This window comes from Phenylobacterium sp., assembly GCF_019636135.1.
In the GTDB taxonomy this organism is placed as follows: Bacteria; Pseudomonadota; Alphaproteobacteria; order Caulobacterales; family Caulobacteraceae; genus Phenylobacterium.
Genome location: NZ_JAHBYD010000038.1, coordinates 1 through 40,918, shown reverse-complemented (window position 1 = coordinate 40,918; position 40,918 = coordinate 1). Strand labels below are relative to the sequence as shown.

Sequence of the window (40,918 nt, the reverse complement as noted above, 5' to 3'; positions counted from 1 at the left end):
CGCCATCCTGGCCCCGCCGCGGCCCTCCGGCTTGCCCGGGCTGGCCGCGCGCCGATCCACCGGCCCGCCCTGACCGTCCCGCTCACGCGCCGCACGCGATCGACCACGGACCATGCGAACGACCCGGGAGCCGCAGCCCGCGGACGGTCCCGCACGTCCGTGTGGTCGGGGGTCGGAGTCCGACGCTCACGCGCCGCCCGAAGGATCCGGGCGCGGCGGCGCGGCGAGTTCGCGGGCCTGGCGGAACAGCCGGTCGCGCCGGCGCAAGGGCCGCCAGGCGTCGCTGGGGTCGGAGGGGTCGCCCAGGTGCAGGTTGGCGAAGAACGCCTGCATCGGGCTGCCGCGCTTCGGGTCGATCGGCTTCAGGCGGCCGTCGCGGTTCAGGTGGTCGATGGCGGCCGCCAGCCCGCCCCGCTCTGCGCGGGTCCTGGAGACCGTGTCGCCCGTGACCCCCATGAAATGGCCCACGAGCCGGTCGCGGAAGGCGCTGACGACGATGCGCGCCTCGTCATGGTCGGCCTCGACGGCGAGTTCCAGCTCGGTGTCGTAGCCGATGGAGCGGTTGTTGAGGTTGGCCGAGCCGATCCGCACGACCCGGTCGTCGAAGATGCTGGTCTTCGAATGGACGATGATCGTCGAGCCGGCCGGCGTCGTCGGATAGAGCGCCCGGAAGCGGCCGAACACGTCGGCGGCGCGCAGCCGCCACACCATCGCGCCGCGGGCGTGGTCCATGGTGAGCTGGTCGAACCAGCTCGGCGACCGGCCGGTGGCGATCAGCACCACGTCCGGCCCGTCGGGCTCGCCCAGCCGCCGCGCCAGCGCCTCGGTGATCACCGGCGAGGTGAAGTACTGGTTCTCCAGGTAGATCGTGTCCCTGGCCTCGGCGATGCAGCGCAGGGCCAGCCGGCCGATCTCCTCGATGCGCGCCGCGCCGCGCCAGGCCGGATGGGTGCGCGCGATCGAGACCCGGGGATGCAGCAGGTGCGGCGGCACATGGTCGGGCCAGGGATCGCCGCCGGCGTCCTCGGGCGGCGCCAGCACCTCGCCCTTCGTCCCGGTCCGCCAGCGTTCGCGGAAGTGGTCGGCCACGGCGCGGGCCGCGGCGCCGTCGACCATCATCATCACCTCGTGCCGCGGCGCGTGACACTCCTGGTCGGGCATGATGCGCCGCATGTCCTGTTCCAGGTGGCCGGGCGTGTCCCAGCGGTCGACGGCGATGTCGCCGCCGCCGACGAAGGCCAGCCGGTCGTCGATGATCACCGCCTTCTGGTGGTGGCAGGCGCCCATGGGGACCTGGTCGTCCAGCCGGAACTTCACCGGCGTGTTCCGGAACCACTTGCGGGCCTTGTGCGGGAAGAACTCCTGCGTCGCGCTGATCGGCAGCGCCGACTTCCAGATCAGCAGGCGCACGTCCACCTCGGGCTTGCCGCAGGCGATCCGCAGCAGCACGCGCCCCACCTCGTCCGGGTCGGCGGGGCCGTCGTAGCCGTCGGGCGTCAGCCGCGTGCGCGGGTCGAAGCCCCAGCCCAGGATCAGGATCGAGCGGCGCGCCTTCTGGAACGCATCCGCCAGCGCGGTGAAATAGGCCTCGGTGTCGATCAGGAACGCGGCGCGGTCGGCCCGCTCGGTCCGCCAGCAGGTCTCGCCGGGGATCAGCAGCGACATCGCACAGCACCCTCGCCCGCGGGTCGTGACGCACCCGCTCCGCATGAAAGCCTATTGTGCAGCTTGGTTCCGGGCAAAAAGAAGCGCGCCGCGTGGGGTTGCGGCGCGCCGGCAGACGAGAGCCGTCCAGTTGGGCTTGGGACCGGAAGAACCCCGGGCGGAGCGCCGGGCCTATTGCTTGGCCATCGAGGAGGCGCCGCCCATGTAGGCCTGGCACGGCCCGGCCAGTTCGGCGGTCAGGCGCTCCTTGCGGTCGGCGCTGCGGCCTTCCTTCTTCGCCTTGGCGAACTCCTCGGAGGCGCGCTCGGCGATGTAGGCGGCGCGCGCCCCGCGCTCGGCCTTGATGAAGCTGTCGAGGCTGGCCGGGTCGACGACGCCGGTGATCGAGGTGGCCAGGCCCTTGCAACGGTTGGCCTTGAGGAAGTCGACGTCGGTGACGCGCTCGGCGGCGACAGCCGAGCCGGCCGTGAGCGCGGCGGCGACAAGTGCGAAGGCTGCGAACTTCATAAGCGTTCTCCCTGGAAATCTGAACGAAGACTGCGCGCCGCCCCGCTTCATCTCAAATTAACAAGCCGCAATGATCAGTATTCGAGCATTAATATTAAGTCATGATACATAGTTGTTACGTCGAGACATAAACGACTTGTAATGATGCGGTCACATCGTGTCAGATGGTTGCTATGCTGAAGCTGGAACCGAAACTCGACGTGGACGGCGTGAACGCCCTCCTGCACCGGGCCTTCCCGGACGCCGACCACGCCCTGATGCCGAAGGTGACCGAGATCGGGCCCGGGCGGCTGCACATGGTCTCGCCCTATCGCGAGGGGATCCTGCGGCCGGGCGGCGTGATCTCCGGCCCGACGCTGATGGGGGTGGCCGACAACGCCGCCTATGCGATCACGCTGGCGCACATCGGCCCGCAGCTCATGGCCGTGACCTCGCACCTGACGATGAGCTTCCTGCGCGGCGCCCAGCCGGGCGACGTCCACGCCGAGTGCGAGCTGCTGCGGCTCGGCCGCCGCCTCGCGGTCTGCGACGTGCGCATGTGGAGCGAGAACCCCGACCGCCTGGCCGCCCAGGCCAACGTCACCTACGCGATCCCCGGATGAGCGGGCCGCCGGCCCCCATCAGGACGCCCTGCATCAAGGTGTGCGTCGTCGACGGCGAGAGCGGCCTCTGCCTGGGCTGCTACCGCAAGCTCGCCGAGGTGGCGCAGTGGACCCGCTTCACCGACGCCGAGCGCGAGGCGATCCTCGAAGACCTCCCCGGCCGCCGCAGCCTGATCCGGCCCGAGAAGCTCGGCCTCTTCTGAACCCGCACGGTTAAGCCCCCGGAAACCCTGTCGATTCACGGGATTCCAACGCTGAGTGGGTAACCATCGCCGCACAAGACAGGCCGGAACGGCCGCTTACCGGGTGATGTCGTGGTGTCTTCCTTTGGCAGGCTTACGCTTGTCGCGGCCCTGTCCGCCGCCGCCAGCGCCGCGGCGATGGCCGCCGTCGATCCGCAACCGCTGCGCATGGCGCGGCTCGACGCCGCGGGCTTCGCCGCCGCCGGCGCGCCGAAGCCCGGTTCCGGCGCGGTGGCCAAGGGCTCCGACGGCCACTTCTGGGCCGACGCCGAGGTCAACGGCAAGCCGGTGCGCTTCCTCGTCGACACCGGCGCGACGGCCGTGGCGCTGACGCCGGACGACGCCAGGCGCCTCGGCATCAGGACGGCCGACCTGAAGCCCGGCTACGACGTGACGACCGCGGGCGGCTCGATGCGCGCCTCGGCCGTGACCCTGGCGTCGGTGTCGGTGAACGGCGCCCGCCTGGAGAACGTGCAGGCGCTGGTGGTCAACGACGGCCTCGACGTCTCGCTGCTGGGGATGAGCTACCTAGGCCGCCTCACCCGCTTCGAGGCCACGCGCGACACGCTGCGCTTCGAGCCCTGAGACCACCGCCAGGGCCTGGTCGATCACCTCCAGGCCGGCGCCCGCCTTCACGCCCTCGACCGTGAGGATGCGCCGCCAGGCCCGCGCGCCCGGCCGGCCGTGGAACAGCCCCAGCATGTGCCGGGTCATCGCCGCCAGGTGCGCGCCCCGCGCCAGTTCGGACGCCACATAGTCCCGATAGGCCGCCACCGCCGCGAACGGGTCCACGCTCCCGCCCGCGCCGAAGATGCGGCGGTCGACGTCGCCCAGGATCGCCGGGGTGTGATAGGCGGCGCGGCCCAGCATCACGCCGTCGACGCGCCGCAGGTGTTCTTCCGCCTCGTCCAGCGACCCGATCCCGCCATTGATCACGATGGTCAGGTCCGGCCGCTCGCGCTTCAGCCGCCACACCAGCGGGTAGTCCAGCGGCGGGATGTCGCGGTTCTCCTTCGGCGACAGCCCCTTCAGCAGCGCCTTGCGCGCATGGACCACGAACAGCTTCACGCCCGCCTGCGCGCACAGCTCCACCAGCCGGAACAGGCTCTCCTCCGGGTCCTGGTCGTCGACGCCGATGCGGCACTTCACCGTCACCGGGACCTTCACCGCCGCGCCCATGGCCGCCATGCACTCGGCCACCAGCTCGGGCTCCCGCATCAGGCACGCGCCGAACCGCCCCGACTGCACCCGGTCGGACGGACAGCCGACGTTGAGGTTGATCTCGTCGTACCCCTCGGCCTCGCCGATCCGCGCCGCCTCGGCCAGGTCGCCCGGCTCCGACCCGCCCAGTTGCAGCGCCACCGGATGCTCCCGCGGCGAGAACGCCAGCAGCCGCGCCCGATCCCCATGCCGCACCGCCCCGGTCGTCAGCATCTCGGTATAGAGCAACGCCCGCGCCGACAGCGTCCGATGCAGCACCCGGCAATGCCGGTCCGTCCAGTCCATCATGGGGGCGACGGACAGGCTGTGAGCTCGAGGTTCCGGCACTTTGCTTGTGGTCTCAATCCGTCGGGTCGCGGCGCGCGCGCTCGTCTCTACCCCAAAGCGCGACGTCTTTCGCGGCCTTTCCTGGTCCTTCAACCGCGTGGCCCGCCGCCGACGCCGCGGATAAAGAACGGCCCCGCGGACGGATCCGCGGGGCGCGAGGAAAAGGGGAAGCGATTGGTTCATGCCTTTCGGGCGGTCACCTCCTTCGAGCTGCGCCGTCCCCCGCAGAGGTCGGACGGCATGCCCTCAACCTAGGCCCTGGCAGGGCGATCCGCCTTGAAGGGGATCAAGTCGACGGCCAGGTTCGGTCAAGCCGCGGGCGCGACCGCCTCACCCTCCCGCCAGGCGCGCAGGCGGGCGCCGTGCCGTCCGACCTCCAGCCGCGAGATGGCCCGCAGGTGGACCTCGTCCGGGCCGTCGGCCAGGCGAAGGGCGCGCATGCCGGCGTAGGCCCGCGCCAGGCCGAAGTCCTCCGACACCCCGGCCCCGCCGTGCGCCTGGATGGCGTCGTCCAGCACCTTCAGCGCGGTGCGCGGCGCGGCGACCTTGATCATGGCGATCTCGAGCTGGGCGGCCTTGTTGCCGACCTTGTCCATCATGTCGGCGGCCTTCAGGCAGAGCAGCCGCGTCATCTCGATGTCCAGCCGCGCCTCGCCGATCCGCTGCTCCCAGACCGACTGATCGGCCAGCCGCTTGCCGAACGCCACCCGCGACAACAGCCGGTCGACCATCTTCTCCAGCGCCACCTCCGCGGCGCCCAGGGTGCGCATGCAGTGGTGGATGCGGCCCGGGCCCAGCCGGCCCTGGGCGATCTCGAATCCCCGCCCCTCGCCCAGGATCAGGTTCTCGACCGGCACGCGGACGTCGCGCAGCACCACCTCCGCATGTCCGTGGGGCGCGTCGTCGTAGCCGAACACCGGCAGCATGCGCAGCACCTCCAGCCCCGGCGCATCGGTGGGCACCAGAATCTGCGACTGCTGGGCGTGGCGCTGGCCCTCGGGGTTCGTCTTGCCCATCAGGATGGCGATCCTGCATCTCGGATCGCCCAGGCCCGACGACCACCACTTGCGGCCGTTGATGACGTATTCGTCGCCCTCGCGCCGGATCGACGTCTGGATATTGGTGGCGTCCGACGAGGCCACGTCCGGCTCGGTCATCAGGAAGGCCGAGCGGATCTCGCCGGCCATCAGCGGGCGGAGCCATCGGGCCTTCTGGGCCGCCGATCCGTAGTTGCGCAGCACCTCCATGTTGCCGGTGTCGGGCGCCGAGCAGTTGAACACCTCGGAGGCGAAGCCCACGCGGCCCATCTCCTCGGCGCAGAGCGCGTATTCGAGGTTGCTGAGGCCGGGCCCGGCGTCCTCCTCGGCGCCGCCACCGGCCTCCGCGGGCGTCAGGAACAGGTTCCACAGGCCCTCCGAATAGGCCCGCGCCTTCAGCTCCTCGACGATCGGGATGACCTGCCAGCGCGCGGCCCCCTCCACCGCCATCTGCTGCTGGTAGGTCGGGATGGCCGGGTAGACGTGGGCCGCCATGAAGGCGCGCACGCGGTCACGCCAGTGGGTTTCACGATCGGAGAGGCCGAAGTCCATGGCGGGGTTCCTCCATCATGCGGCGAAGGCGCCGCGGGGTTGGCCGCAGCGCCGCGAGGTCTCGGGCGTGCGGGCGTTGGTCACGGGCTGCTGGCCCTGGCCGATCGACGCTGCGAGGCCGGCCGCCACGCCACGCCCCTGCGCCTGGCGAGCCGGTTCGAGAGATCCAGCAGGTCGCGCTCGGTGAGGCGCAGGCGGGCCAGCGGCAGGATCACCGCGTTCTCCAGCGCCAGGTGTCCCCGCTCCTGCGCCGCGAAGGCCTCCAGCGCGCGGCGGCGCACGTTGTTGCGGCTGATCGGCGCCTGCTGGCGCAGGCAGGTCTCCAGGTGGTTGCGGACCGCCGCCGCGGCGGTGAGGTCCTTGGCGTGTTCGCCCTGGAGGCGGCCCAGAACCTTGTCGACCTCGTCCTCGGGCTGCGCGCGCGCCCGCATCAGGGGGAAGAGGTCCTCCTCCTCGTCCAGGACGTGCAGGGCCAGGTCGTGGACGATGAAGTCCAACAGCCAGCGGACGAGCGCCTCGTCGTAGGTGGTGGCCATCGAGGCGCGCTGCATCAGGTCGCAGAACTGGCGGTGCCGCTGGTGCTCGGCGAAGAACCACGTGATCGGATCGGACAGCAGGGTGTCCGGGGTGGCGGCGACGTGGTCTCGGTTCAGCGCCATGGCGAGCCCTCCGGGGCTAGTACTTGGCTTCGAGGGTCAGCCACAGCTTGTGGCGGTCCGCGAACCCTGGCCGGGCGCCGTCGAAGATCGCCGCCCGCACCTCTGCGCTCAGGATCCTGTTCATCGGGACGGCGGCCAGCAGGTCGAGTTCACGCCCATAGCGGCGCGAGCCGTCGTCGTCGGCGAACTCGTGCGCCGCGACCTGCAGCTTCAGCGGCACGGCCTTCGGCCCCAGCCCGACGGTGGCGCCGGCCCGCAGGTTCAGGTCGCGCACCCCCCCGGGCGGGGTCGTGAGGAAGACATCGGCCCAGCCCTGGTAGGCGAAGAGGCTCGCCAGCGGGGTCTGGAAGCCTCGCCGTCCGTCGCCGTCGAGGCGCTCGTATCCGACGGTGACCCACCGGGCCGGCCGCTTCAGCCCGACGCCCAGGTCCAGGTAGCCCAGGTCGAAGCCGGTCGGGCTATGGCGGTAGTCGGACTGGCGCGCGTACTCGACCTCGTAGGTCAGGCTGAGGTCGGGCTGCAGCTTTCGGGCGCCCGCGAACCGCGCGCCCCAGGTGGCGTTGGACTGGGTCGGGGCATTACGGAAGTCGAGCAGGTAGCCGTAGGCGGTGAGCTGCCCCGCGGGGGTCTTCAGGTCCGCCTGCGCCAGATGGCTGTCGCTGTCCCATTCGCCCTGGGCGCTGCGCCGCCCGAACACGCGGTGGACCTTGTCGACGTAGGCGTAGGTGAGGCCCAGGTCCTTCGTCGGCCGCCAGGCCGCCTTCACCGCGTCGAAGGTCTGTTCGTTCTGCCGGAACCCGGCATTGCCGACGAAACGGGCGGCGCCCAGGATCAGCCGCAGGCGGCCGATGGCCACGTCGCCGTCCCGGCCCGACCAGGTCACCTGGGCGCGGTTCAGCTCGGTCACCCCGGGATCGCCGACGACCGGATAGCGGAGCCTGCCGTTGGCGGTGCTGTTGTAGGCCTCGTCGAGCGCGACGACGGTCTCGCCCTCGACGAGCGCCTTGAAGCCGTTCCAGGCCGGCGTCTCGTAGCCCAGGCGGGCGCGCAGGGTCAGCGCATGGGCGTCCTTGGCGGCGCCGTCCTGGTCGACGGTCTCGGAGCGCAGGCGGGCGTCGAGGGTCACCTTGCCCGGCAGGCCCTCCGCCGCGGCCAGGCCCGGGGCGCCGAGCACGAGGGCGACCCCGACCGCGGCGAAGGCGGTTGCGCCGCGGCTCACGCGGGGACCCTCCGGATGAGCGTGAAGACCTGCCTGGCCGGGACCAGCTTCGCGCGCAGCACCGCCGCCAGGCAGGCCAGCGCGGGATCCGCCGCGTCGCGCGCGGCGGAGATGAGGTTGGTCCAGCGCTCGTCGTCCGCCTCGGCCACGAACGCGGCCATGGCGTCGCGGGCGTAGGCCGCGACGGTCTCTCCCGCCGCCGCGGCCGCCGCGGCCAGCCGCTGGGCGAGGTCGGGGTCCACGGCGGCCAGCCAGGGCGCCAGCCGCTCGGCGGCGCCCGGGTCGCCCAGGAAGTCGCCCAGCGTCGGGGATCCCTCGCGGACCGCGCCGTCGACGCCGAGCGTCAGGGCGACGCCCTGGCGGCGGGCCTCGGCGGCGAGGTCGGACACATAGCGCGTCGCCGCCGCCGTCCACGCCCGGCTCTCGAGGTGCAGCCGGATCCTGTCCTCCACGAGCTCGAAGGGCAGCCGGCGGCCGTCGATCCGCCGGTCGAGGCGCAGGACGTGCCAGCCGAAGCGGGAGCGCACGGGCTCCGCCGCCACCCCGCCCGGCGAGAGGCCTGCCAGGACGCGTTCCACCTCGGGGACGAGGTCGCCGGGCCCGAGCTGGCCGAGCGACCCGCCGGTCGCGCCGGACGGGCAGTCGGAGTGGTCGCGGGCCAGGTCCGCGAACGTGCGGCCGCCCCCGGCCAGGATGGCGATCAGGCGGGACGCCGCGTCCCGCGCCGCATGCACGGCCTCGTGGCCTTCGCCCCGGGGTTCGATGAGGATGTGCGAGGCCTCGCTGAGCGCCGGGGTGCGGAACCGCTCCGGGGCGGCGTCGTAGACCCGCCGGCATTCCTCCTCGCTCGGAACCGCGACGTCGACCTCCGCGTCGAGCAGCTCGCGGATCAGCGCCTCCTCGTGCGTCTCCTCGCGGCCGGCGGCGTCGAACCGGGGCGTGGCCTCCAGGCCGAGCCCGAGCGCCCGGTGCAGCAGCAGGGAACGGATGGCGAGCGCGTGGCCCGCCGCCGCGCGGGCGTCGGCGGCGGATGCGCCGGGGTGGTTCTGGGCCTCCTGCGCGAGCAGGGTTTCGGGGATCTCGACCCCGTCGACGACGAGCGTCCGCATGGCTATTCCGCCTTCAGCGGCCGGGCGCCGGACGCCGGGCGGACCTCGGGACGCCTGGGCAGGGTCCGCCTGGTGCGCACAAGCTGCCAGCCGCGGCGATTGAGGTACCAGACCGGCGCCGAGAGCATGTGGACGAGGCGGGTGAAGGGGAAGACCAGCAGGATGGTCATCCCAAGCAGCAGGTGGGCCTTGAACACCCAGGAGACGTCGGCGACGTGGTTCGCCACCCCCGGCTGGAAGGTGAACACGCCCTGGGCCCAGGTCATGAACTTGAGCATCTCGTGGCCGTCACGGTGCTGCAGCGACACCGGGATGGTGGAAAGGCCGAGTAGAAGCTGGGCCATCAGCAGCACCAGGATGGCGATGTCGGCGAAGCTGGACGTCCTGCGGATGCGCGGATCGGTCAGGCGCCGGTGCAGCAGCAGGCCGCCGCCCGCCAGCGCGAGGAGGCCGGCGGCCCCGCCGGCGACGATCGCCAGCATCTGCTTGGCGGCGTGCGGCACGCCCAGGGCGTCGAACAGCCAGATCGGGGTCAGCAGGCCGACGAAGTGGCCGGCGAAGATCATCAGCACGCCTACGTGGAAGAGGACCGAGCCCGCGACGAGCTGCTTGCGGCGCAGCAGTTGCGAGGAGCCGGTGCGCCAGGTGTAGGGCTCCCGGTCGAAGCGGATCACCGAGCCCAGCGCCAGGACGGAGAGCGCGATGTAGGGATAGACCCCGAAGGCGATCTGGTCGAAGTCCATCACGCGGCTCCCATAGCGGCCGGCGGGCGACGCACCGGCGCGGGGCCCTGCTTCATGGCGGTGACCAGCGCGTCCGCCTTCGGGCAGCCGACGTCCGACGGGCCGAAGCTCACGGCGGTCTCGGCCCACAGCTTGTCGATGGCCTCCAGGTCGTCGGGATTGTCGTCCGGCTCGGCCATCAGGGCGGCGAGCGCCGCGGCGTCGGCCGGATCGGCGGCCAGCGCCGTCAGCGCGCCGAAGACCGCGCGGTACGGGCTCTGGCGCTTGTGCAGGCGCTGGCCGAGCGCGCTCAGCACGTGGGCGGCCTCGCCCAGCAGCGACGCGGCCTCCGCGTCCGGCAGGGTCGACAGGAACTCCAGGAAGACCGGCAGGTGGTCGGGCAGTTCGTTGGCCGACAGCTCCAGGCCCCTGGCGCGGTAGAGCTCGAGCAGCGCCACCATCGCCTGGCCGCGGTCGCGGCTCTCGCCGTGGACGTGCTCATAGAGGTTCAGCGACAGCGAGCGCGTCCGGTCGAAGAGCCACACGTAGCGCTCCTGGGCCTCGTAGATGTCGTCGGTGGCGATGTCCTCGGCGAGCTTGCCGAGCGCCCGGCGCACCGCGCGCGGCAGGCCTTCGTCGGCGGCCAGCACCGCCGTGGCGTCGGGCAGCAGCCCGCGGGTCGCCTCGGTGGGATAGCTGAGCAGGAGGGCCAGCGCCCGATAGCTGAGGGACATCACTTGACCTCCATGGGGGTCTTGGCGCGCGAGCGCGTCTTGGGCCCGAACAGGCCCAGTTCCGTCCGGCCGCCGGAGCAGCCGTTGCCGAAGGTGAAGCCGCAGGAGCCCCTGAGGTCGTAGGCGTCCTCCACCGTCTCGCGGTGGGTGGTGGGTATGACGAACCGGTCCTCGTAGTCGGCGATCGCCATGTAGCGGTACATCTCGTCGATCTGGGCGGCGGTCAGGCCCACCCGCTCGGCGATGGCGTGGTCGATGCGCCCGTCGATGGTCTTGGCGCGCATGTAGCCGCGCATGGCCAGCATGCGCTCCAGCGCCTGGACCACCGGCGGCTCGGCGCCGGCGGTCAGCAGGTTGGCCAGGTACCTCACCGGGATGCGCAGCGACCTCACGTCGGGCATCTCGCCGTCCATGGCCAGCGCCCCGGCCGAGGCCGCCGACTGGATCGGCGACAGCGGCGGCACGTACCAGACCATCGGCAGGGTCCGGTATTCCGGGTGCAGCGGGAAGGCGACCTTCCAGTCGATGGCCATCTTGTAGACCGGGCTGCGGCGCGCGGCCTCCAGCCAGGCCTCGGGCACGCCGTCGCGGCGGGCCTGGTCGATCACGGCCGGGTCGAAGGGGTCCAGGAAGACGTCGAGCTGGGCCTGGTAGAGGTCCGTCTCGTCGGGCGCCGCGGCGGCCGCCTCGATGCGGTCGGCGTCATAGAGCAGGACGCCCAGGTAGCGGATGCGGCCCACGCAGGTCTCGGAGCAGACCGTGGGCTGGCCCACCTCGATGCGCGGGAAGCAGAAGGTGCACTTCTCGGACTTACCGCTCTCCCAGTTGTAGTAGATCTTCTTGTAGGGGCAGGCCGAGACGCACATGCGCCAGCCGCGGCACTTCTCCTGATCGATCAGGACGATGCCGTCCTCCTCGCGCTTGTAGATCGCGCCCGACGGGCAGGCGGCGACGCACGCGGGGTTGAGGCAGTGCTCGCACAGCCTCGGCAGGTACATCATGAAGGTGTTTTCGAACTGGCCGTAGATCTCGCTTTCGATCCCCTCGAAATTGTAGTCGGCCTTCCGCCGGGCGAACTCGCCCCCCAGGATCTCCTCCCAGTTGGGGCCCCATTCGATCTTCTCCATGCGCTGGCCGGTGATCTGCGAGCGCGGGCGCGCGGTGGGGAACGCCTTCGCCTCCGGCGCCGACTGCAGGTGGCCGTAGTCGAAGTCGAAGGGCTCGTAGTAGTCGTCGATCTCGGGCAGGTCGGGGTTGGCGAAGATCTTCGCCAGGATCCGCCACTTGGCCCCCATCTTCGGCTCGATCCTGCCGTTGGGCCTGCGGACCCAGCCGCCGTTCCAGCGCTTCTGGTTTTCCCAATCCCTGGGATAGCCGACGCCCGGCTTGGTCTCGACGTTGTTGAACCAGGCGTATTCAACGCCCTGCCGGTTGGTCCACACGTTCTTGCAGGTGACGGAGCAGGTGTGGCACCCGATGCACTTGTCGAGGTTCAGCACCATGCCGATCTGGGTGCGGACTTTCATTGGGCGAAATCCTTCGAAGTCGCGGGCCCGTCCAGCCAATCGACCTTGTTCATCTTGCGGACGACGACGAACTCATCCCGGTTGGAGCCCACGGTTCCGTAGTAGTTGAAGCCGTAGGCCAGCTGGGCGTAGCCGCCGATCATGTGCGTGGGCTTGGGCACGGTGCGGGTGCATGAGTTGTGGATTCCGCCGCGCAGGCCGGTGATCTGCGACCCCGGCGTGTTCACGATCTTCTCCTGCGCGTGGTACATGAAGGTCGTGCCTTCACGGATGCGCTGGGAGACCACCGCGCGCGCCGTCAGCGCGCCGTTGGCGTTGAAGGCCTCGATCCAGTCGTTGTCCTCGATCCCCGCCGCCCGGGCGTCCGCCTCCGAGATCCACACCACCGGGCCGCCGCGGTTCAGGGTCAGCATGAGGAGGTTGTCGGAATAGGTGGAATGGATGCCCCACTTCTGGTGCGGCGTGATGAAGTTGAGGACGATCTCGGTCTCGCCGTTCGGCGTCCTGCCCTTCACCCAGGTGGTCTTCAGGTCGACCGGCGGCTTGTAGACGCAGAGGGCCTCGCCGAACGCCCGCATCCACAGATGGTCCTGGTAGAGCTGCTGGCGGCCGGTCAGGGTCCGCCAGGGGATCAGCTCGTGGACGTTGGTGTAGCCGGCGTTGTAGCAGACGTGCTCGCTCTCCAGGCCCGACCAGATCGGCGAGGAGATGATCTTCCGCGGCTGGGCGACCAGGTCGCGGTAGCGGATCTTCTCGTCCTCCTTCGGCGCCGCCAGGTGGGTATGTCCCCGCCCCGTCTGCTTCTCGAGCGCCGCCCAGGCCTTGACCGCCACCTCGCCGTTGGTCTCCGGCGCGAGCGTCAGGATGGTCTCGCAGGCGTCGATGTCGGTGTCGATCCGCGGCAGGCCCTCGGTGAGCCCCGGCTCCAGGACCCGGCCGTTCAGGTCGCCCAGCAGGCCGACCTCGTGCTCGGTGTTCCAGGCCATGCCCTTGCCGCCGTTGCCGGCCCTGCTCATCAGCGGGCCCAGCGAGGTGAACTGCCGGTAGAGGTTGGGGTAGTCGCGCTCCACGACCGTGATCTGCGGCATGGTCTTGCCGGGGACCGGCTCGCATTCGCCGAGATACCAGTCCTTCACGTCGAACGGCTGGGCCAGCTCCGCGGCGCTGTCGTGCTGGATGGGCGTCAGCACGACGTCCTTCTCGACGCCCAGCACCTCGGGCGCCACCTCGGAGAACTTCCGCGCGATCGCCTTGAAGATCTCCCAGTCCGACTTCGACTCCCACGCCGGGTCCACCGCCGCGGAGAGCGGGTGGATGAACGGGTGCATGTCGGAGGTGTTGAGGTCGTTCTTCTCGTACCAGGTGGCGGTCGGAAGCACGATGTCGGAGTAGACCGCCGTCGTGGACATCCGGAAGTCGAGGGTGACCAGGAGGTCGAGCTTCCCTTCCGGCGCCTCGTCATGCCAGGCCACGTCGCGGGGCTTCTGCCGCCCCATCACCCCGAGGTCCTTGCCCTGCACGCCGTGGGCGGCGCCCAGGAGGTGCTTCAGGAAGTACTCGTGCCCCTTGCCGGACGAGCCCAGCAGGTTCGAGCGCCAGACGAACATGTTGCGCGGCCAGTTGGCCGGATCGTCGGGGTCGTGGCAGGAGAGCTCGAGGTTGCGCGCCTCGAGCTCGCGCACCGCGAAGACCCTGGGGTCGACGCCGGCCGCATCCGCCGCGCGGGCGACGTCCAGCGGATTGGTCTTCAGCGCCGGCGCCGACGGCAGCCAGCCCATGCGCTCGGCGCGCACGTTGAAGTCGATCAGCGAGGCGTCCCACGGCCCGTCCGGGGCGGTCGGCGACAGGATCTCCGAGGCGCTGACCGTCTCGTACCGGTACTGGTCGGTGTGGGCGTAGAAGAACGAGGTCGAGTTCTGCTGCCGTGGCGGACGGATCCAGTCGGTGGCGAAGGCCAGCGGCGCCCAGCCGGTCTGCGGGCGCAGCTTCTCCTGGCCGACGTAGTGGCTCCAGCCGCCGCCCGACTGGCCCACGCACCCGCACATCACCAGCATGTTGATGACGCCGCGGTAGTTCATGTCCATGTGGAACCAGTGGTTCATCGCCGCGCCGATGATCACCATCGAACGCCCGTTGGTCTTCTCGGCGTTGGTGGCGAAGCCGCGGGCGACCGCGATGATCTGGTCGCGCGGCACCGTGGTGATCGCCTCGGCCCAGGCCGGCGAATAGGGCTCGGGATCGTCGAAGCCCGCCGGCATATGCTCGCCGCCCAGCCCCTGGTCGACGCCGTAGTTGGCGAGGAACAGGTCGTAGACGCTGGCGACCAGCGCCTCCCCGTCGGCGAGCTTGAGCCGCTTCGCCGGCACGTTGCGCACCAGCACGTCGGGATGGTCGGTGGCGGCGAAGCCGTTGGAGGCGGTGTTGGCGAAATAGGGGAAGCGGACGCCGACCACCTCGTCGTGGACGCCGTTCAGGCCCAGGCGCAGGACCGTCCCGGCGCCGGCGGAGTCCTTCTCCTCCAGGTTCCACTTGCCGTCCTCGCCCCAGCGGAAGCCGATCGAGCCGTTGGGCACGACGATCCGCCCGGTCGCCTCGTCGAGCGCGACGGTCTTCCAGTCGGGATTGTTGGCCTCGCCCAGGCCGCCCTCGAAGTCGGCGGCCCGCAGCAGGCGCTCGGAGACGTAGCCGCCGTCCTGCGGGACCAGGCGCACCAGCATCGGCAGGTCGGAATATCGGCGCAGGTAGTCGCGGAAGTACGGGACCTGGCGGTCGACGTGGAACTCCTTGAGGATCACGTGGCCGAACGCCATGGCGAGCGCCGCGTCCGTGCCCTGCTTCACCGGCAGCCACAGGTCGGAGAACTTCGAGGCCTCCGAGTAGTCCGGGCAGATCACCACCGACTTGGCGCCGCGGTAGCGGGCCTCGGTGTAGAAGTGGGCGTCGGGGGTCCGGGTCTGCGGGACGTTGGAGCCCCACAGCATCAGGAAGCCGGCGTTGTACCAGTCGGCGCTCTCGGCGACGTCGGTCTGTTCGCCCCAGGTCTGCGGCGACGAGGGCGGCAGGTCGCAGTACCAGTCGTAGAACGAGCCGCAGACCCCGCCGAGGAGCTGGAGGTAGCGGGCGCCGGCGGCGTAGGAGACCATCGACATCGCCGGGATCGGCGAGAAGCCGAACACCCGGTCCGGGCCCCACCGCCTGACCGTATGCGCGTTGGCCGCGGCCACGATCTCGGTGACCTCGTCCCAGGTAGCGCGCACGAAGCCGCCCGAGCCGCGCATGGCGGTGTAGGACCTGCGCTTGCCGGCGTCGGCCTGGATCGAGGCCCAGGCCGCCACCGGCGCCTGGGTGGCCCGGGCTTCGCGCCAGAGCTTCAGGAGCCGGCCGCGGACCAGCGGATACTTCACGCGGTTGGCCGAGTAGAGGTACCAGCTATAGCTGGCGCCGCGGGCGCAGCCGCGCGGCTCATGGTTGGGCAGCTCCGGCCGCGTGCGCGGATAGTCGGTCTGCTGCGTCTCCCAGGTGACGATCCCGCCCTTGACGTAGATCTTCCACGAGCAGGAGCCCGTGCAGTTCACGCCGTGGGTGGAGCGGACGATCTTGTCGTGGCGCCAGCGGGACCGGTAGGCCTCCTCCCAGGCGCGATCCTCGTCGTTCATCACGCCGTGGCCGTCCGAGAACAGCTCGGTCCTGCGCGTGAAGAACGCGAGGCGGTCGAGGGTGTTGCTCATTCTGCGGTGACCTTTGCAGGCGTGGCTTGCGCGACGTGCAGGAGCGAGCCCCGGCGGCCGTAGACGACCCAGTTCAGGGCCACGCAGCTCACGTAGAAGACGAGGAAGATGTAGAGGGCGGTCTCGGGCCCGCCGGTCGCCTTGAGCGAATCCCCGAACGCCTTGGGGATGAAGAAGCCGCCGAAGGCGCCGACCGCCGAGGTGAAGCCGACGATGGCCGCCGACTCCATCTCCGCCGCCTTCAGCCGCACGTCCGCCGCGGCGTCCGGCATCAGGCGGGGCATGTCGGAGCGGACGATCGCGGGGATCATCTGGAACGTCGAAGCGTTGCCGACGCCCGTCCAGAAGAACAGCCACAGGAAGCTGGCGAAGAACACCGGGAACGACGGGTCGGCGTGGAAGGCGCCGACGCCCTGCAGGACGCCCAGCACGCCGAGCGCCATGGCCAGGAAGACGTAGTGGGTCACCCGCTCCCCGCCGAACCTGTCCGAGACCCAGCCCGTCAGCGCCCGCGAGGCGGCGCCCACGAGGGGACCCAGGAAGGCCAGCTTCAGCACCAGGATGTGCGGGAAGAGCGTCTTCGACAGCAGCGGGAAGGCCGCCGAGAAGCCGAGGAACGAGCCAAAGGTCCCGAGGTAGAGCCAGCACATGATCCAGTTGTGGCGGCGCCTGAACACGACCGCCTGGCTGGAGAACGAAGCCTTGGCCGAGCCGATGTCGTTCATGCCGAACCAGGCGACGAGCGCCGCCACGAGGATGAACGGGACCCAGACGTAGCCGGCGTTCTGCATCCAGACCGGCGCGGTCACGCCCAGGCCCGCGTCCACCGAAAGCTGCGCGGGACCGGCGATCGGCAGGAGGGCGACGCCCGTCACCACCGGCACCAGGAACTGCATGAGGCTGACGCCGAGGTTGCCGAACCCGGCGTTCATGGCGAGCGCGTTGCCCTTCTCGGCCTTCGGGTAGAAGAACGAGATGTTGCCCATGGAGGACGCGAAGTTGCCGCCGCCCAGGCCGCACAGCAGCGAGAGCATCACGAAGGTCCAGTAGGGCGTGTCGGGGTTCTGGACCGCCAGGCCGATGCCGATGGCGGGGACCAGGAGCGACAGGGTCGACAGCGTGGTCCAGAGCCGGCCGCCGAAGATCGGCACCATGAAGCTGTAGAAGACGCGCAGGGTCGCCCCCGACAGGGCCGGCAGGGCGGTCAGCCAGAAGAGCTGGTCGGTGGTGAACCTGAAGCCGATCAGCTTCAGCTTGGCCACGACCATCGACCACACCATCCAGACCGCGAAGGCCAGGGTGAGGTTCGGGATCGAGATCCACAGGTTGCGCGTGGCGATCCGCTTGCCCGTCGCGTTCCAGAACGCGGGGTCCTCGGGGCGCCAGTCGTTCAGCACATGGCGAGGTCTGGCCATGAGGTTGGGTCCTCTCGTGCTATCCGGCGGCGCGCAGGGGACTGGCCGCCGCGCCCGCTCGGGGTTCTGGGGAAAGGCCGACCATCTCGGGCAGCTCGGGCAGGTCCCGAAGCTGCGGCGTCCGGGCGCGCTCCATGCGGCGGATCGCGAAGTGCATCCAGGCCAGCGCGCCCGCCACCAGGACGAACAGCAGCATGAAGCAGCTCGTCCAGACGTGGGTCAGGTCGTTCAGCGCGCCGAAGGCGATCGGCAGGACGAAACCGCCCAGCCCGCCGATCATGCCCACGAGGCCGCCGACCGAGCCGATGGTGTCGGGATAGTAGACCGGGATGTGCTTGTAGACGGCCGCCTTGCCCAGGCTCATGGCGAACCCCAGGCAGAACAGCAGCGCCACGAACGGGACCAGGCCGAGCGCGAGGCGGAAGGTGATCGGGCCGCCGATGCCGTCGACGATGTAGGTCGTGGCCGGGTACGACAGCAGGAAGGTGCAGGCGACGCTGACGCCGAAGGTGATGTACATCACGCGGCGCGCCCCGATCCGGTCGGAGAGCCAGCCGCCGAACACCCGGAACAGCGAACCGGGGATCGAATAGGCCGCCGCCAGCATTCCGGCGGCGATGAGCGGCAGGCGGTAGACCGCCACCAGGTAGTGGGGCAACCACAGCGACAGGGCCACGAACGCCCCGAAGCAGAAGAAGTAGTAGAGCGCGAAGCGCCAGACCTGGAGCCGCCTCAACGGCTCGAGTTGCATCAGCGCCGATGTCGCCTTCGCGCCGGAGCGGCGCCGGGCGACCAGCTCCGGGTCGTCGCGCGTGACGAGGAAACAGGCCACCGCGATCACCGCCAGCGCGCTCGCCCACACCTGGGCGACCGCCTGCCAGCCGAAGGCCAGCATCACGAAGGGCGCGGCGAACTTGGTCACCGCGGCGCCGACGTTGCCGGCCCCGAAGATGCCGAGCGCCGTGCCCTGCCGGGCCTTGGAGAAGAATTTCGAGACGTAGGCCACGCCGACCGAGAAGCTGCCGCCCGCCAGGCCCACGCCCAGCGCCGCCAGCAGGAACTGCGGGTAGGTGTGTGCGTAGGAGAGCAGCCAGGTCGCCGCCGCGGCCGACAGCATCACCGCGAGGTTCACCACCCGCCCGCCCATCTGGTCGGCCCAGATGCCGAGCGGGACGCGGATCAGCGAGCCGGTGAGGATCGGCGTGCCGGCCAGCAGGCCGAACTCGGCTTCCGTCAGGCCGAGCTCCTGCTTGATGCGGATGCCGATGATGGAGAACACCGTCCACACCGCAAAGCAGGCGGTGAACGCGAACGTGCTCATGCCGAGGGCGGTGTTGGCGCCGGGCTGGGACGGGGCGGAAACGTCGGTCACGGCGGTCTCAACGGGAGCGCGACGCCGAGGGACGCCGCTTCATCGCCTTAGTGCTGCAAGACCGGCGAAGGACGTTTGATCAACGTCAATCGATCTCTGGCGTACAAAAGAAAAGATCGGAATACCGCACAGTCTCCCGCCAGCACCCACGATCCGATACTTGTCACTAGACTTGGATCATCTGTCCGATTGACGAACATCAAGCCCGGGCCTCGCTTGACCCAGATCAAGGCGCGACCGGGCCGGCGGCCGCACCCCTGTCCCCCAGTAGGCAAGGGCAGGTGCGATGCGGGACGTCGATCTGGAGCGGGTCAGGGCGCTGCCGCTGTTTTCGGACTGCTCCGACGACACGTTCCGGACCCTGACCGCCGGAGCGTTCCTGCAACGGTTTCCCGCCGGGACGACGCTTCTGCTGGAAGGCGACCCGGTCGATTTCCTCTATGTGCTGCTCGACGGCGTCGTCGAGCTTGAAGGCACCTGGAACGACAAGGAGACCACGCTGGCGATCCTGCGGCCGGTCTCCACCTTCATCCTGGCGGCCGTGGTGCTCGACGCCGACGGCCTGATGAGCGCGCGGACCGTGGAGCGATCGGACATCCTGATGCTCTCCGGGGCGGCGATGCGGCGGGTCATGTCCGAGGACGCGCGTTTCGCCGTCGCCGTGGCCCAGGAGATGGCCGGCTGCTATCGCGGTCTCGTGCGATCGCTGAAGAACCAGAAGCTGCGGGGCGGCCTCGAGCGCCTGGCGAACTACCTGATCACCCAGCGCCTGCGCCAGGGCGGCGAGCCCACGTTCGCCCTCCCGACCGAAAAGCGCATGCTGGCCTCGCTGCTGGGCATGACGCCGGAGAACCTGTCGCGATCGCTGGCCGCCCTGGCCGACTACGGGGTCGAGGTGAACGGGCCGTCGGTCACGATCACCCGCCCCGCCGTGCTGGAGCGCCTCGCCAAGCCCGATCCGCTGATCGACAACCACCAGCCGGTTTCCGGCGGCGTGACCGGCAAGGCGCAGCGCGAGCGTTGGCCCCAGGGCGACGACCGCACGCACGCCGCCTGAGGCCCCGCCCCGGCCCGGAGGCCGTCAGCCCCCGAACTGCGCCAGTTGGCGCGTGTCGCCGCTGTCGGCCTCGTGCAGCCGATGCCCGGCGGGCTTGCCGGCGAGCGCGCGCAGGATCCGCGCCCGGAGCGCCTCGGGCTCGTCGGCCTCCAGCAGGTCCTTCAGGCCGACGCCGAGCTCGCCGAACAGGCACAGGCGCAACTGGCCGCGGGCGGTGATGCGCAGCCGGTTGCAACCGTCGCAGAAGCCCGGCGCGTAGGGCGCGATCAGGCCGATGCGCCCGGCGTGGTCGGGATGGACCATCTCGATCGCCGGTCCGTCGTCGAACGCCCGCGCGCGCGGCGTCCAGCCGCGGGCCGTGAGCCAGTCGGTGAGCCGCGCGCCCGGCACATGCTGGTCGGCGAAGAAGTCGGCGTTGTCGCCGGTCCGCATCAGCTCGATGAACCGCACGGCGACCGGCCGCGCCCGGACGAAGTCGGCGAAGGCCTCGAAGCCCGCCTCGGCGGTGTCGCGCAGCAGGACCCCGTTCACCTTGACGACCGGAAGGCCCAGCTCCAGGGCGCGGTCCAGCCCGGCGACCACGGCCGGCAACCGGTCGTGCCCGGTGATCCGGCGGAACCCCTCGCGATCCAGGGAGTCGATGCTGACGTTGAGGTTGGTGAGGCCCGCGTCGCGCCAGCCGGCGACCTGGCGGCCGAGGTTCCAGCCGTTGGTCGTGATGCAGACCTTCCGGATTCCGGGGACCGACGCCGCGCGCGCGATGATCTCGGGCAGGTCGCGGCGCACACTGGGCTCGCCGCCCGTCACGCGGACCTTGGAGACCCCCAGGCCGGCGAACGCCCGCACCACGCGCTCGCATTCGAGCGGCGTCAGGAAGGTCAGCGGCGCGGTCTTCCTGAACCCGTCCGGCAGGCAATAGGTGCAGCGGAAGTTGCAGACCTCGGTGACCGAGAGGCGCAGGTAGTGGAAGCGGCGGCCGAAGCCGTCGACGAGGCCGTCCACCCTGGCCCCCTCCCCGGCGCGGGTTCCCTCGCCGGCGCCTGCCGGCCCGGCGGTCCGGCGCGCATGGGCGAAGATCATGCCGCCCGCGGCCGCGGGGTCGTCAGCATCCGCCCGTAGGCGAGCGCGAAGCCGCCGAAGGCCAGGGACCAGGCCAGACCCGAAGCGCCGAGGAGCCAGGGCTGGCCGGCGCCGGAGAACGGCGCGGCGACCCGCAGCAGGGCCGCGCCGTTGATGGCCACGTAGATCGCCAGGGTGCCGGCGCCCGCCGCGAGCGGCCGGCCCGTATGGCCCCGCGTCGCGCGGGTCATGACGGCCAGGGTCATCACCCCCACCGCGCCGGCGGTCAGGGCGTGGACGCCGGCCGAGCGCGGCACGACGGCAGGGTCCAGCGATGCGCCGCCCAGCAGCAGCAGGCCGGCGCCCAGCCAGCCGTAGCCGAGGTGCAGGATCCAGACGAGCGGCTCGGCGGCCGCGCGCCAGCCCCGCCAGCGGGCCAGGCGGACGAGATGGGCGAGGCCGGCCAACCCGAGCGCCAGGCCGCTCACCGCGGCCTGCGGCGCGACGACCCAGAGGCCGGCGCCGACGACGGTCAGGCCCAGCGCCGCCCGATCGACGGGTCCGAAGAGCGCCGGCTCCGGCGCCAGGGACCGCGCCTTCATCCAGTTACGCGTGAAGCTGGGGACGATACGGCCGCCGATCAGGGCGATGAGCACGCTCGCAGCGGCCAGGGCGAGACGGACACCGGCCTCGCTGGCGACCGTCGCCGGCAGGTGGGACGCAACGTTGGCCAGGGCGAAGACGGTGACCAGGCCGCAGACCGGCAGGTTGCGCCAATTGCGGCCTGTCAGGACCTCGCGCCAGATCACGGCGGCGAAGGCCAGGAGGAACAGGCTGTCGATCACTGCCGCTGCGGCGCCCAGGATCCCCGGGTAGAGCATCGCCACGCGGCCCAGCATCCAGAGCGCCACCAGCCCGCAGAGCGGCGCGCCGACGACGGGCATCCGGCCGGTCCAGTTGGGTACGGCCGTGGTGAGGAAGCCCGCGATCACCGCGCCCAGGAACCCGAAGATCATCTCGTGGATGTGCCACTCGCGGGTCAGGGCCTCGAAGCCGCCGTGGAAGTAGCTGTACAGCCAGAGCGGCACGACCGCGGCGCTCCAGATGGCGCCGAAGAGGAAGAAGGGCCGGAAGCCGAAGCTGAACAGCGCCGGCCCTTCGTAGGCGCGTCGTGCGGCTGCGGTGCTGATCATGCGGCCAGGATAGCCCGGCGCCTCCGGGGCGCCTTGACGGACGTCAAGCGGCGGCTATCCGCACTTCGAGTAGCCGCAGGACAGGCAACTGTCGCAGCCCTCCTTGCGGATGAGCTCGAAACCCCCGCAGCGCGGACAGCAGGCCTGGCCGCGCGGCCCCGGCGTCGCCCTCGCCGGCGCCTCGGGGTCCGCGCCGGGGTCCGCGCCGGTCGCGACGAGGTGACGCTCGATCACGCCGCCGATCGCCGCCAGCAGCGAAGGGACATACCGCCCGCCCAGCCAGGCGCCGCCGCGGGGATCGAACACCGCCTTCAGCTCCTCGGCCACGAAGCCCACGTCGCCGCCGCGCCGGAACACCGCCGAGATCATGCGCGTGAGTCCGAGGGTCCAGGCGTAGTGGTCCATGTTCTTGGAGTTGATGAAGATCTCGAACGGCCGCCGGACGCCGTCCGCCTCGGTGTCGTTGAGCGTGACGTAGACGGCGTGCGCGCTCTCCGGCCAGACCAGCTTGTAGGTCGCGCCTTCCAGCGCCTCGGGACGCGGCGCCAGGACCGGGCCGGCGGGCGTGGGGCCGGCGGGCGTGGGGCCGCCCGGCTCCACCGAGAGCACCGAGCCCGTGACCGCGTTGGGCCGGTAGGTGGTCATGCCCTTGCAGCCGCTGCGCCACCCCAGGCGGTAGATGTCCCCGAAGGCGTCGAACGCCATCTCCTCCGGGCAGTTCACGGTCTTGGAGATCGAGCTGTCGGCCTGGGCCTGGGCGGCGGCCTGCATCCGGACGTGGTCCTCGGGGGTCAGGGTCTGGGCGCTGACGAAGATGTCCTGCGGCGGCGGCGCCTCGCCGTGCAGCCGCTTCCAGACCGCCAGCGCATAGTCCTCGACGGGCTCCTCGCGTCGCGACCCGTCGGCCTGCCGCACCTTGCGGACGTAGGAATAGGCGAAGACCGGCTCGATGCCGGACGAGACGTTGCCGGCCAGCAGCGAGGTGGTGCCGGTCGGCGCGATCGAGGTGAGGCAGCCGTTGCGCAGGCCGTGGCGGGCGATGAGCTCGCGGGTCTCGCCGTCCAGGGCCGCCAGGTTCGGCCGCGCCAGGATGGCGGGATCGTAGAGCGGGAACGCGCCCTTTTCGGCCGCGAGCCCGGCCGACGCGCGATAGGCCTCGCGCTTGATCGTCGCAAGCCACCGGCCCGTCAGTTCCACCGCGCGGTCGCTGCCGTAGGCCACGCCGCAGAACACCAGGGCGTCGGCCAGGCCGGTGACGCCCAGGCCGATCCGGCGCTTGGCCTTCGCCTCGGTTTCCTGCGGCTCGAGCGGATAGCGCGAGACGTCGATGACGTTGTCGAGCATCCGCACGGCGGTCCGGGTGAGTTCGCGGAGTCCGGCCTCGTCCAGCAGGGCGCCGGGCTGGAAGGGCGTGGCCACGAGGCGCGCCAGGTTGATCGAGCCCAGCAGGCAGGCCCCATAGGGCGGCAGCATCTGCTCGCCGCACGGGTTGCTGGCCAGGATGGTTTCGCAATAGCCGAGGTTGTTCCGGGCGTTGACCCGGTCGATGAAGATCACCCCGGGCTCGGCGGCGTCGTAGGTCGCCCGCATCAGCCGGGCCCAGAGATCGGCCGCCCGCACGGAGCCCCTGGCCTCGCCCCCGAACACCAGCGGCCAGTCGGCGTCCGCCTCCAGCGCGGCCATGAAGGCGTCGGTCACCAGCACCGAGAGGTTGAAGTTGCGCAACCGCGCGCCGTCGCGCTTGGCGTCGATGAACGCCTCGATGTCGGGATGGTCGATGCGCAGGCAGCCCATCATCGCGCCCCGCCGCTGGCCCGCGGAGAGGATCGTGCGGCACATGGCGTCCCAGACGTCCATGAAGCTCAAGGGGCCGGACGCCTCGGCGTCGACGCCCTTCACCGCCGAACCGGCGGGGCGGATGGAGGAGAAGTCCATGCCGACGCCGCCGCCCTGCTGCAGCGTCACCGCCGCCTCCTGCACGTGACGGAAGATGCCGCCCAGGTCGTCGGGGATCCGGCCCATGACGAAGCAGTTGAACAGGGTGACGTTCCGCCCGGTCCCCGCGCCGGCCAGGATGCGCCCCGCCGGCAGGAAGCGGTGGTCGCGGAGCGCCGCTTCGAAGCGGTCGCGCGTCACCGCGCGGAGTTCGGGCGCCTCGGCCTCGGCCAGCGCGCGGGCGACCCGCGCCCAGGTCTCCTCGAGGCTCCCGTCGCCCACCCCGGTCGCCGGATTGTAGCGGTACTTGCCGGACCAGATCTCGCCCGCGAGCGGGTTGTCGAACGCCATCGCCATCGCCTCCGGAAGGGGGCGGCAGGCTGGTCGATTCGGGGCGGGGCGCACTTGAGCGGATCGCCCCGCCCGCCCCCACTTCGGCAAGCCGCGACTTGTCGAAGATCAAGCCGCGGCCCGGTCCGGTTCAAGGCCGGCGCAGCCGGCAGGGCGTAGGAAGGGACGGAAGGAGCCAAACGTGCCCGACGACGCCAGCCTCACCCCCGCCCCGCCCCGCGGCGACGCCGCGCCGATCCGCTGCGCGCTGATGACGCCGGATCCGGACGCCCGGCCCCGCCCCGACATCGCGGGCCTCATCGAGCTGATCCAGGTCCGCTATCACGACACCCACCGGCGCGAGTTTCCCGAAGCCATCCGCCTGGCCCGGAAGGTCGAGGCGGTCCACGCCGCCGATCCCGGATGCCCGAAAGGCCTCGCCGATCTGCTGGCGCTGATGCTCGACGACCTCGAGAGCCACCAGCGCCGCGAGGAGCAGGTGCTCTTCCCGATGCTGGCGGCGGGCGGCGGGCCGATGGTCCGGTTCCCCATCGCCCGGATGATGGCCGAACACGTCGACGTGGACGGCCAGCTCGCGAGCCTGCGGGCCATCACCCACGACTTCGCCGAACCCGAGGCGGCCTGCGACGCCTGGCGCGAGCTGATGCGCCTGTGCCGCAAGCTCGACGCGGACCTGCGGGAACACATGCGGCTCGAGAACGAGCAGCTCTTCGCCGCATTCCTGGGCTGACGCCCGAGGGCGGTGAGCCTCGTCCCCCGGCGCACACACCCCGGGGGCGGCGCTCCGCCCACGGGATCGGGCGTCGCGCGGCGGCGGACCTCGCGGTTCGCCGCCGAAGCGCGTCGGACGCGCCGGCGCCGTCAGAACGCCAGGACCTCGACGATCTCGCCCGCCTCCAGGGCGCGCGCATCGGCCCGCCGCCGGATCAGGAGGTCGGCGGTCGCCAGGTCCTTCGGGGCGCTGGAGTCCTGGCGGCCGACCGGCCGCACGCCGTCGAAGTCGCTCCGGCCGCGGTGGAAGCATTCCCGGTCGCCGCACGCCCCCAGGGCCGCGGCGAGAGGCGCGGTCCGCCAGGCCCAGGCCTCCTGCGCCCGCCGCCCGCTCAGCCCCGCCAGGATCGGCGCCAGGAACAGCCGCGCGGTGACCATGGCCGCCGACGGGTTCCCCGGTAGGCCGACGACGATGCGGGCGCCGACCCGACCGACCCACACCGGCTTTCCGGGCTTGATGTCCACCTTCTCGAACGCGAAGCGCAGCCCGAGGGGCTCGAACATCGCCCTGGAGAAGTCCCTCTCCCCGACCGATGCGCCGCCGGTGACGACCACCACGTGCGCCTCCTCCAGCGCGCGCCCCGCGGCCCGGACGAGGCTCGGCAGGTCGTCGCGCAGGCGCCGGCGGCCGACCACCTCGCCGCCCCAGGCGCGGGCCAGCGCGTCCACGCCGAAGGAGACGCTTTCCGGTATCGTGCCCGGCGCGCCGGCCGACCGGCCGGGCGCGACCAGTTCGTCGCCCGTGCTCAGCACCGCCACGCGGGGCCGGACGTGGACCTCGACCGCCTCGCGATCGGCGGCCGCGGCCGCGACCAGCGCCTGCGGCGTCAGCCGGGTCCCCGCGTCCAGCAGCACCTCGCCCGCCGCGAAGTCGGATCCCGCCGCGCGCACGTGCCGCGCCGGCGACGGCCGCCCGGCGATCACGACGGCGTCGCCGTCGCGTCGCACGACCTCCTGGATCACCACCCGGTCGGCGCCCGAAGGCAGGGGCGCGCCGGTGAAGATCCGGACACAGGCGCCCGCCTCCAGGCGCGGCCCGCCCTGCGGCGCCCCCGCGAAGGACTCGCCGACCAGCCGAAGCCGGGTCGGCCCCGAGGCCAGGTCGGCGTCGCGCACGGCATAGCCGTCCATCGCCGAGACGGCGGCCTGCGGCGCCGAGCGGCGGGCCACGACGGGGACGGCCAACACGCGGTCCGCGGCCTGGTCGAGCGCGACGGGCTCGGCGCCCAGCGGCGTGGCGATGGCGGCGACGCGCCGGCAGGCCTCGTCGAAGGTCGTCACGCGCAAACCCCCCGGTAGCGGGGAACCTGGCCGACGAGCGAACAGGGCTTGAACCGGCTGTCGAATTCGAGCGCCAGCACCAGGTCCCACGCATCGCGGCAGGCGCCGGTGGAGCCCGGCACGCAGAAGATGAAGGTCTCGCCGATCTGCCCCGCGAGCGCCCGCGACTGCAGGGTCGAGACGCCGACCGTGGCCTGGCTGGCCTGGTGGAACACGACCGGGAAGCCGTCCATCTCGCGGGCGAGCAGCGGCCGGACCGCCTCCGGCGTCACGTCGCGGGGCGCAAACCCGGTGCCGCCGGTGGTCAGGATCACGTCGATCCCCGGATCGTCGGCCCAGGCGCGGATCCGGGCCCGGATCGCGTCCACCTCGTCGGCGACGATGGCCCTGGCCGCCAGCCGGTGGCCGGACGCCTGCAGGCGGTCGGCCAGCAGGCCGCCCGACGTGTCGGTCTCCTCCGTCCGCGTGTCCGAGATCGTCAGCACGGCGATCGACAGCGGATGGAACGGCAGGCCGGGATGGATGCCGGGGGCCTTGGGCGCCCTGGCGGCGTCGGCGACGGTCATGCGGATGGCCTCGAATCTCGGCCATGATCCTCGGGCGCCGGCGCGCGGCCCGCCTTGACGCCCATCAAGTCGTTGCGGGTCCGGGCCGTCTCGGAGGGTCGACCGCGGCCATGAAGTCCTGGGAGTCCGCCTCGAGCGCCTTCGCGACGGCGCGGACCTTGCTCGCGAAGATGCGGGTCGCAGGGGCCGCGGATTCCACGCTCCGGCGGATGATCGCCACATCGTGGGTCAGTTGCAGGCCCGGCGCCCGCACCACCCGGAACACGCCCGCCGCCAGCTCGCTGCGCAGGGTGAGCAGCGGCGCGACGAACAGGCTTCCCGTCTCGCGCGCCAGCGCCTTGCCCAGGGTGGAGGACGCCGTGCGGAACAGGCCGTCGGGCGGGTAGCCGCCGCCCGCCGCCAGGAAGAGGTCGTCCATCCGCCGGGCCGCCATCGTCCCGGGCTCGGGCAGGATCCACGGATGGCGCCAGAGCTCCTCGATCGCCACGTCCTGGCCCTGGGCCAGCGGGTGGTCCGGCCGCGCGGCGACCACGTAGGGGAAGTCGCCCACATGCTCGGCCTCGAGGTCGGGCGCCAACGGCTGGGCGGGCGCGGGCGCCAGCGCGATCTCGAACTCGCTTTCGGCCACCCCCGCCAGCAGGTGGTCGACGCGCGTCTCGACCATGTAGACCCGGACGGCCGGAAGCTCGGCGGTGAAGGCGGCGATCACCTTGGGCAGGAAGAGCGGCGCGAGGCTGGCGTTGATGCCCACGATCAGTTCGCCCCGCACCTCGGCGCGCATCGAGCCGATCTCGTCGGCCGCGCGGCGCATGTCGGCGTAGATGACCTGCGCGTGCTTCAGCAGCACCGCGCCGACCGGGGTCAGCGTCACGCCCCGCCCTCCGCGCACGAACAGCCGCGACCCGACCCGGCGCTCCAGGTCCTGGATCGAACGCGACAGGCTGGGCTGGGCGATGTGCAGGCGCCGCGCCGCCTGCCGGAAGCCGCCGTATTCGGCCACGGCGACGAAGCGCCTCAGGGCGTCGAAGGTCAGCAGCCGCGAGAAATCGTCCATGCGGCGCGCGAAGTGGGCGTGGTTCGACGCGGTCGCCATGGCCTCCTCCCGCCGCTTCCGGCCTCCAGCTAACCACGGGCGGCGCGGACGATCCAACGCCCAAACCGATGCCTGCAGCGACAGGGGCGATAGCAACTGCCTATCGCTTGGCGGGTTGCCGGCGCGCGAGGCGCCCGGTGATGTACGGCATGGACCTGGCCACCCCCGAGACCCGCGCCGGCGTGAGGCCACCCCGCGTCTTCTACGGCTGGGTGGTGCTGTTCGGCTGCACCGTGCTGTCGGTCCTCTCGGGCGCCTTCTTCTATTCGCGCGGCATCTTCCTGCCGGAGATGGCCGAGGGCTTCGGCGTCGGGCGGTTGCAGATCTCGCTGGCGTTCACCTGCGCCCAGGTCAGCGGCGCCCTCTCCGCGCCCCTGATCGGCCGCGCGCTCGACCGCTACTCCCCGCGCATCGTGCTCGCCGCCGGCGCCGCGCTCCTCGCCCTCGGCTATGTGCTGAGTTCGAGCGCGCAGCAGCTATGGCTGCTCTACCTGCTGTTCGGGGCGATGTCGGGCGTCGGCTGGGTGGCGATCAGCAACTTCGGCACCAGCCGCATCCTCGTGGAATGGTTCCGCCGCCGCCTGGGCTTCACCCTGGCGATCGACGCCCTCGGCGCCTCGATGGCGGGCGTGGTGGTCGCGCCGCTGGCGACGTTCGTCATCGGCCTGTGGGGCTGGCGGACCGCCTATGCCTCGCTGGGCCTGGCGACCCTGGCCGTGGCCCTGCCGGTGATCCTCTTCCTGCTGCGGGCGCGGCCGGCCGACATGGGCCTGAAGATCGACAACGGCGCGGGCGACGCCGACGCCGGGCCTGCGGCGGCCGGACCGCGGCCCGATCCGGAGTGGTCGATCCGGCGCACCCTCGCCCACCGGGGCTTCTGGGGCCTGGTCCTCGTGTTCGGCCTGATGAACTGCGTGTGGTCCGGCCTGAACCTGCACCTGTTCGGCCACATGCGCGGCATGGGGCTGACCGCCGAGCAGGCCGCCCTGGTCCTCTCCGTCGAGGCCGCCGTCGCCGCCTTCGGCAAGCCGATCATCGGCTGGATCTCCGACGGCGTGGGCGTGCGCCTGGCGATCATCGCCGTCACGGCGGCCCAGTTCCTGGGGACCGTGGCCTTCGCCGCCGGCCACGGCTTCGCCGTCGCCCTGCCCAGCGCCGCCATCTACGGCCTGGGGCTGAGCGGCCTCGTGCCGCTGGCGGCCGTCGCGGTGGCCGACACCTTCGGCACGCGCTCCTACGGCGCGGCGAGCGGGCTGCTCAGGAGCGCGACCCTGCCCCTGATCCTCGTCTCCTCGCCGGTGGCGGCCTACGTCTACGACGTGTTCGGCGACTATCGGCCGGCCTTCTGGTGCTTCGCGGTGCTGCTCCTGGGCGTCGCGCCCGCCACCCTCCTCCTCAAGTTCGCCAAGGACGCCCCGGCCCAGGGCCCGGGCGAACACTGACCATGCCCGAGACCACCACCGGCGCCGGCGCCGTCCACGCCCGCATCGCCGACAGCGTGCTCCACATCGAGTTGGACCGCCCCGGCCGGCGCAACGCGCTGGACCATCCGATGATGATGGCCCTCGCCGAGCGGGTGGCCGAAGGCTGCGAGGACCCCGACGTCCGCGCGATCCTGATCAGCGGCCGCGGCGGGGACTTCTGTGGCGGCGACACGCCGGGCGAGATGGGCGACTGGCCGGACCGCTTCCGCCACCGCCGGTCCGGCGGGCCGCATGGCCTGGCGCCCGTGGTCGAGCAGCACATGCTCCGCACCGTGCGGGCGGCGAACAGGCCGGTCGTGGCGGTCCTCGACGGCGAGACGCTGGGGCTGGGGCTGGACCTGGCGGCCGTCTGCGACTTCCGGATCGCGGCCGACGACGCCCGGCTGGGCGACCCGCGCATCCTGCAGGCCCGCCACGCGGCCACGGGCCTGACCTACGTCCTGCCCCGCCTGATCGGCCAGTCGCGCGCCACCTGGATGCTGCTGACCGGCGAGGCCATGAGCGCGGCCGAGGCGCTGCGGATCGGCCTCGTCCACCGCCTGCATCCCGCCGCCGCCCTCGCCGAGGAGGCCAGGGCCTTCGCCGTGACGCTGGCGCGCCTGCCGACCCGCTCGCTGGCGGTGAAGAAGGAGATGACGCTGGCCCAGCTCGACATGGCCTTCGAGACCGCCATGTCCCACTGCCTGGCCGTGCGCCAGACCAACGTCATCGAGGACAAGGACGAGGGCATCCGCGCCTGGAACGAGCGGCGCCCGCCGCGCTTCACGGGCCGCTGACCATGGACCGGCCCTCCCCGCTGGTGGAACGCGACGGCCCCGTCCTCCACCTGATCCTCAACAACCCCGAGCGCCTGAACTCCCTGGGCTTCGAGCAGCACGAGGGCCTCTACGACGCGCTCCGCGCGGGCGAGGACGACGATGAGGTCCGGGTCATCGTGCTCTCGGGCGCCGGGCGCGCCTTCTGCGCGGGCGACGACATCAAGCCGCACGGCGCCGACGGCTGGCCCGATCGGCTGAAGCACCGCCGCGTGCCGCTGGACGTGGGCGTCGGCCCGATCCTGCTGAACGACGTGACCTCGGCCTTCCGCAACTGCCTGAAGCCCACGGTGGCCCTGATGCACGGCTATGCGGTGGGCGCGGGCTACGACTACGCCAGCAGTTGCGATTTCCGCCTGTCGACGCGGGGCTGCAGGATCGGCGACCCGCGCATCAAGCTGGGCCTCTGGGGCTGCGAGGGCTGGTCCTACAAGCTGCCGCGCCTGGTGGGCCAGACCTGGGTCGCGCCGCTGACGTTCACCGGCGACCTGATCACCGGCGAGCAGGCCGAGGAGATCGGCTTCGTGCATCGCCTGTTCGACGACGACGCGGCGCCCCGCGAGGCGGCGGCGGCGTTCCTGCACGCCCTCGCGCGCCTGGACGCCGGCGCCTACCGGGCGAAGAAGGCGGACCTGCTGCTGGGCCTGGACCAGGCCTACGACCACGTCGTGCGGAGCCTGGCATGACGCCCGCCGCCCTCCCCGCCGCCCTGGCCCAGGCCGCCGCCGAGCAACCCGGGCGGCCGTTCTTCCAGATGGTGGACGGCGAGCCCTGGACCTTCGGCGCGATGCACGCCCACGCCCTGGCGTGGCGCGACGCCCTGGCGGCCTCAGGCGTCCGGGCCGGCGCCCACGTCGCGACCCTGATCCCGACCTGCGCCGACGCCGTCGGGGTCTGGATGGGCCTCGGCTGGCTGCGCGCGCTGGAGGCGCCGCTGAACCTCGAATACCAGGGCGCGATCCTGGCCCAGGTGCTGAACTACTGCGAGCCCGGCCACATCATCGTGCATCGCCGCTACGTCGCGGCCGTGGACGCGGTCGCGGGCGAACTGGCCGGCGGCCCCGTCATCCTGGTGCTGGACGACGGCGACGGCGCCCCGCCGACCCGCCTGTCGCCGCTATCGCCCGCGCCGGCGCCCGTCGAGGCCGCAATCGACGCGCCAGAGCCGCCGGGCCTCCACGACCTCGCCCTCATGCTGTTCACGTCCGGCACCACCGGCAATCCGAAGGGCGTGCTGATCCCGTGGGGCCAGGTGGCGGCCGGCGCGCGCGGCCACGACATCGACGAGCCGGTCGTCGCCTATTCGGTGGCGCCGCTGTTCCACACCGGCGGACGCGGCACGATCGCCGCCAGCATCCTGCACCGGCGTCACGTCGTGTTCCGCGAGCGGTTCAGCGGGTCGCAGTTCTGGTCCGACATCGAGCGCTACGGCTGCAACTTCGCCGGCCTGATGGCCGCCTTCCTGGCCTTCCTCGGCCAGGCCGGACTGCCCGAGGGATTCCGGGGATCGCCGCTGAGGTATGTGGGCACCGGCCGCATCCCGGAGAACTTCCGCCCGATCGCCCGGCGGCTGGGCCTCAAGTTCTCCACCGTCTTCAACATGACCGAGATCAGCCCGCCCATCGCCTCGCGCGGCTGGCTGGACGAACTGGACGGAAGCTGCGGCCACCTGCGCGAGGGCTATCACTGCCGCATCGTCGACGACCACGACCGCGAGGTCCCCGACGGGGAACCGGGCGAACTGATCCTGCGCGCCGACGAGCCCTTCGTCCTGAACCAAGGCTACTGGCGCCGCCCCGAAGACACCGTGCGCGCCTGGCGGAACCTGTGGTTCCACACCGGCGACCTGTTCCGCCGCGCGCCCGACGGCGCCTACGTCTTCCTGGAGCGCAAGGACGACCGTATCCGCCGTCGTGGCGAGAACATCTCGTCGGAGGAGATCGAGAACGTCGCCCTGCGCCATCCCGATATCGAGGCCTGTTCGGCGGTGGGCGTCCGCTCCCAGCTCTGGGACGACGACATCAAGCTGGTCGCCCTGCTCCGCCCCGGACGCGTCCTCGACCCGCCGGCGCTGCACGCCTTCATGGCCGCGGCCATGCCGGCCTTCATGGTCCCGCGCTACATCGAGCTCGTCGACGAGATCCCCCGCACGCCCACCGGCAAGGCCAAGCGCGCCGTCCTGCGCCAGGCCGGCGTCACCCCGGACACCTGGGACGCGGCCGGCGGCCGGCGCGGAGCCTGATCCGTGGGCCGGACCGGATTCTAGGCTCCCTTGCGCCGGCCCAGGCCGAGCAGGGTGATCAGGGCGGCGGTGGCCGAGAGCGCCGCGGCGGCTGTGGCGATGGGATGGGCCTTGGCCTCGGCGACCGCCTTGTCCGCGAGATAGCGGACCTCGGGCGGCGCCTTCTCGGCGACCCGTTCCGCCGCGTCCCGCAGCGCCTGGGACGCCTGCGCAAGCGCGGTCTCGGCGTCGTCGCTCAGGCTGTCGGCGGCCTTCCGCAGGGCCTTGGCGACGTCCTCGAGCGTGTCCTCGAGGTCGTGGCGGATCTGTTTGGTCAGGGACTTGGACATGGATCTTCTCCTCAGGATGGCGACCGCCGGACGCGGCCACGACGGCTCAGGGGTCAGACTGCCGCCTCTCGCGCGGGCGCGCCTTGAGCGGCGTCAACGGCGGGGCCGCGCGCGACCGCTTTCGACAGCCCTTCCAGCAACGCTTCCCTCGCCGCGTCGTCCGGAAGGGCCTCCAGGCGGGCGTTGAGGTCGAGCAGCAGGCGGGCGCGGGCGTTGTGCCAGTCGGGCCGCGACGCGGCCGCCGGCAGGATCCGCGCCGGGCCGGGCTGCGGCGTGGCGGCCGCCCTCGACAGGGTGAAGCGTTCGTCCAGGGCCGGGATCGCCAGCCGCGCCGGATCGAACCCCGCCTTCGCCAGCCCTTCGCGCAGCCCCGCCAGGCCGTCCGGTTCGCCGTGCGCCAGGAACACGTGGCCGCGGACCGGACCGCGGGCCGACGCCCAGCGCACCAGGCCCTCGCGGTCGGCGTGGCCGGAGTAGATGTCGAGCGAACGCACCCGGGCGCGCACCGATATGGGTTCGCCCTCGATGCTCACCGTCTTCGCCCCGTCGGCGAGGATCCGCCCCAGCGTGCCCTGCGCCTGGAAGCCCGGCAGCAGCACGGTGGCCTCGCGCCGCCAGAGCAGGCGCTTCAGGTGCTTGCGCACCCGGCCCGCGTCGCACATGCCGCTGGCCGCCAGGATCACGTGCCAGCCGCGCAGCCGCTCCAGCCGGTCGCTCTCGGACGGCGCCTTCAGGAACTTGAGGCGTCCGCTGGAGCGCAGGTCCACGAACGGGTTGGCCTCCATTACCGGGCTCCAGCCGCGCCTCTGGAACACCTCCGTCGCCTCGATGGCCAGCGGCGAGTCCAGAAAGATGTCGGCCTCGGGGATTTCACCCTCGCGGGTGAGTATCTGCAGGTCGGCGAGCAGTTCCTGCGAGCGCTCGACCGCGAAGGCCGGGATCAGCAACGGGCCGCCGGCGCGGTGGGCGTCGCGCAGTTCCCGGGCCAGCAGGCGCCGCCGCGCGGCCGGGTCGAGCATGGGGCGCGAGCGCCCGCCGTAGGTGGACTCGACGATCAGGTGGTCGACGCCCGACGGCCCCTCGGGGTCGGGCAGGAAGTCACGGCCGCCCGGGCCCAGGTCGCCGGAGAACAGCAGGGTCACCGGCCCGTCTTCGGTCTCGACCGTCACCTCGACGGACGCCGAGCCGAGGATGTGGCCGGACTCCCAGTAGCGGGCGATGATCCCCGGCGCGACCTCGACCTGCCGGCCGAGCTTCACCGTCCGGAACCGCTCCAGCGTCCTGCGGGCGTCGCGGGCGGTATAGATCGGCTCCACCGCGTCGCGGCCGCGCTGCTGGTTGCGGCGGTTGAGGCGGCGCACCTCGCTCTCCTGGATGTCGCCGGCGTCCGGCAGCATCACGGCGCAGAGGTCGCGGGTCCCCGCCGTGGCCAGGATCGGGCCGCGGAAGCCGGCGCGCATCAGCTTCGGCAGCAGGCCCGAGTGGTCGATATGGGCGTGGGTCAGCAGCACCGCGTCGATCTCGCCGGCCGCGAACGGGAAGGGCCCGTAGTTGAGCGCCTTCAGGGTCTTCGGGCCCTGGAACATGCCGCAGTCGACCAGCACGCTGGCCCGCGCCGTCGTCAGCCGCGCGCAGAAACCGGTGACGCAGCCGGCCGCGCCGTGGAAGCTCAGTTCCAGGCTCATGCCCAGGTCCGGGCGCGGGCCTGGCGCAGGTGCTGGCGCAGGGTGTCCGGGTCGTCGTGGCGCCGGGCGTGCGGGTCGACCACGTCGACGCGGGCCGCGACCTCCGGCGGCAGGGCCGTCTTCAGGAAGCCCAGCGCACGGGGCGGACCCATCAGCACCAGCCGCTCGAATTCGCCGCGCCGGGCCTCGAGCGCCACGCGGCCGGCCACCCGGCGCAGGAACCGGCGTTCCGGCTCGTGTTGCGGCGCCCGTTCGTCGTGCCCGTGGCGCGCCCCGGCGGATCGCTCCCGGTCCGTCGCGGTCATGCGCAGCCGGGGCAGTTCCTGCAGCGGCCCGGTGCGGGCGCGCTCGCAGAAGATCCGGGCGTCGCGCCCGTCCGCGGTGACGATCCAGGTGACGCCGCCTTGATCCATGGCTCAGCTCCCGTGCCCGGAGCGACACGTTCGGCCCGACGCAGCGCCCCCTCCGTGACGCAGATCAAACGCGGGCGCGCCCACGCCTCCGTACTGGTACTTAGTGGGCGTCCACGAATGTCGGGCGACGCACCGACGGCTTAGCTCTGGGCCATCGCACTGGAGCCCGCCGATGACCCTCGCCTATCCCCTCGACGATCCGCGCGCCGCCCGGCCCGCCTCGGCGCTCAGCGATGCCTTCGACCGCCACGGCGTGCGGATGGCCTACGCCCGAAACGAGGAGATCTACGCGCAGGACGACGCCGTGGAACTGCTGTACCGGGTCGTGCGCGGCGTGGTCCGCACCAGCCGCGTGACGGCCGACGGCCGACGCCAGGTCGGCGCATTCTACTACCCCGGCGACCTCTTCGGCCTGGAGCCCGGCCCCGACCACCGCTTCGGCGCCGAGGCGCTGGACGACTGCGAGATCCTGGTGGTCCGCCGCAGCGCCGTGCGCGCCGCCGCCGGCGACGCCGAGCTCGACCGGGCGATCCTGGAAGCCCAGCGCCTGGAGATGGAGCGGTTGCAGGACCATGTGGTCATGCTGGGCCGCAAGAGCGCCCGCGAGCGGGTCGCCAGCTTCCTGATGTCGATCGCCCAGCGCGGCGGCGACGACCATGCCGACCTGGCCATGGGCCGGCAGGACATGGCCGACTACCTCGGCCTCACCATCGAGACCGTCTCTCGGATGCTCACCCAGTTGCAGGGCGAGGCCATCGTGGCGTTCCCCTCCTCGCGTCGCTTCGAGATCCGGAAATGGACCGCCCTGGAGGCCCTCGCCGCCTGAAGCGGCCTCCCCCGCCTGAGCGGTCGCAGGCCCACGCCGGCCGCATCCTGGCCAAGGAGCCGAAGATGATGAAGACGATGGAGCGGAACGCGGCCGAGGTGGTCGTCCGTCCGAACACCTTCGCCACGATCCTGGTGCATGCCGAGCCGCGGCTCGCCGCCGCCTCCCACCGCGTCGAGGCCGCCGCGCGCCTGGCCCGGGACCTGGACGCCCGCCTGATCGGCGTGGGGGCCGAGACCTTCAATCCCGGTCCCTACTCCGGCGCCTTCCTGGGCTACGCCGGCGCCGAATGGGTCGCCCTCGTGCAGGAGCAGATCGCGAAGAACATCGCCGCCGCCGAGACCGCCTTCCGCCGTGACGCCGCCGGCGCGGACATCGATTGGCGCACGGCGCAGGACTACCCGCACCGCGCCCTCGTGAACGCCGCGCACGCCGCCGACCTGATCGTGGTCAGCCCGAGGAACGAGCGCGGCGACCTGCAGTCGGCGAACCCTGCGGACGTGGTGATGTCCGCCGGGCGTCCCGTGCTGGTCGTCCCCGAGGGCCGCAGCCACCTGGTCGGCCTGAACGTGGTGGTGGCCTGGAAGAACACGCGCGAGTGCCGCCGCGCGCTGGGCGACGCGATGCCGTTCCTGCAGCGGGCGGACCAGGTGGTCGTCGTCGCGGTCGTCAAGCCGGACATGGCCGACGTCGCCGCCCGCGAGACGGGCGAGGTGGTCGCCAACCTGAAACGCCATGGGGTCGACGCCCGGCCGCTGGTCACCTCGATCGGCCCGGATCCGGTCGAGCTGGAGATCGAGCGAATCGCCGGCCTCAACGGCGCCGACCTGATCGTCGCCGGCGCCTACGGCCACGGCCGCCTGCGCGAATGGGCGTTCGGAGGCGTGACCGACAGCTTCCTGCACCGGCCGCCCTGCTTCGTGCTGCTCAGCCACTGAGCCCGGTCGCGCGGGGCTCGGAAGGCCCCGCCTTCTCCGGCGATGTCGTCGGGCTGGCGCGAAGCGCGACGCGCGCCATGCCCGACCCGCCGCGCCGAGGCGAGCCGGACTTGTCACCGCCCGTCTTCGGACCTACCGCTTCGGCCATGGCGCAGGCCTCGACACCCCCAGCGACCGGGCGCGGCCTCCTTCGGGGGGCCGCGGGCTATGCCGTCGCCGTGGCCGCCGCCGCCGCGTGCCTGGGATTCCGCGTCCTGCTGGACCCCTATTTCCACGACGACCTGGTCTTCCTGCTCTTCGTGCCGGCGCTTCTGGCCGCCGCCGCCGTGGGCGGCCTCGGCCCCACGCTCCTCGCCGGCGCGCTGTCCATCGTCCTCAGCTTCCAGGCGATCGGCTTCGGAATGGCCGGCGACATCCCGTTGCTCGTCCGCGCGGGGGTCTTCGTGGTCCTCGCGCTCGGCATCGGCCTGATCGGCTCACGGCTGCTGCACAGCAACCGCGCGATCCGCCAGCTCGCCGCCAACGCCCGGGCCCGCGAGGCCCACCTGCGCTCGATCCTCGACACCGTGCCGGACGCGATGATCGTGATCGACGAGCACGGCGTCATGCAGTCCTTCTCGAGCGCGGCGGAACGCCAGTTCGGATGGATGGCTGACGAGGTGGTCGGCAAGAACGTCAGCCTCCTGATGCCGGACCCCTACCGCACCGCACACGACGCCTATCTCGCGCGCTATCTGAGCACGGGCGAGCGGCGCATCATCGGCATCGGCCGCGTGGTGGTGGGCGAGCGCAAGGACGGCTCGACCTTCCCGATGGAGCTGTCGGTGGGCGAGATGGTCTCCGGCGAGACGCGTTACTTCACCGGCTTCGTCCGCGACCTGACAGAGCGCCAGGCGGCCGAACGACGGCTGCAGGACGTCCAGGGCGAACTCGTCCATGTGTCGCGGCTGACCGCCCTGGGCGAGATGGCCTCGGCCATGGCCCACGAGCTCAACCAGCCGCTCACGGCCGCCGCGAGCTTCATGAAGGGCTGCCTCGTGCTGCTGAAGCGCAAGCCGCTGGACGAGGGCCGGCTGGAGGAGATGATCTCGAACGGCGCCGAGCAGGCGCTGCGCGCCGGCCAGATCATCCGCCGGCTGCGCGACTTCGTGTCGAAGGGCGAGGCCGAACGCGGCATCGAGAGCCTGCCGCAGCTCCTGGAGGAGGCCGGGGCGCTGGCCATGATCGGCGCGCGGGAGCGCGACGTCCGGCTCCGCTACGACCTGGACCCCGAGGTTCGCCTCGTCCTGGCCGACAAGGTGCAGATCCAGCAGGTCGCGCTGAACCTGATCCGCAACGGCATGGAGGCGATGGAGGACAGCCCGCGCAAGGAGATCCTCGTGGGGGCGCATCCGGCCGCCGACGAGATGGTGGAGGTCTCCGTGACCGACACCGGCCATGGGATCGGCCCCGAGGCGGCCCAGCAGCTCTTCCAGCCGTTCATGACCACCAAGGCCCATGGCATGGGGATCGGCCTCTCGATCTCGCGCACCATCATCGAGGCGCATGGCGGGCGCATCTGGGTCGAGCCCAATCCGCAGGGCGGCACGATCTTCCGCTTCACCCTGCCCCGCGTGCGCGACGAGGAGTTGGCGAGTCCGGACCATGAGTGAGCCGATCGTACACCTGATCGACGACGACGAGGCGATCCGCACGGCGGTGAGCTTCGTCCTGGAGATGAACGACCTGCCGGCGCGCACCTACGCCTCGGCGCCGGAGTTCCTGGAGGTCGCGGAGACCCTCACCGGCGGCTGCATCGTCACCGACGTGCGGATGCCCGAGATGAGCGGCCTGGAGCTGGTGCGCCGCCTGAAGGAGCGTGGCGTCAAGCTCCCGGTGGTGGTGATCACCGGCCACGGCGACGTGCCCCTGGCGGTGGAGGCGATGCGGGCGGGCGTGATCGACTTCATCGAGAAGCCGTTCGACGACGAGGTGCTGCTGCGCTCGATCCGCATGGCGCTGGACGCACAGGCCGAGAGCGACGTCCACGCCCAGGAGCGCCAGCGCTTCGAGCAGATGCTCGGCACGCTCTCCGGCCGCGAGACCGAGGTGCTGCGCGGCGTGATCGCCGGCAAGATGAACAAGGTGATCGCCTACGAGCTCGGCATCAGCCAGCGCACCGTCGAGGTCTACCGCGCCAACGTCATGAGCAAGACCCACGCGAACGGCCTCTCCGAGCTGGTCCGCATCGCCCTGCTGGCCGGATTCTAGATCAGGAGCCGAGCGGCGGAATCTCCCCGCGGCTCACGGCCAGGCCGAGGGCGAGGCTGCGCCCGATCATCCGCGACTTCTCGACGAACAGGGCGGCGGCGGGCGGCGGGCACACCTCGCGGGCCGTGCGCTCGAACAGGTCGAGCCATCGCGGGAAGTGCTCGTCCCTGATGTCGGGCCGCCGCGCATGCGCCGCCATGGGCGAGCCCTTGAAGCGACCGGTCATCAGCAGCACCGACGACCAGAAGTCGCACAGCTTCGCCAGGTGCTCGTCCCAGTCCTCGACGGCGTCGTTGAACACGGGCCCGAGAACGGGATCCAGGCGCACACGCCCGTAGAACGTATGCACCTGGCGCCGGATCATCGCCTCGTCGACGCCCACGAGGGCGCCGGGACCGATGCGGGGCTTCATCTCCATCAGGCCGCTTCACGCCAGTGGGGCTGGAGCTGCTCGTGCGGCCAGACCGCGCGGATCTTCACGGGCTCGACCAGCCCGGCCAGTTCGTTGGCGAAGCCGTGGTTCACGTCGCGGTGGTGGGCCTCGTCGGCGCGAACCACCTCGACCACGTCGCGGAGCGTCGCGTCGGCCGGCAGGTTCCAGTAGCGGATGGCCAGGGCCGGCGCGGGGACGTTGGGCGAGCGCCCCTCGTCGATCTCGGCCAGGTAGTGGGTGTAGCTGATCACCGCTTCCTCCTCGAAATAGCCGACGACCCGGTGCGCCGTCTTCGGCGAGATCAGGTAGAGGCCGAAGAAGAACAGGTAGAAGACCCACTGCGCCGCGACGACCACGAAGCGTTCGAACACCGTGGGCCTGGCCACCTCGATGAAGGTCATCAGGTGCATCCGCTCGTTCTCGGCCTCGTCCATCAGGGTCTTGATCCAGCCGCGGTCGTCTTCCATCCGGCGCAGGCATTTCAGGTGGTTGAGCGTCGCGCCGACCATGCCCGGCACGGCCGCGACGGTCTCCAGCACCACGGCGCGATGGCCGTAGCGCCTGGCGAAGAAGGTGTCGGCGCAGAAGCGCAGCGCCTTGACGAAGCCATGGGCGATCCGGTCGGACGCGCCGTGCGGGCGATGGGTGACGGCAAGGTCGACGGCAGGGACGGACATCGGGAACTCTCACTCCGGGCAGGCCGCGCTGGCCGCGACCTCATGGCGATGAGATAGCGCCAGGCGCCCTGAGGTCGCCATTCGGGCCCGCCCCCTAGGTAGCACTACGGAGGCCGCGGCGCGCCCGCTTGAGCGAGATCAACGACGCTGGCTTCGCGCGGCGGAAGACTGGCGGCATGGATCAGCGCGTGAGCCCGCCTCCCCGTCCCACCGTCTACGTCGTCGACGACGACGACGCCGTGCGGCGCGCGCTCGCCTTCGCCCTCGATCTCGACGGCTTCGCGGTGGAGACCTTCGAGTCGGGGGAGGCCCTGCTGCTGCGCGCGCCGTCCGCCACGCCCGGGTGCCTCGTGATCGACCAGCGCCTGCCCGGCATCTCGGGCCTCGACACGCTTCGCCAGCTTCGCGCGCGGCAGGTCACGCTGCCGGCCGTCTTCGTCACCAGCCACCCCAAGCCGGCCTTCCGCGAAGCGGCCGCCCAGGCTGCGGCGCCGATCCTCGAGAAGCCGCTGGAGGGGGCGACCCTCATCTCGGCGATCCAGCAGTTGCTGGACCGCCCCGGAAGCCGCGAAGACCACGACCTGGTCGGGCGACCGTAGAGGCCCCCGGTCGGGCCGGGCGTCAGGCGGCGACGCCGCCGATGCGCTTGATGTTGCAGTGGGTCCAGAGCTTTTCGAGCACCTCGACGAGTTCGTCCATCATGCGGTCGTCGTGGGCGGGGCTGGGGGTGAAGCGCAGCCGCTCGGTGCCGCGCGGCACGGTGGGGTAGTTGATCGGCTGGACGTAGATGCCGTGGTCTTCCAGCAGCATGTCCGAGATCATCTTGCAGTGGACGGGGTCGCCCACCAGCAGCGGCACGATGTGGCTGACGGATGGCATCACG

General features: G+C 71.8%; 39 protein-coding genes. 14 read left to right on the top strand and 25 right to left on the bottom strand.

The annotated features are described in order from the left end of the window. Positions 1–186 precede the first annotated feature (186 nt). On the bottom strand, positions 187–1,665 hold the full coding sequence (locus KF737_RS20435; protein WP_296459648.1) for a phospholipase D-like domain-containing protein: 1,479 nt from the start codon (positions 1,663–1,665) through the stop codon (positions 187–189). Between the two features lie 171 nt (positions 1,666–1,836). Then, positions 1,837–2,172 (bottom strand): hypothetical protein, encoded by a 336-nt coding sequence (locus KF737_RS20430; protein ID WP_296459645.1) that lies wholly within the window; start codon positions 2,170–2,172, stop codon positions 1,837–1,839. Positions 2,173–2,345: 173 nt separating this feature from the next. On the opposite strand from KF737_RS20430, the gene KF737_RS20425 reads away from it, so the two are divergent. The 3 genes from KF737_RS20425 (at position 2,346) to KF737_RS20415 (ending at position 3,601) form a co-directional block, all read left to right on the top strand. After that, positions 2,346–2,774, top strand: coding sequence for a PaaI family thioesterase (locus KF737_RS20425; RefSeq protein ID WP_296459643.1), 429 nt, complete (start codon positions 2,346–2,348; stop codon positions 2,772–2,774). Next, positions 2,771–2,977: a DUF1289 domain-containing protein gene (locus tag KF737_RS20420; protein WP_296459641.1), complete on the top strand. Its 207-nt coding sequence runs from the start codon at positions 2,771–2,773 to the stop codon at positions 2,975–2,977. Before KF737_RS20425 ends, KF737_RS20420 begins: the two co-directional genes overlap by 4 nt. 177 nt (positions 2,978–3,154) lie before the next feature. Further along, on the top strand, positions 3,155–3,601 hold the full coding sequence (locus KF737_RS20415) for a TIGR02281 family clan AA aspartic protease (RefSeq protein WP_296459639.1): 447 nt from the start codon (positions 3,155–3,157) through the stop codon (positions 3,599–3,601). On the opposite strand, the gene dusA is transcribed toward KF737_RS20415, so the two are convergent. The 11 genes from dusA to KF737_RS20360 all read right to left on the bottom strand — a co-directional run bounded on the left by dusA (position 3,545) and on the right by KF737_RS20360 (position 18,637). Next, positions 3,545–4,582, bottom strand: coding sequence for a tRNA dihydrouridine(20/20a) synthase DusA (dusA, locus tag KF737_RS20410; RefSeq protein WP_296459650.1), 1,038 nt, complete (start codon positions 4,580–4,582; stop codon positions 3,545–3,547). The two genes, KF737_RS20415 and dusA, sit on opposite strands and share 57 nt — an antisense overlap. Before the next feature lie 290 nt (positions 4,583–4,872). Then, positions 4,873–6,153, bottom strand: a complete 1,281-nt coding sequence (locus KF737_RS20405; RefSeq protein ID WP_296459636.1) for an acyl-CoA dehydrogenase family protein — start codon at positions 6,151–6,153, stop codon at positions 4,873–4,875. A gap of 80 nt (positions 6,154–6,233) precedes the next feature. Then, entirely contained in the window at positions 6,234–6,812 is a 579-nt protein-coding gene (locus KF737_RS20400; protein WP_296459634.1) for a hemerythrin domain-containing protein, read from the bottom strand. A 16-nt stretch (positions 6,813–6,828) separates the two neighbouring features. Next, a complete protein-coding gene (locus KF737_RS20395) occupies positions 6,829–8,031 on the bottom strand; it encodes a hypothetical protein (RefSeq protein WP_296459632.1) in 1,203 nt (400 codons plus the stop codon). Continuing rightward, entirely contained in the window at positions 8,028–9,140 is a 1,113-nt protein-coding gene (locus KF737_RS20390; protein ID WP_296459629.1) for a peptidylprolyl isomerase, read from the bottom strand. Before KF737_RS20390 ends, KF737_RS20395 begins: the two co-directional genes overlap by 4 nt. A gap of 2 nt (positions 9,141–9,142) precedes the next feature. Next, positions 9,143–9,883, bottom strand: coding sequence for a respiratory nitrate reductase subunit gamma (gene narI / locus KF737_RS20385; protein ID WP_296459627.1), 741 nt, complete (start codon positions 9,881–9,883; stop codon positions 9,143–9,145). After that, positions 9,883–10,596 (bottom strand): nitrate reductase molybdenum cofactor assembly chaperone, encoded by a 714-nt coding sequence (narJ, locus tag KF737_RS20380; protein ID WP_296459581.1) that lies wholly within the window; start codon positions 10,594–10,596, stop codon positions 9,883–9,885. The genes narI and narJ overlap by 1 nt, the downstream gene beginning before the upstream one ends. Continuing rightward, positions 10,596–12,122 carry a nitrate reductase subunit beta gene (gene narH, locus KF737_RS20375; RefSeq protein WP_296459578.1) on the bottom strand — a complete coding sequence of 509 codons (1,527 nt, stop codon included), beginning with the start codon at positions 12,120–12,122 and terminating at the stop codon, positions 10,596–10,598. The genes narJ and narH overlap by 1 nt, the downstream gene beginning before the upstream one ends. Beyond that, a complete protein-coding gene (locus tag KF737_RS20370; protein ID WP_296459574.1) occupies positions 12,119–15,850 on the bottom strand; it encodes a nitrate reductase subunit alpha in 3,732 nt (1,243 codons plus the stop codon). The genes narH and KF737_RS20370 overlap by 4 nt, the downstream gene beginning before the upstream one ends. Continuing rightward, positions 15,847–17,265 (bottom strand): MFS transporter, encoded by a 1,419-nt coding sequence (locus tag KF737_RS20365; protein ID WP_296459571.1) that lies wholly within the window; start codon positions 17,263–17,265, stop codon positions 15,847–15,849. Before KF737_RS20365 ends, KF737_RS20370 begins: the two co-directional genes overlap by 4 nt. 19 nt (positions 17,266–17,284) lie before the next feature. Continuing rightward, positions 17,285–18,637 (bottom strand): nitrate/nitrite transporter, encoded by a 1,353-nt coding sequence (locus tag KF737_RS20360; RefSeq protein ID WP_296459568.1) that lies wholly within the window; start codon positions 18,635–18,637, stop codon positions 17,285–17,287. A 286-nt stretch (positions 18,638–18,923) separates the two neighbouring features. Here KF737_RS20360 and KF737_RS20355 point away from each other — a divergent pair, with 286 nt between their 5' ends. Further along, positions 18,924–19,694, top strand: coding sequence for a cyclic nucleotide-binding domain-containing protein (locus KF737_RS20355; RefSeq protein ID WP_296459565.1), 771 nt, complete (start codon positions 18,924–18,926; stop codon positions 19,692–19,694). Positions 19,695–19,718: 24 nt separating this feature from the next. Here the strand turns inward: KF737_RS20355 and moaA are convergent, their stop codons facing one another. The 3 genes from moaA to KF737_RS20340 all read right to left on the bottom strand — a co-directional run bounded on the left by moaA (position 19,719) and on the right by KF737_RS20340 (position 24,232). Next, positions 19,719–20,696: a GTP 3',8-cyclase MoaA gene (gene moaA / locus KF737_RS20350; protein WP_296459562.1), complete on the bottom strand. Its 978-nt coding sequence runs from the start codon at positions 20,694–20,696 to the stop codon at positions 19,719–19,721. 74 nt (positions 20,697–20,770) lie between these two features. After that, positions 20,771–21,946, bottom strand: a complete 1,176-nt coding sequence (locus KF737_RS20345) for an NnrS family protein (RefSeq protein WP_296459559.1) — start codon at positions 21,944–21,946, stop codon at positions 20,771–20,773. Between the two features lie 54 nt (positions 21,947–22,000). Next, entirely contained in the window at positions 22,001–24,232 is a 2,232-nt protein-coding gene (locus tag KF737_RS20340; protein ID WP_296459556.1) for an adenosylcobalamin-dependent ribonucleoside-diphosphate reductase, read from the bottom strand. A 181-nt stretch (positions 24,233–24,413) separates the two neighbouring features. Here KF737_RS20340 and KF737_RS20335 point away from each other — a divergent pair, with 181 nt between their 5' ends. Continuing rightward, positions 24,414–24,962 carry a hemerythrin domain-containing protein gene (locus KF737_RS20335; RefSeq protein ID WP_296459553.1) on the top strand — a complete coding sequence of 183 codons (549 nt, stop codon included), beginning with the start codon at positions 24,414–24,416 and terminating at the stop codon, positions 24,960–24,962. A 131-nt stretch (positions 24,963–25,093) separates the two neighbouring features. Here KF737_RS20335 and KF737_RS20330 read toward each other — a convergent pair whose 3' ends face one another. From KF737_RS20330 to KF737_RS20320, 3 genes are all read right to left on the bottom strand, one after another. After that, entirely contained in the window at positions 25,094–26,284 is a 1,191-nt protein-coding gene (locus KF737_RS20330) for a molybdopterin molybdotransferase MoeA (protein ID WP_296459549.1), read from the bottom strand. Then, a complete protein-coding gene (moaB, locus tag KF737_RS20325) occupies positions 26,281–26,850 on the bottom strand; it encodes a molybdenum cofactor biosynthesis protein B (RefSeq protein WP_296459547.1) in 570 nt (189 codons plus the stop codon). Before moaB ends, KF737_RS20330 begins: the two co-directional genes overlap by 4 nt. A gap of 64 nt (positions 26,851–26,914) precedes the next feature. Continuing rightward, complete coding sequence (locus tag KF737_RS20320) at positions 26,915–27,943, bottom strand: LysR family transcriptional regulator (protein WP_296459544.1); 1,029 nt, start codon at positions 27,941–27,943, stop codon at positions 26,915–26,917. A 149-nt stretch (positions 27,944–28,092) separates the two neighbouring features. Here KF737_RS20320 and KF737_RS20315 point away from each other — a divergent pair, with 149 nt between their 5' ends. Genes KF737_RS20315 through KF737_RS20300 form a run of 4 tightly spaced genes read left to right on the top strand, consistent with a single transcriptional unit; the run spans position 28,093 to position 32,484 of the window. After that, positions 28,093–29,385: an MFS transporter gene (locus KF737_RS20315; protein WP_296459541.1), complete on the top strand. Its 1,293-nt coding sequence runs from the start codon at positions 28,093–28,095 to the stop codon at positions 29,383–29,385. A 2-nt stretch (positions 29,386–29,387) separates the two neighbouring features. Further along, on the top strand, positions 29,388–30,203 hold the full coding sequence (locus KF737_RS20310) for an enoyl-CoA hydratase-related protein (RefSeq protein WP_296459538.1): 816 nt from the start codon (positions 29,388–29,390) through the stop codon (positions 30,201–30,203). Positions 30,204–30,205: 2 nt separating this feature from the next. Continuing rightward, positions 30,206–30,928 carry an enoyl-CoA hydratase/isomerase family protein gene (locus KF737_RS20305; RefSeq protein ID WP_296459536.1) on the top strand — a complete coding sequence of 241 codons (723 nt, stop codon included), beginning with the start codon at positions 30,206–30,208 and terminating at the stop codon, positions 30,926–30,928. Continuing rightward, a complete protein-coding gene (locus KF737_RS20300; protein ID WP_296459533.1) occupies positions 30,925–32,484 on the top strand; it encodes an AMP-binding protein in 1,560 nt (519 codons plus the stop codon). Before KF737_RS20305 ends, KF737_RS20300 begins: the two co-directional genes overlap by 4 nt. A gap of 20 nt (positions 32,485–32,504) precedes the next feature. Here the strand turns inward: KF737_RS20300 and KF737_RS20295 are convergent, their stop codons facing one another. From KF737_RS20295 to KF737_RS20285, 3 genes are read right to left on the bottom strand one after another with little or no spacing between them, the layout of a single operon-like run. Next, positions 32,505–32,813, bottom strand: a complete 309-nt coding sequence (locus KF737_RS20295; RefSeq protein ID WP_296459530.1) for a hypothetical protein — start codon at positions 32,811–32,813, stop codon at positions 32,505–32,507. Between the two features lie 53 nt (positions 32,814–32,866). Continuing rightward, positions 32,867–34,498, bottom strand: coding sequence for an MBL fold metallo-hydrolase RNA specificity domain-containing protein (locus tag KF737_RS20290; protein ID WP_296459527.1), 1,632 nt, complete (start codon positions 34,496–34,498; stop codon positions 32,867–32,869). Next, entirely contained in the window at positions 34,495–34,911 is a 417-nt protein-coding gene (locus KF737_RS20285; protein WP_296459524.1) for a host attachment protein, read from the bottom strand. Before KF737_RS20285 ends, KF737_RS20290 begins: the two co-directional genes overlap by 4 nt. 172 nt (positions 34,912–35,083) lie before the next feature. On the opposite strand from KF737_RS20285, the gene KF737_RS20280 reads away from it, so the two are divergent. The 4 genes from KF737_RS20280 (at position 35,084) to fixJ (ending at position 38,925) form a co-directional block, all read left to right on the top strand. Next, entirely contained in the window at positions 35,084–35,737 is a 654-nt protein-coding gene (locus KF737_RS20280; protein WP_296459522.1) for a helix-turn-helix domain-containing protein, read from the top strand. Between the two features lie 65 nt (positions 35,738–35,802). Beyond that, positions 35,803–36,675, top strand: a complete 873-nt coding sequence (locus tag KF737_RS20275; protein ID WP_296459519.1) for a universal stress protein — start codon at positions 35,803–35,805, stop codon at positions 36,673–36,675. A gap of 218 nt (positions 36,676–36,893) precedes the next feature. Continuing rightward, positions 36,894–38,327 carry a PAS domain S-box protein gene (locus tag KF737_RS20270; RefSeq protein WP_296459516.1) on the top strand — a complete coding sequence of 478 codons (1,434 nt, stop codon included), beginning with the start codon at positions 36,894–36,896 and terminating at the stop codon, positions 38,325–38,327. Continuing rightward, positions 38,320–38,925, top strand: a complete 606-nt coding sequence (gene fixJ / locus KF737_RS20265; RefSeq protein WP_296459512.1) for a response regulator FixJ — start codon at positions 38,320–38,322, stop codon at positions 38,923–38,925. The genes KF737_RS20270 and fixJ overlap by 8 nt, the downstream gene beginning before the upstream one ends. Position 38,926: 1 nt before the next feature. Here fixJ and KF737_RS20260 read toward each other — a convergent pair whose 3' ends face one another. Continuing rightward, positions 38,927–39,343 (bottom strand): group III truncated hemoglobin, encoded by a 417-nt coding sequence (locus KF737_RS20260; protein WP_296459509.1) that lies wholly within the window; start codon positions 39,341–39,343, stop codon positions 38,927–38,929. Further along, complete coding sequence (locus KF737_RS20255) at positions 39,343–40,035, bottom strand: alternative oxidase (protein WP_296459507.1); 693 nt, start codon at positions 40,033–40,035, stop codon at positions 39,343–39,345. The genes KF737_RS20260 and KF737_RS20255 overlap by 1 nt, the downstream gene beginning before the upstream one ends. 188 nt (positions 40,036–40,223) lie before the next feature. Between KF737_RS20255 and KF737_RS20250 the strand changes: the two genes are divergently transcribed. Further along, positions 40,224–40,634 (top strand): response regulator, encoded by a 411-nt coding sequence (locus tag KF737_RS20250; RefSeq protein WP_296459505.1) that lies wholly within the window; start codon positions 40,224–40,226, stop codon positions 40,632–40,634. A 22-nt stretch (positions 40,635–40,656) separates the two neighbouring features. Here the strand turns inward: KF737_RS20250 and KF737_RS20245 are convergent. Next, on the bottom strand, positions 40,657–40,918 hold a 262-nt coding region (locus KF737_RS20245; protein ID WP_296459503.1), incomplete at its 5' end, for an aminotransferase class I/II-fold pyridoxal phosphate-dependent enzyme.

What these genes read in the sequence shown, in the direction of transcription:
- KF737_RS20420 (WP_296459641.1), top strand. Translation starts at nt 2,771, where the DNA reads ATGAGCGGGCCGCCGGCCCCCATCAGGACGCCCTGCATCAAGGTGTGC.
- KF737_RS20320 (WP_296459544.1), bottom strand. Translation starts at nt 27,943, where the DNA reads ATGGCGACCGCGTCGAACCACGCCCACTTCGCGCGCCGCATGGACGAT.
- KF737_RS20430 (WP_296459645.1), bottom strand. Translation starts at nt 2,172, where the DNA reads ATGAAGTTCGCAGCCTTCGCACTTGTCGCCGCCGCGCTCACGGCCGGC.
- KF737_RS20310 (WP_296459538.1), top strand. Translation starts at nt 29,388, where the DNA reads ATGCCCGAGACCACCACCGGCGCCGGCGCCGTCCACGCCCGCATCGCC.
- KF737_RS20260 (WP_296459509.1), bottom strand. Translation starts at nt 39,343, where the DNA reads ATGGAGATGAAGCCCCGCATCGGTCCCGGCGCCCTCGTGGGCGTCGAC.
- KF737_RS20365 (WP_296459571.1), bottom strand. Translation starts at nt 17,265, where the DNA reads ATGGCCAGACCTCGCCATGTGCTGAACGACTGGCGCCCCGAGGACCCC.
- narH (WP_296459578.1), bottom strand. Translation starts at nt 12,122, where the DNA reads ATGAAAGTCCGCACCCAGATCGGCATGGTGCTGAACCTCGACAAGTGC.
- KF737_RS20345 (WP_296459559.1), bottom strand. Translation starts at nt 21,946, where the DNA reads ATGATCAGCACCGCAGCCGCACGACGCGCCTACGAAGGGCCGGCGCTG.
- narJ (WP_296459581.1), bottom strand. Translation starts at nt 10,596, where the DNA reads ATGTCCCTCAGCTATCGGGCGCTGGCCCTCCTGCTCAGCTATCCCACC.
- KF737_RS20370 (WP_296459574.1), bottom strand. Translation starts at nt 15,850, where the DNA reads ATGAGCAACACCCTCGACCGCCTCGCGTTCTTCACGCGCAGGACCGAG.
- narI (WP_296459627.1), bottom strand. Translation starts at nt 9,883, where the DNA reads ATGGACTTCGACCAGATCGCCTTCGGGGTCTATCCCTACATCGCGCTC.
- KF737_RS20415 (WP_296459639.1), top strand. Translation starts at nt 3,155, where the DNA reads ATGGCCGCCGTCGATCCGCAACCGCTGCGCATGGCGCGGCTCGACGCC.
- KF737_RS20290 (WP_296459527.1), bottom strand. Translation starts at nt 34,498, where the DNA reads ATGAGCCTGGAACTGAGCTTCCACGGCGCGGCCGGCTGCGTCACCGGT.
- KF737_RS20405 (WP_296459636.1), bottom strand. Translation starts at nt 6,153, where the DNA reads ATGGACTTCGGCCTCTCCGATCGTGAAACCCACTGGCGTGACCGCGTG.
- KF737_RS20280 (WP_296459522.1), top strand. Translation starts at nt 35,084, where the DNA reads ATGACCCTCGCCTATCCCCTCGACGATCCGCGCGCCGCCCGGCCCGCC.
- KF737_RS20295 (WP_296459530.1), bottom strand. Translation starts at nt 32,813, where the DNA reads ATGTCCAAGTCCCTGACCAAACAGATCCGCCACGACCTCGAGGACACG.
- moaB (WP_296459547.1), bottom strand. Translation starts at nt 26,850, where the DNA reads ATGACCGTCGCCGACGCCGCCAGGGCGCCCAAGGCCCCCGGCATCCAT.
- KF737_RS20255 (WP_296459507.1), bottom strand. Translation starts at nt 40,035, where the DNA reads ATGTCCGTCCCTGCCGTCGACCTTGCCGTCACCCATCGCCCGCACGGC.
- KF737_RS20340 (WP_296459556.1), bottom strand. Translation starts at nt 24,232, where the DNA reads ATGGCGTTCGACAACCCGCTCGCGGGCGAGATCTGGTCCGGCAAGTAC.
- KF737_RS20315 (WP_296459541.1), top strand. Translation starts at nt 28,093, where the DNA reads ATGGACCTGGCCACCCCCGAGACCCGCGCCGGCGTGAGGCCACCCCGC.
- KF737_RS20305 (WP_296459536.1), top strand. Translation starts at nt 30,206, where the DNA reads ATGGACCGGCCCTCCCCGCTGGTGGAACGCGACGGCCCCGTCCTCCAC.
- KF737_RS20275 (WP_296459519.1), top strand. Translation starts at nt 35,803, where the DNA reads ATGATGAAGACGATGGAGCGGAACGCGGCCGAGGTGGTCGTCCGTCCG.
- KF737_RS20355 (WP_296459565.1), top strand. Translation starts at nt 18,924, where the DNA reads ATGCGGGACGTCGATCTGGAGCGGGTCAGGGCGCTGCCGCTGTTTTCG.
- KF737_RS20390 (WP_296459629.1), bottom strand. Translation starts at nt 9,140, where the DNA reads ATGCGGACGCTCGTCGTCGACGGGGTCGAGATCCCCGAAACCCTGCTC.
- KF737_RS20400 (WP_296459634.1), bottom strand. Translation starts at nt 6,812, where the DNA reads ATGGCGCTGAACCGAGACCACGTCGCCGCCACCCCGGACACCCTGCTG.
- KF737_RS20425 (WP_296459643.1), top strand. Translation starts at nt 2,346, where the DNA reads ATGCTGAAGCTGGAACCGAAACTCGACGTGGACGGCGTGAACGCCCTC.
- KF737_RS20435 (WP_296459648.1), bottom strand. Translation starts at nt 1,665, where the DNA reads ATGTCGCTGCTGATCCCCGGCGAGACCTGCTGGCGGACCGAGCGGGCC.
- KF737_RS20300 (WP_296459533.1), top strand. Translation starts at nt 30,925, where the DNA reads ATGACGCCCGCCGCCCTCCCCGCCGCCCTGGCCCAGGCCGCCGCCGAG.
- fixJ (WP_296459512.1), top strand. Translation starts at nt 38,320, where the DNA reads ATGAGTGAGCCGATCGTACACCTGATCGACGACGACGAGGCGATCCGC.
- KF737_RS20285 (WP_296459524.1), bottom strand. Translation starts at nt 34,911, where the DNA reads ATGGATCAAGGCGGCGTCACCTGGATCGTCACCGCGGACGGGCGCGAC.